The sequence below is a fragment of the Sphingobium sp. TKS genome, assembly GCF_001563265.1.
GTDB lineage: Bacteria > Pseudomonadota > Alphaproteobacteria > Sphingomonadales > Sphingomonadaceae > Sphingobium.
In genome coordinates this window covers 782,274-838,844 of the sequence record NZ_CP005084.1, presented here as the reverse complement: position 1 = coordinate 838,844, position 56,571 = coordinate 782,274, and the positions used below count along the sequence as shown (strand labels likewise).

Here is a 56,571-nt window from a genome sequence, read left to right as displayed (position 1 = left end):
GACGAGGCTCACGGACTCGTCATCAGGGATGATGCGATCCGGATCGTCGCCTTCACCCTCCAGCGAGAGGTCATGCTGCGGATCCCAGTCCGGAACCATCGCCTTGATCTGGGCACCGGTCAGCTTTTTCTTGTCGGTCTCATAGGCCTTGCCGTTGACGAAGAAGGTATAGGTGACCTTGTTGGGCGCCGTGATGAACTTCTCGACGCCGTCTCCAGTGAGATCCGCCTCGGTGCCCGGTTCGATCAGCTTGTCCTTCCCACCGCGGACCTCCAGGAACACGGCTTCGTCGTCACCGATGTCGACGAGCGCACGCAGCACCGCTTCGGGGATCGACGAGCGGCCCCATACGATGCGGGCTTCATTGAGCTTGATGCGGTAGAGGGGGTCGGTGCTGAACGCGATGAAGCGGTAAGCGCCACGGTCACGCAGATCGACGTCCTCGTCCGCCCGGACATCCTCGAAGTCGCCCTCGGGAGTGATGAGGAAGAGGGAATGGCCGTCGATGTCCTTGATGCCAGCCTTCTTAAGAATCTGGCGACCGAGCGGAACGGGATCGTCCAGAATGAGCGAGCTGAAGTCGACGCTGTCGAGGGAGAACGACACACGGTAGCGTCCGGGGCGCAAGGGGCGGTCCTCCTGCACGGCGAGGGCGACATCGTCGATGTCGGGGGTTTCGATAAGGGGCATGTTTTATTGTATTCCTGCGGACCTAGGCATGATTGCGTCGGTCTCACAGGGTCAATCTCGCCAGCAACAGCCGACCGGTAATTTTCGTCAGAGATTTTTTTCCAGGCTGCCGTCAACCACCGGACCGCAGGTGAAGAAGGCAGGGCAGAACGGGCAGGTGCGATCCGACCGATCGGGTGCGAAGCTCCCTTTGCCCATGGCCGTGAAAATCTCGACCAGCTTCTCACCCCTTGTCCCAAGCTGTTTCGGATTGAAGGCGACCGGCGTTGATAACTCGTCATCCCCGAGGTGAATGATCTCGGCACTGCATCCCGGCAGAGAGAAAGATGCTGCGATCTGGAAGGCGGCATCCGCGAGACTCTTCCCGGTCGACGACGAGCTGTGTCCTGTTCTGACCATGCGGACGGCATGTCGTCCGCCAGCCATGGCCACGACATCGTCCGCCTCTGCCGTGATCGTGTTCGTTCCAATAATCGCCTTGAGGCCCACGGCACTCATCCGGGTCGTGCCCGCCCTCATCCTCACGAACCGCTGCAGAAGCGTCGCAGCCACGTCGCGGTGCTTCCGATACTCCTCACCGGCCAGCGGCCCTTCGGACCAGCGCTGCTCCAGTAGCCTCTCCATATCGTCGAGCGAGGTCGAGGAAGGCTGCGTGGAGGCGATCTCCGTCACGACGTCACGCACCAGGTCGTGCATCCTCGTCATGGTAGTGGGTGTACGGCGTCCGCCCACCCCAAGGACATGGGTGTAGAGGAAGCGACGGGGGCAGCGCTCGTAGAGGTTCAGTTGGGCGGTCGTGATCCTGATAGCAGAACCCAGGGTGATCGGCAGCGGCAGATCGTCTGGATCAGGACACTGGTTGGCGTTGTCCTTCGCCTCCCGCATGGCGCTGATGCCCAGCTTGCCGATGAAGGCCGATGGATCACGTCGCGCCTTTGCTGCCGTCTGCCTGGCCGAATAGAGCAGGAGTCGGTCCCGTGCGCGGGAGGTGGCCACATAGAACAAGCATTCCTGCTCGAGAGCATGATCTGCGGCACCTATCTCCATCGTGCCGCCCTTGCCGCCCTCGATCATGCCATCAGGCACCGGGCAGGCAGGCTTTCGCCACGAGTTCGGCATGCCGTTCTTGTTCAGCCCCATCACGTGAACGACGGGAAATTCGAGCCCCTTGCTCCCATGGATGGTCATGAGCCGGACCGCGTCGATGCCCTGTGCCGCCTGCGGCAGCTGGCGAAGGTCCCGCTCATCGGCGAGCTGGATTAGTCGCCTGATACCATCGAGAGTGCGCTGAACAGGCAGCCCCGGTCCTGGGCGCTCAGCCTGCAGAAAGCCCATGAGCTGCCAGATTGCGATGCCCATCGATCGGCTGGCGACATCGTCTGTTGAAGCTAGAGATGCTGCGGCGCGCGTCCGATCCAGAAGGACATGCGCAAGCACAGTCCAGGGCTTTGAGCCACTATCGAAGCCGGCGACCATGGCCCCAGCCTTGTTCACCGCCGCCATATCGGCCGCATCGAGCATCGGGATCGACGGTGAGACACCGGTCCACGTGAGTGGGTCAGCTTCGGCCAGCCGAAGATGGCCAATCATTGCCGCGGCACCCTTCAGGCTGATGCCTGCTGCCAGATCCGGCAGCGAGGGGTTGCGGACGAGGCCCATTGCGCGCCGGTCAACGAGCAGTGACAGGACGGACAGCAGGTCCTTCACCTCGGGCCGCTCGAAGAGGTTTCCTAGATAGAGGACCGGTATACCGCGACGCTCCAGTTCACGTCCCATGCGGTTGAGCCGATCGTTTCCGGAGCAGAGCACGGCCTGATCCCGGAAGGCCACGTTCTGGGAGCAGCGCAGAATTTCGTCGGCGAGCGCCGCGGCCTCGTCGTCATTGTCACCGAAGGTCACATGCTCGGGCGATATTCCGCTGGACGGTCGATGGGCGTCGAGCTTTGCATCGCTGGTGCCGGCCTGCATGGTGGCGCCGAAACGAGAGAAGGCCTCGACGATCTCAGGTGTCGACCGATAGTTGAGGCGGAGACGACCGCCGGTTCCGTCGGGGAAGTCCTCGCTTCTGAAACGCGACATGTTGAACGAGGAGGCGCCACGGAACCGGTAAATGGCCTGCCGTGCATCGCCGACGGCCCAGAGGTTCTGGCCACCATCCGTCAGATGCTGGAGGAGCCGCACGCTGCTGCGGTTCACGTCCTGATACTCGTCGACGAGGATGTGGCTGTAGGTGCCGCGCAGGATGGAAACGACGTCGGGCGCGGTGTCGAGGAGTTTCACGGGCAAGGCCACCAGATCGCCGAAGTCGACCGCGCACTCGCCCCGCTTCAGCTCTTCATATCTCCGGTAAACGAGCGCCACTTCGGCACAACTCTCTGCCGCTTTGCGTGCGGCCGGATCGGTCGCCCTGTCCAGCATATCTTTTGCGAGGGCGGCGTAGCGATCGGCATCGGCCACCTCGTCCTTGGCGCGCGAAATCGCCGTGAACATGTCCTTGAGCGGGCGGTCGGGATTCATGAATTCCCGATGGTGCACGAGATCGAGAGCGAGATATTCTCGCTCCATGATGGTGATCGCCTCGCTGCGATCCATCATCCTGGGTTCCTTGGGGAAATGCAGCCGACTGTGATATCGGCGAACAAGGTCGAGACCGAACGCGTGGAATGTGCCGATCCACATTGCCGGTGCCGCCTCTGAGCGGAGACCGGCAATGCGCTCGGTCAGTTCACCAGCAGCCTTGTTCGAGAATGTCAGGACGAGGATCTTTCGCGGATCAATGCCTTCGTCGACGAGACCGGCCACGCGTCCGACCAGCGTTTGGGTCTTGCCCGTCCCCGGACCGGCTTCCAGAAGATAGGGTATGCCACGGTGGGCCGCAGCCTCGCGCTGCTCGTCGTTGAGGGGCTTGGGCGGCTTGGCCTCACCTTCCTCTGATTCAGGCTCAATCTGCGGGAGGAGCAGGGCGTCGAGAAGCTGAAGTGCCACGACGTCATATGGAGCGCGAATCCTTTCGGCGATCTGCGAAGCCGTCATCCCTTCCAGATGGAGCGACCGCACCCATCCGCGCGGCAATAGGAGTTCGCGACCGAAGAGGTCCATCTGGATCTCACGCCGCTGCCGTCGGCTGTAGTCCACGACGCGATCCTCACCGACCGGAGCCGCCTCAGACGATCGCATCGGATCGACGTCGTGCGCCACGTGCTCGACGCGGTCATCACCAAGCGTGGCGTGGCCGAGTTCGTGGCCCACGAGGAAAGCCTTGTAGAAAGTCGATCCTGCATCCTCGTGCCGGATGGCCCTGTAGATCGGGTCGAATTGCGCCCTGCCACCATCAAGCACGAGGCTACCCTGCTCGACCGCTTCGATGTCGAGTCCTAGATCGGATGCGACGGCTCTGACTATCGCCCCCGGATCCCACGGATCAGAGCCCTTCGAGACTACCTTCTCATGAAGCGCCGCGGCGCGCTGCCGCGCGAGTTCGACAGCATCCATGGGTCAATCCCGAGATGCCAGCAGTCGCTGAAGCTGCTCTTCCGGAACTTTGTTCTGCTTGAGCAGATCCTCGAACGAGATCTTCTCCTGCTCGGCGGTCGGGGCCTTATCGGCCTTGTAGCTAACCCCGAGCGCGAGGCGGGGAGGTCCGGCCATGAAACGACGCAGTTCGTCTGTCGTGGTCCGCAGTCCCTGAGCAAGGGCGTCGATGAACGATGTGGGCACGCTCATGATGTCCACGAGTCTGGAGCTGAAGCCCTTGATGACACCACTGGGCACACCGAGCGACTGGCGTAGAGCCACGAGTTCGGCGGGCTTGGTGTTTGCGAAGGGATCGACGACAGGCTCGGACGCTCGGGCGCTGGAAGCCGCCCGAAAGGCCGCAAGGGAGGTTTCGACCCATGCTTCGTCGGTCGGCGCTGTGATCTCCTCCGTCGCATGCTGAAGTCGCAGGTCGAGAGACAGGTCGATCAGCTGGTCGGCGAGGTACGGATATGCCTTAAGATAGCGCTCCAATGTCGCGCTGTCCCGCTGTGGCTCGACCGCGAACGCGAGGAGGATGTCCTCGGCGGGGTCATTGCTGTCAGTCATTGTCGTCTCCAATCGACAGAGCCTGCCGTAACAATTGGTATGCCTCGTCGCGCCGGTTCCGAACGGTCTTCTCGGATTTGACGCCGATCGTCTTTCGGATTGTCATAACGCTATCGTCGGACGAATCGATTGGCATTTCCATCATGGTCAGCTCGATGACTCTGCGGTGCTTGTCTGGTAGGTTCCTTATCGCTGCAACGAGGCGCGACCGGTAAATTGGATCTTCGGAAAGCAGTTCCTTTTTGAGGTCGAAACTCCCAACGGCGCGTTCGACGGCGAGTGATGGCTCATTCGTTTCATCGTCAGCCTCGATCGGCTCGCTGCGGGCGGACTCTCTCCTAGCCCGGTACATATATGTCGTGCGGAGCCCAGCGATGGCGTCGGCAAACATGACCTCATAATAATCTAGCCAAGATCCGGGGGTGGATCGGTCCTCAACCAACTTAGCGATGAATTTGCCAGCGATGTGATCTCGCGCAGCTGCGGCATGGACGTTCTCCGGCCCATCGGCCCGTTCGCCCGCGACGCGAGGTAAGGCGGCATCGATGCGGCGCATCAGCTCCCTGAAAAGTTCGTCGAAATATCGCTCGTCATTATTCGCACGCGTCTGCCGTATCAGATAGACGATGCATTCCGACTTCAGATAATGCGGTGACGACCTGTCGCGAATCTTGAGGGCGGCAACAATCTCCTCGCGCGGCAACGCGACGAGCCTCTTCAGATCTTCCTCGACGTCAACGCGGCGCTTGTATGGCGCGCCATTGGATCGGCATTTAGTAAGCGGTCTTACGTCTCCAGTCCCCAATCTCACCCCCTGCTCACGCCTGCCATCACCTTGACAGCTGTAGCGCCCTCGAAATCTCGCGTCGATGGAGTGCCCGGTTGTCTTCAGACTTGGTGCCCCCACCATCGCCTTTATATAGGTCGATGATGACAACCATCCAAGCAGGGGATTTCCCGGGAAGGTCCGTGTTGCCGCCGCAATACGCCTTTACAGCTTCTAACCGGGGGTCTCAGGAGTGGCCTTAGCGTCCGCTTTTCCAGTTCCGCTCTCGAGAGCGGACCGAGCGCAAAGTCGATGGGTTTCGGGCGCCGGCAGGCGTACGAAAGCCTGACATGTACGACCCGCGGGGGCTTGGCGACGGTCTATGAGGATTTCGCTTTTCGGACGACTCTGAGGAGCCATTGGTCGGTTATGAAGCCGGCGGTGTTCAATGCAGACGGGCGATATTGCTGCCAGCTTCGATACCTGTTTCGGCGAGATTCACCTGCGAACAGCATCGACAACGGCACGGGATTGGGAAGCGGCACAAGGGCGCCTCTGACCCGGGGCACGGTGCCCACGAGCATTGTTGTTGCCATGCCATGCCGGGTCATGGCGCGACCTCCCGGGTCGGTAGTGCAGGGAACGGCGGCGGCCGGGGCTGTCGCCAGCGCTCGAAGACCTCGATGATGATCATACGCCCACCGCAGCAGGGACAGAGTGGACGCAGATCGATAGGTCTGTCCGGTACGCCCTCGTCGGGTGCCGGCGGGACGACGTCGAGCAGTTCGCGGGCACGCGCGAGACTGGTTTTGCGCGAGGAACTGGCGAGCAGGCCATAGTGGCGAATGCGGTGGAAGCCGCGTGGCAGGACGTGAAGCAGAAAGCGGCGGATAAATTCGTCGGCGCTGATCGTCATGATGCTCTGCCGTTCGTCGCCGGCGCGCCGATAATCCTTATAACGGAACGTGACTTCCTGACGGTCGAACGCGACCAAGCGTCGGTTCGAGATGGCAACCCGATGGGTGTAGCGCGAGAGGTAGGCCAGTACGGCCTCGGGACCGGAGAAGGGCGGCTTGGCATAGACCACCCAGCGCTTCTTTCTGACCGGTGCCAGATGACGCAGGAAGGCTCGCTTATCGGCGAGGCCGGCCATGGATCCGAAGAACGCGAGCTTGCCGGTGCGGTGCAACTGGGTCAGCCGGGTGAGGAAGAGACGGCGGAACAGTGCGCCCAGAACCCGCACCGGCAGGAGAAAGGCGGGGCGCGAGGAGATCCATCGCGTCCCGTCCAGCGCAATACCACCGCCCGGCACGATCATGTGAACATGCGGATGGTGTGTCATGGCCGATCCCCATGTGTGAAGTACAGCCGTGATGCCGATGCGGGCGCCGAGATGCTGCGGATCGGCCGCGATCGTCAGCATCGTCTCCGAGGCCGTGCGGAACAGCAGGTCATAGACGACCGCCTTGTTCTGGAACGCGATATCGGCGATCTCCACCGGCAGCGTGAAGACCACATGGAAGTAGCCGACCGGCAACAGGTCCGCCTTGCGCTCTGCCAGCCAGGTACGCGCGGCGGCGCCCTGGCATTTCGGGCAGTGCCGATTGCCACAGCTATTATAGGCGATCCGCCAGTGCCCACAGTCTTCGCAGGCTTCGACGTGACCGCCCAGGGCAGCGGTGCGACAGTTCTCGATCGCCGTCATGACCTTGAGCTGGATGTAGCTCAGATGCCCGGCATGGGTGTCCCGATAGGCGGGACCAGCAGTGCGGAAGATGTCGGCAACCTCGAGTAACGAGCGCAACGGCTCAGCCGTCGGGCACCGCCTGTTTGGGGCCGCATATGGCCAGTCGATCGAACGGGCTGACGACGGCGCGCGCGGTTCGGGTCGCAACTTTGGTGTAGAAGGCGGTCGTACTCAGGTTCGCGTGGCCCAACAGCGCCTGAATGACGCGGACATCAACCCCTTCTTCCAGCAGATGGGTGGCAAAACAGTGCCGCAACGTGTGCGGCCCGACCCGCTTGCCAATGCCGGCCGCCCGTGCGGCTTCGACGACAACGCGGTGCAGATGCCGGGGACTCATCGGCTTGAGATAATGTTGGCCGGGGAATAGCCAGCCGTCGGCATGCATGACCCCCTGTTGCCGCCCGACCTTCCACCACTCACGCAACAAGGCGAGCAGATCGGCCGGCAAGATCGCGTTGCGATACCGGCCGCCTTTCCCCCGCTCGACCCTGATCAACATGCGCTCACTATCGATGTCGCGGACTTTGAGCATCGTCACCTCAGCGGCACGCAGGCCCGCCCCATAGGCAACTGACATAGCCGCCTGATGCTTGAGGCTCGTTGTTGCTTGGAGCAGCCGGGCGACCTCTTCGGGACTGAGCACGACGGGCAAGGAGCGGGGATGCTTGACCTTGTAAAGCCTGCGGGCAAGGTCGGGCCGGTCGATGGTATGCGTGAAAAAGAAGCGCAGCGCCGCGACGATACTGTTCATCGTGGGCGCGCCGACCCCGATCTCTCGCTGGTCGATCTGGAACTGGCGCAGATCCTCTGCCGTCGCTGTATCGGGAGGACGCCCAAGATAGGCGGCAAACCGCGCGACATCGCGGATATAGTTGCGCTGGGTTTCGCGCGTAAATTCGCGCATGTTCATGTCATCGATCATGCGCTGACGCAGCGAACTGGCGGGCATTTCCAAAACGGGATCAATCATGGTTCGACTCCTTTGCTGAAAGGAGTCGCGATGCTCTGCCCATGCCCGGCAACGCTCAACCGAAGCAAAATCTCAGTTGGTCAGGACGACCTCAATCCAGGCACCCATCCCGCGGCAGCGGGTTCGTACAAGTCCCATGCCCGGCCAGAAAGTGGCCCCGCGGGATTGCAACTTTGCGCAAATACCTATGGGATTCGTGTCTGCATTTCAGCATCTGTTTCTGGTTGAGACTGACCAAAAATGGCGCGACGGAGAATACTGATTTATCGCGTGACATCTCGTCGGCCGTGGCAAACGGGGCTCCGTGCCGGGATGAAACCAAAAAAAGGGGGAGGGGAGTGGCTTGGCGTCAATTTGGATACGATTGTATGTGTTTCGAAGGGGTTGACATGCTATCGTAGCCGCGAAGCGAGGTCCTATGGCAGAGCAAAGCATCCCAGATTCAGACGCGCGAAATTCTGATTCCGTGAGGTTCCCGCCGCGCGCTGGGGATTGGTTGTGGCGCCCTTGGTATGCCAAACTTTGGTGGGGATCAGCGATTATGTTCTGGTCGGTATTTCTGTCGGTGCCGGCTTCCGTATTTCCGACCCACATCATAGTCCCACTCGGTGCCTTGCTTCATCCGTTTGTGATCATACCGGTATTGGGTTTCGGTTTTTTCCGGGCATGGTTCGGCTTTCAATTCAAGGCGGAGAAAGGTGATGGTTTCGCCTGGAGTCGGCATGATGATTCCCATCATCATTTCGCCACTTTTAAGAGAATGGATCCAACGGACCCCGCAAATTCGCGATACTATGGACATCCTGGCAATCCGACCAGTCAAGCGTGGCTGGACAGGCATGTGAGAGGAAAGCATTAATTCTCTTCTGTCGACGGAGAGCCGTCTCCAAGACCTGATGTACGATCGCCGCTAAAGCGACCACTGTCCAAAATTCTGGATTGCTCCATCGAAGTCAGCGGGGCGGTTAAGTCCAGGGTCCCTCGACCGGCGGCGGCGTGATTGAGATAGCGATTGCGGAGTCCATCTGGTCCCAGCAGGCGATGGCTCAGTTCATCCGCAAAGTCTCTTGAGGGGTTGGCCGACCTTGAAGTGGCGCGCTCTGCCGCAGAAATAGCATTGCGAACATCATAATTGACAATATCGATACTCGCCGCAGCGTCGGTAGCGCCCGTTCCAGTATCCGACGTCTCCAGCCCAGCTTGGCCGCTGAAATTCCCGCTTGTGTGGCGGTGGCTGCCGGGCTTTGATCCACTGCTTTCTACAGATCCACCAATAGTAGCCCCGACGGATGAGCGGCTACTGACCTGATGGCTAGCACTTCGAGACAAAGACCGCGTCCACCCGGTCTGCACCATGATCGCCTGGACGTCCCTTTGGAGCGTATCTGCCACCTGCGGTTTGAGGCGCCAGTTTCCCTGCCGGTCCATCTCGAACCCGCCCTTGAGCCAATTGGCCATCATGGCATGACCCTCTGAGCCACCGCCCAGGAAATGCTCGACCGTATCCGGCCCCGCCTGCTTGCCCGCCTCGAACCGCGTGCTGGTGTCAGACCGTGCCGACCGGCTGAACCCGGTGCTGCTCGACACCAGCAGATCATTATGGGCAAAGCTGAACCGCGCCCGCCCGCCATTGGCGATGGCACCCAGCTGGCTTTCATTGATCAGCCCGGATCTCCACATCTGCGCCGCTGCGTCAGGCGTCAAATTGAGGTTGAGATCGCCATTCTGATCCATCGCGATCTGGCGTCTCGAGAGGCCTATGCCATTCTCACGGAGCAAGGCCTGCATGCGTGTCAGGCGCTCATTATCGACGATCCGGGTCAGCCGCTCATTGCGAGACCGATCGGCAACACCCTCAGTACCGCCTTCATTCATATCGACCTGATTGCCCGCCGTGCGGCTCAAGGCCTGGATAAAGCTGTCGAGGCGCGCCGCTTCCCGCACCGTTGCGCCGGCGGCCGCAGCGCCTTCGGCAAATCCGAAATTCTCAGCTTCCCGGCGCTGTTCGCCGATCCTGGCGGCCGATCGCGTCCCATCCAGACCGACCTCGCGCTGCGCGTCGAGCTTGCCCGACCGCTCGGCAAAATCATAGCCGGCGGCGTCCCGAGTGCGGCCATAGACGCTGGTACCCTCCCGCGCCGCTTCGGCCGTCGCACCATCGGCGGTCCCGACCTGTGTCGCAGCATTATAGCTTTCAAGCGCGTGCATGACCTGAGCTTCATTCCGTCCCGTTGCGCGGGAGAGCTGCGTAATGGCCGTGGATCGCGCTTCGCCGGAAAGGGCATTGATGAATCCGATGCGGCGGCCGGTTTCATCAAGCGAAAGACCGAGCATCGAGGAGGCGCTGCGGTGACCGGCATTATTGCCTGTGCGCCAAGCCTGCTCCGTAGCGACATTGCCCCGCTCGGTCGCCGCCACATGGTCGCCCGCATAATCCCGGCGGCCCTCCATGGCGCCGACCTGCACCTGGGCACCGGTGAGATCGTTGCGCAACATCTGCTCCTGATCGAAGGCGTTGGCGGTGATCTTGGCGAAGGTCGGATCGGCCGAAGCCTGTCCAATAAGCGTCGAGGCCTTGAGTGCCGCGTCCCTGGCGTCATAGCCGCTGCGCTCAAAATGCCGCTGCGTACCAGATAGCATCATGTCATAGGCGCGCTGGTCACCGAACGCCTTCCATTGCACCATATTCTGAGCGAATGCCGCAAAAGCCCGCTCGCCCGATTGCCCCTCGCCAAAATAGGTCGTGCCGAGTGCCCGCAACGTATCCTTCTCGGCAAAATTTTGGATGGCGCCCGTCGTCGCATTCGCCCAGACCGCTTGAGCGGTTGCCGGATTGCTGAGATCGCGCCCGGCAAGAGCAGGGGAGATGCCGCCCAGCTCTCGCGCGGCGTCGATGCCACCCAGCGCGAAGGCGCTGCCGCCCGCGAGGCCGCCACCATGCTCGCCCAAGACGGTTCCGGCCGCGCCGAAAGCCCGATTGCTGCTGAACGTCGTGCGCTCCCCAAAATCTCCAAAGTTCGACGCCATGCCTCTGCGCGCCATCGTGCCGGAGGCCGATGCCTGGGCTTCGAGCGCCGAGGCAAACCCTTCCCGCGTCATCAGGGGCGTCGCTGCCGCCGTACCCTGGCCCTGCGCCTGAAGCGCGCCGCCGGTGAAAGACGAGAACACATTGCCGGAGAAGCGGAACACGGTGAACACGAACGCCCCCGCTAGGCCCGCAGCGGCCGTGCGGAACGACCCAAAGATCGCAAGGGCCTTCAGCGCTGCCGACGGCGCCAGCATCCAAGCATTCGTGGCGACATGATTGGATCGCATCTCGGCCAGGACCGCCATCGCCCGGCCCAGGGTCAGCTGATAGATGCCCGCATCGATGACGCCCCAGAGCGCCACGAACACGAACAGGCCGAGCGCGAAGCTCGCGACACGCAGATTGATCGGCGTCAAGATGAACAGCAGCGCGATCGGCATCATGAACAACATGATCCCGAACACGGTGGCGCGGATCGTGGGCATCCACTGATTGGCGACCGACATGGTGGACAGCCCGCTTGACACCACCGCCCGGTTCGCCATCACCCGAGCCGCTGTCGCCGGGCTATCCTCGAACAGCACATCGCCGACGCTGCTGCCCAGCAGCACATCGGAGAAGAAGGCCTGGAGGGTAAGGGGCGTTCCCATCATCCCATCGCCAAGCTGCCCAAGGCGCGTGCGGCACCGCGCCAGCTGGTTGGCATCGGCAACATCATAGCCGCTGCTCTGGCAGACCTGACGGGCATAGTTGTCGAACAGAGTCGGGTCGCCGAGCCGAGACTGGATATGGTCCCAGGCTTCCTGGCAGCTCATGGTCGTGCCGCCCTTGTCGGCCGAGGTGAAGACGGTGCTGAAGGTGGCCGGCCCGGCCATGGCGGCAAAGGAGGCGGGGAGGTCCGTCGTGCCCCGGAAAAGCTGATCGTCGTCCACGCCATAGGCCGGCGAGACGCGAGCGACCGGATAGCATTGCCGGACATAATCCTTGATGGTCGCGTCGAGGAAGGTGTCGGTCATGGGCCCGCGCGGGGAGACGGCGTTCAAAAAGAGGTCGAAGGCATGACCGCCCGCGCCAAACTCCAGCTTCGCATTGGGGTCGGTGGTGTTGTCGTCGATCGTCTCGGCGAGCGCCCGCTCCATGAGGTTGGTGACGCCCGCCACCAGCACGATGAGATTGGGGACATCGCCGACCGGCTGATAGGCATTGCGGACCCGGTCATAGACATGGACGGTGCCGGTGGTCGCGACCAGGCCGACAAACAGCCCGATGCCGATCAGCATCTGGAACCCGAACGCAACCAGCCCCATGCCCTGGCCGCGGAACGAGGCGATCAGGACGCCGAGCGCGATCCCCACGACCGCGCAGATCAGCACCAGCGTTTCGTAGCGTGGATCGCCGAAGATCATCGAGACCAGACGGAACGCATCCACCGTTTCGGCAAAGCCGTCATATGTATGGAAACTGGACTCCAGAGCCAGCGCGGGCGTTGCCGCCAAAGCGAGCGGCAGGGCAAGGGCCGAGCGAAACAGGCGGCGCATGGGCGGTGCCTCCAAAGGGTTCATCGATTGTTGTTCGAAGCGGTGCCGGCGGTGTCGCGCGCATCGCGGTCGCGTGTGCGCAGCAGCCCGGCATAATTGGCCGAGAGGTTCGCCTGATTGAGCGCGGCCATGTAGCTTTGCCGCATCTGCGCGCGCTGGCGCAGCACCTCCTCGCGCAAATCCCTCAGCTGCTCGATGCCCTTGGATAGGATGCGGGTCTGGCAGATATTGGCGTTGCCGGCATCGGCCGCGCCGGCGGCGCTCGCGCCCCGTTCGGCATTGGAAACGGCAAAGTCGATCGACCGGGTGAGATCATTGAGCATCTGATAGGCAAGCGTGAGTGCCACCAGTTCATCGGTGTCGGCGATCACGGAATCGGGCACGCCCTCACGCACCCCCCATTCCAGCATGCGATAGACCGGCAGCGTGCGGACATTGGCGACAAATTGGCGCTCTTCGGCCGTCAACGCGGCGCGCGTGCGGATCTTGGTGGCGATCGACTGCATCCGTGTCCGGGCAAGTTCCAGTGCCCCTTTGCCGCCGTCCGGGGCGCAGTCCGCGGCAGACGGCGGTATGTTGAGCGAACGGCTCTGGACCTTGCCGGCGAGAAAATCCTGCGGGCTGTCGCTGTCCTGATGCGGGCAGGCTGGAATGGCGGAAAAGATTGGCACCTTGTCGGTCGCGTCCCAGCGCATATAGACGTCGCCCACGCGCGCCCGCATCACCGAGGCCCAGTCGCCGGCGCCGACGCGCGTCGCGGCATGGGAGAGAAGGGAGCCGGTGCGGAAGATGTCGGTCACCTCTGCCGGGCAGTTGGCGAGCGCGTCCTTCAGATCCTCGGTCGGATTATTCTGGTTCGCCTGTATCTTCTCGCGGCTCTGCTGGTAGCTTTTCGCGAAACCTTCCTTCACTGACTTGTAGCCGGTCATCTCCTCGATGATGCCCGACATATTGTCGTCGCCCTTGGCGATCTGTACCATGCGATTGGAAAGACGGCAGTCATTGACCTGGATGGAGTTCAGGTAATTGGTCGCTGCCTCCATCTTCGAGATGATATTCCCCATTTTCTCGTCGAGGGTTTCGAGCAGATATTGGAACGCGACCGCCGGCGCGGCCTGGAGAATGCTTTCCAGCTTCTGGACCAGATAGTCCGGATCGAGGAACGACATGCCCCCCAGAAACATGTCGATGCCGCCACAGCCGGCCTTCACCTTGGGGAGGGTGAGCGACATCAGATAATCGTCATGGACGTCGACGCGCCCGGACATGCCGCCTGCGGTCACATAGCCGCGCGTCTGGTCCTCGAAGGAGCCGGGCGAGGTATAGGTCACATTGTCGAACCAGCTTTCCGCCCAGCCTTGGGCGTATGCAGGCGCGGTCGTGCCGCAGGTGGCGAGCAGGCCGAGCGCGATCAGCGCACAGCGAGGACGGAGCGAAGGCATGGCGGGCTTCCTCTTGGAATGAGAAGGCGAAGATGCCGGCCCGCCATGCGCGGCATTTTCAAGGATGGTCGGATGTGGGAAATAACCTCGCAAATTTGGATCAATGATCCGAAATTGCGAGGTTGATGGACAGGCGGTCGGGTTGCTTCCGCCTGGGAATGTCTGGAGTTTGATGCGTGCGTGCTGCCGATCATCTGGAAGGCCTCACTGTCGCGCCAACGCGATCAACTGCTCCAACGATGCCGGTGAACTTGGCCATCGCGCGAAGCCCGACCGCCGGACGCACGCCCGTTAGCATCTTGGCCGCGAGATAGGCATTGCGCGCCAGGTTGACGCCGTGGTCGGTGCCGATCGCGATCGGGATGATGCGATCAGCATCGGCGACGGGACGGATCCATGCTACCGGATGCCCGACCCAGGGGAGGCCGAGCCTGCCGGAACGTAGCAAGGCCTCGTCGCCGCCGATGGTGCGGACCTGCCAATGATAATGCCGGGAATATTGCGCCAACTTTGCCCAGAGGTCCGCGCAGGGCAGACATTCGGGCGCCGTCGTCATCTCGATGATGAAGAGCGAGGCCTCACCTCCCAATGTCGCGGCGAAATCTGGCGGAAAGTCCTTGGTTACGGGCACGCGGGACAACCATTTTTGCATGTCCGTGTTCGTCGCGACGGGATGGATCGCGGCGCGCATGGCGTCGGCGCGCGTGATCGGCCGGGCCACTGCACTCGACATGGCAAGCGAAGGCGCCAGGAATGGAAGGATCATCCAGAATCTCATGGGTTGGCATCCTGAGGCCCGTCCGCCGATGGATCGGCTGCGGCAACAGGACCATTGGCGAGCGCATCAAAGAAGCCGTCTTCCTCACCCGCCCCGGTCAGGAACTGCTCGGGCCGGATGTCGCCGGACAGCAGGCGGACGGCCTGGTAGGCGGTCTGGGTGAGGTTGGGATAGGCCTCAACCCCGGTCGCGATCACCATGCGTTGCGGACTGTTCCGCCGGATCACCATCGTCGTCGGCGTCACATCGACACCAAAGCGCTGCGCAACCTCGGGCCGGCGTTCGAGATCGATTTGGGACACCTGCCAGCCCATCTCGTCCTGGAAGCGCTGAACGATCGGCCACTGCACGCGGCAATAGCCGCAACTCGTCCGCGAGAACATGACGAGCGCGAATTCGCCGGCATGGGCGCGCAGATAGGCGCGGCGCACAGCATCCTTTTGGCCCAGCAGCTGGTCGCGTGCGTCGCCCACCATCGGATTGGCCGACCTGGAATTCAGTTCGGGATGCTGGAGCATCGCCAGCTGCGTCACGCCGGCAAAGGCCCGCGCCTTGCGCCGCGCAAAATCCTGCAACCGCCAGAAATCGGCGACCGCATCGACCGTCAACACGGTGGCGGCATAATCGCGCTGTTGCTCGATCAGCTTGCGGATCTTGGGCGGCGTCCATGCCGCAAGCTCGGTCATGGGCGGGATCACCGGCTTCACCAGCCTGTCCGGATCAACGGCTTCGTCTCGGGGTTTCGGTTTTGGCGCTATGTACCACCAATAGCCTTGCTTTGGCTCCGATGTCGGCGAACCCGTCTGCGCAGCAGTCGGCGACGAGATCAGCAAAATTGCCCCAAGGGCGGCAGGGAGGCGCCAGGTCATAGCAGCTTCTCCATCCGCGTGAGGCGATGCAGGGGCACGGGACCAAAATAGCGGCTGTCAAATCCACCCACATAAGATGAGCCGACATAGACCATGCCAGCAGGGATATGCGGCTCGGTGGGCCGCCAATGCAGGAGGCGCTGCCCCTTCCGCCCGACGGGCTTGCTGATCCCGATGAGCTTACCATTGCACCGATACCAGCCATCCCTCGCGCCCGGCGTCATCGAGGGTTTCTCAATCATCTCGATCCTGTCTCCCGGCATGCAGAGCACATATTTGGTGACATCGACCGGGGCAGGGCCGGCAAGGGGATGCCGCAGCTTGAACGACACAAGGTCACCGCGCCGGATGGTGCCCGGCGCCTTGTGGACCAACCAGGCGTCGATCGAGGGCGACATGACCAAGGTGAACTGCGGCAAGGTCCAACAGGCGGCGGCGCTGATGGGCAGGATGATCGCGCAGGCGTACCAGAAACGGCGCGGTTGTGGCGCCGTGTCGGGACCGCCCGCTCCCAATGCCATGGCTGCTTTGCGCGGGGTGGCCCTGATTTCGGGCCATGCCGCCCTAGCGGCGGTCCAGGCGAGCCTGAGCATCGGCCACCTCCTTCGTGCCGCCGAGACGGGCATATTCTTCGAGCAGACCGGACAGGGCAGCGTCGCCATAGACGATGTGGCGGCTTGCCGGGCTATCATCGTCCCGCTCACAATAGGGCTGGGTCGAATCGCCCGGTACCAGGCCAAGCGCCGGTACACGCGCGACCCCGTGCTGGCGGAAGATCAGCGGATCAACGATCAGCTGGACATTGCGCATCGCGCAGCCTGGGCCGTCGCAGCCCGGATCGATCCGCAGCACTTGCGCTGAAAGCCTGGCCATCGGACCGATCTTCGTCATCCCGCCCGGCACGCCGCGAAAGGCCATGACGCCGCCGGCTTTCTCCAACTGCGCCGCATAGGTCCGCAAAACCGGGATGGGCATGGAGGATGAGGCAAAGAGCAGCGGCACCCAGCCATGAGGCGCCGAGGGCGGCGGGACGCCCGCCAGGCCCGTGATGTCCGGCGCGTCCAGCCCCAGGGCCTGGCCGAGGCGCTTCGCCATGGCCTCCTGCTGGGCTGCGAGGCTGTCCTGCCCCGAGGTCAGCGCCGATCGCGCGCGGGCATCCATGCCGGGGTCCGGCTTGCGGTTGCGCAGGCCCTCGAACGCGCGGCGCCGTGTCGCCTCTGGAAGATCGGGAAGCCGATCCGGCCCGCCCGCATCAGCGCGATCCTTCTGGTCCGCAACCGCACCCTTGAGGCGCTGCAAGGCGTTGTCGCCCTGCGTCTGCGCGCGTTGCCGGGCATTGCCCGCGTCCCCCTCACTCTGCGCCTGGCAGGGTGAGGCGACCAGTATCGCCGCTGCAAGAAGCGCGCGGCTAGGGATTGACCGTCTCCATATAGGCATCGATCCTGTCCTTCATATCGATTTGGATGTCCGACTGGACCCGCGCCTCGATGTCGGAATAATATTCGGAGAGATCCATTTTGCTGAAATCCAGCGCCTGGAACTCTTCAGCGGTGAACCCGCGGCAATAGGGCTTCTTCGCCGTGCCCCACCCCACGGCGTTGAAGCTGGCAAGCTGGGGTCGGCCCTGTTCCTGGATGATCCGGCCGAGTTTGGTGTTGAAGCAGCAATGGCCCTTGGCCTTCTGCACGCAGACACCAAGAATAGTCGACGCGCAGTAGGTGCCGACCTCATGGCACATGCCCGAACCACGGAGCATGCCCACTTCCATGTCCTGTTGGTCACAGCCCGAAAGGAGAAAATCCATCATGAAGTTGATGGCGAGGCTGATCGCGATCGACGTCGGATCGATGCCGACGATGATCGCATTGGCACCGGCGCTCGCCGCTTGGGAGGCAGTCGCCCCCGCCTTGAACGCGGTGTAGGCGGCTTTCATGCCGGTCCAGACGCCCTTGGCGATGGCGATCTTGGTGCCGATCGAGGAAATGGATGAGCCCATCCCGTCCTTCACGATCTCGCCGCGATCCTTGCAGCAGTTGGAGAATGTGGTCTTGAGGCCCGCCGGACGGCAACGAACAGCGCGCCCGGCAAAGATCTCGATCGCCCCGAGGCAGTTGCCATCGGCATCGACGGGACCGTCATTGGGGGCGCCGGGATCGTCGACGACCGGATCGTCCTCCTCGATGCCGCCGCCGATCACCGATGTGCAGGCATGGGGCGAGCAACTGGGCGTTCCTCCGCCAATGGGTGTTGCGCACGGATATTGGCTGCCCAGCGGACAGCTATAGGCGCCGACCGCATCGGCGACACAGGCGGCCTGCTGGATCGGACAGAGATAGCTGCCGTCGGTCATCTCGGAACATTGGGCGGTTTCCCCTAGGGTCTCGGCATCGCCGCTGCCATCGAGGTCGGCGGCGCAGAGTGGCTGCGCCTGGGCCGGCGTCATCGTGAGCGCAAGGCTGGACGCCAGCAGCAAGGTGGCCAACAAGGAAAGGCGCCACCGCATCAGCGTGTCTCCGCCGTGCAGGCGAGGTCAGCGCCGGCCAGGCGCACGGTCTGCATCATGACGACGGCTTCGGGAAAATCGTCGAGACAGCCGCAGGCCGAAACCAGCTCTTCCCCCTGCCCAAGTGGGCAGACATTGTCCGCTGAGCAGCTGTGGTAAAATATGTCCCAGCCGGCCGGGTCATTTTGCCAGACGCCGACGACACCGTCTATCGCCACATCGCTATTGGCCTTGGGCGCTCGGGTCTTGCAGATGGGCTCGCAGGCGGTAACGGAACCCCGTTCGGGCATGGAGAAGGGACGGGTTGAGGTCGAAACGTTGCCGCTGGCATCGGTGGTCCGGTCGGCCAGCAGCGTCTCGGTCGAGTGGTCGATGATATAGGCGCCGCGGCCGAGGTCTGGTGTACTGGCGCCCGCCTCGTCGATGACGCATTCATATTGGCGTGCGCGTTCGAAGAAGTCGCGCGTATATTGCAGATTGCACGCCCCCGTGCCGAACAGCCGGGTCGATGGTAGAGGCTTGATGCCAGTGTTGACGCCGTTCCTGAAGGTCGCGACACCATCGACCGTCTCACTCACAAGATGGCAGGCGGGATCGGCCGCATAGCCTGAACAGAGATCGACCAGCCGCTCGCTGACCTCACAACCGGTGTCGACCTGCACCTCGACGGTCACATAACCCCAGTTTCCACCGCCGCCGCCCCGCACCCGCGCGCCGACCACCGTCGCGCCGCTGCGCAGCTCAGAGGTGATGTCGATGGCGGACCTGTTGTACCAGGGATCGTCGCTGATGCGGCAATCGCCCGAGGGCAAGGCCTCGCCCAGCCAGGGCCGTTTCCCCGCATAGCCGACAATCTGGCCGTTGACCCGTGCCTGCACCCAATCGTCCGCACCCATTTCGACGATGCGCGCAGATGTTATCCGCGCCGGAGCCAGGGGATCGAAGGTCGCGCTGTAGATCGGGGGCACGCTGCCACATGTGCCGGGGCCGCGAATCTCATAGCGACGGCAGCCGGTTCCGCAGCTGGTGACCGCGGCGATCGAACCACGCACCGCGAGGATATCGTCGAAGCCCCATGCCTTGACCGTGATGTCGCGCTCGATCGAGCAGCCGCGGGTCTGCTGCGCTTTACCATTGCCGGCCGCGGAACCGGCCAGGGTCTGGAAGATGCTGCTTGCCTGCGAGACGGAATAGGCGTCGCCCTGGATCGCGGTGGGGTTGCTCCGATAGCTGGTCGCCGACACCTGGGGCTGAGCCGTGCAGGCCGTGGTCTGCGCTCCAGTATAGCGGATCAGTGGACCATCGATGGAAGCCTGGGCCACGCCGATACGGGGATCGGCGGTGGTGAGCGCCCCGACAACGCCGCCGCCCAAATCCTTGAGGATCGAGGCCATATTGCCCCAAGCGAGATTGGTGCCGCAGCTGTTGTTGACGCAATAGCAGCCGGCAAGGGCCGTGAGATCGACCTCGCCAAGCTTGAGATTGCCGCTGCTGCCGACCTCCCACTGGAACCGGCGGCACTGGTTCCAGCTGCCCGGCGCACAGGAGATGATGCCATTGGCGCAGATGCCCGATATCGGCACGGGCACATTTAGCGTCTCGTCGAAGGACCCGTCCAAATCCTTGTCGCGCGAGATGCGGAGCGTGCCGATATCCCCGGTCGAGGCGGGCTGGGCGAGCAGTTCCAGCAGCGTCGCGGTCTTCTGGCAGGCAATATTGGGTGTGAAGCTCTTGCTGTTGTCGATGGTGCTGACCGGCTGGCCGGCAAGACCGGGCGTGAGATAATTGCTTTGCAGGGCATCGCTGTCGCCGCTTTTCGTTCGCGCCGCTGCGGCGGCGCTGCGTGCGCGCTCTTCCATCGTCTGCGCTTGGGTGAGAACAGGCAGGCAGATGGCGATGCCGGCTGAGAGGATGAGTGCGCCACGTTTCATGACGCGGCTTCCGGGGCGGCGCGCGACATGCGGCGTAGTCGGAAACAGCGCAGTACGCCCGGCGCCCCGACATCACCCAGTACGCGAAAGGCGGCCTGGCCTCCTATGGTGGTCAGCACGGCCACCACGACGGCGGGCCGGAGAGGGGTTTTGCCTACCGCCGACAGGGGTTCGGCGGCCGTGCTGACCATAGGTGGAGCGATGCCGCAGGGGGACCGCGGCATCGCTCCGTCCTCGCCCCGCGCGGGGCAGCCACCATGGCTGTGGCGGGCAGAGCAGGCAAAAGCCCGCGTCGGTGCGAGGGAGAGGGGAAGGGACCGGCTCATGGGGTCGACACCCCCGCGCAGCAGATCACCTTTTCAAAAGCCATGAACTGGGCGTTGTCCTTGCCGGGCGCGTGTTTGCCCGAGGACCAGAGCGCGCCGGGGCGACCGATATTGACGCATTTGCCGCCCTTGACCGGTTCCATGATCTGGAGCTTGTAGCGGCTCTTGGTCCAGATCGGCTGGGGCTTGAACGAGCAGCCATCGGCGGAAGAAATGGTCAGCGCGCCAAGCCGCCCCATCATGAAGGTCCCGCGTGCCGCGATCCCTGCCCAGGCCTCGACCGAGTCATCGAAATGGATGTCGCCCGCGATCGGATAGGTCGCGCCCCAGCTGCCCATGCACCAGAAGAGCGGATCGATGACCTTGCCGGCGGCGGCCGCCGCGCTATCGGCCATGCAGGCAAGCCCGGCGGCCGGATTGCCGAACAATATGCCTTCGGGCTGGATGATCGCGCCCAAAGTTCCCGACTGCCAGGTCGGCAGCACCTCGGTGATCATGGCGACGTCGAAGCCGTCATCCTCGATGCAGGGAAGGTCCGTGAACATGTCCAGCATCTTCCAGACCGGGGAAATATAATAGTGCATCTGCGCGAACATCTTGCGCGTGTTGGTGCCGTCGGCGATGCTGCTCTGGCTCCCCTGGAGCTTGCCGCCGGTCGGCATGAGGTCGGCGCCCAGCGCCATCATGCAGCCGGGTTCGGTCACGACGTCGATCATGCGGTTGGGCGACCAGAAGCTCACCTTGACCCCGAACCAGAAGGTGACGCCCTTGCGGCAGGCGCATAGCGGCTTGGAGGCGGACTGGGCGTCCAGTTCCTTGGACAGGCTGTCGAAGCTGCCGACCCGGACGCCGCCGATGGTGATGGGGAAGATGCAGGTCCAGCGCACCTTGGTGACGGGATTGAAGATCGTTCCCGCCTCGCATTTGGAGGCATGGGCCGGCGTCGATACCAGCATTGCCAGACCCCCCATGCCAAGGCACAGCATCAGCTTCATCGGACGAGGCGATATGAAATCGATCGATCTTGAAATGTGCGCCCCCAAGGCGTACATGATATACGGAACAGTGATGATGAGGCTTTGGCGATGCAAGCGTTTGATGACGCAGCGGGTGCAATCAACGAGCGGAGCACGGTGCGTATGAATTTTCGCACCAAGCCGCATATCAAGCAGGCGATTCAGCAGGCTGCGGCGTGGTGTGGTGTCGATGATTCCGTATTCGTTATGAACGCCGCGTATAAGGCGGCACTGGAAACGATCCAGACGCACGAACGTACGATTTTGAGCCGGAAGGATTATGAATCGATTCTCAATGCCTTCGAGAATCCGGGTCCGCCCTCGGATGCTCTGCGCGAAGCCTTCGCCCGGCATGACCAGATGATCGAAAGCCGATAAGAGCGAGGTTTCGTGACTAATATGGGGATGGTCATCGAGCCGCTTGATCCGGCGCGGCACGACCGGGCGGCTTTTTCGTCCGGGATTGATCAAGTCGACAATTATTTTCGCAAGACGGCAAGCAAGCTGGCCCGAGCGGACAATGTGCGGGCGTTTGTCCTTCTGTCTCCCGAAGGGGAGCTTTTGGGCTTTTACACGTTGAACGCACACAGCGTCGATTATTCCCACCTGCCCGCTTCTTTCACGCGCAACCGGCCGGGGCATGGTCAGATACCCGCTGCGTTCATATCGATGATCGGGGTCGATGCCCGTTTCCAGGGCAAAGGCCTTGGAGGTCTCTTGCTTGCCGATGCTCTCAAGAGGATCGGCCGCGCCGCGATGGATGTCGGAATCGCCCTTGTGCTCCTCGACATTCTCGACTGTGGCGATCCGGCGAAGGTTGAGAAGCGCAAGCAGCTCTATATCCGTTATGGTTTCCAGCCCTTGCCCGACGTGCCTCTGCGCCTTCACCTTCCTGTCGCAAAGATCCACGCATTGCTGAACATCCCATAGGTTGCGGCGGGTGAGACGCGCTTTGAGCCGTTCGCTACACTGCATGCAGACTGGACGGCATTCGGCCAATTCTTCGGTGGGCATGTTGGAACGAATCATTGCCGCTCCCCTTTTCGCTGGTCGACGGCCTCAAATTCGTGGAGTTCGAGCTTCTTGCCGACCTGGGAGACGATGACGGGCGCTACGGTCAGGCCCAGACGCTCCTTCACGCGCTCCTCAAGAATGAACAGCGCCCGCCCGGTTCGCTCGGAAAGTTCGAGCGCGTCGCCCGCCGTCAGCAGGATGAAATCGGTGAGCCGGGCATGATCGAGTGCCCAGCCAAGGTTTCGCGGATGGACGATGACGAGACGCTGGGGCAGCGAGACATAGTCGAGTGGATTGAAGGTGAAGCCCTTGGGATAAAGCAGCTTGCCACCAGGCAGGCGGATTTCGTCGGACAGGGTATAGAAGGGCACGACGAAACGGGTTCGGTCCTGTCGGGCGTTCCCGAGCGACGCAGCACGTAGTGCCGACCAGTTCGCGCGTGGACCAAATTGAGCCGCCATATTGGCGGGTTGTCGCGCGGCTCGCGCTTCGATCTCTGCCAGCGCGTCCGGCTCGGATATCGGCCAGGTTCGGCCGATCGTCGCGGTGCTGGCGATGGCCGCAGGGACAGCCAGCACACAACAGCCTATCGCCATGCCTGCAAGGAGGATGCGTTGGATCATGACCGCCCGCCTCCACGCCACGCATGATTGCGCAGCCGATAGGGCCGCCACACCCGGCCTTCCTCCTCCTCTCCTCCGCGGATCGCTGTGATGATGGCGGCGAGCCCCAGCAGGCCGGCAGCGCAGACAATGCAGCGCAGGCCCATGTCCAATTCCGTAGCCGACCACAGCACCAGCCCCGCCTGGATCGTTAGCAGCAGATGGGTGCCGACAATCATGCGAATGGCGGGCTGTCCGGGCCGGGATGAAAAGATGCCGCTCATGGCCGCTTCCAGCCAGCGAGAAGATTGGAACGCCGGGCTTTCCAGCTGCGCAACGCTGAGAGGCATTTCCCCGTCAAGCCGGTGAGCAGGATGAGCAGCAGGCCTGTGCTGAGGCAGGTGACGCCGATCAGCACCGCGCCGCGCGCGATCAGCATGGGCGGCTGATGCAGCATCAGGCCGGTCACGATCACCAGGCTGGTCAGCAATATGGTTTCGATCACCATCAGCCGAAAGCGCCATCGGATGGCCTCAGCCTCCGCGCGGATCGCGACCCGAGCCTCGATGATCCGCTCGATCTCGGCATCCTTGCCGAACCCCAGGGGCAGCTGATCGGGATGGGTGGAAGGCTTGCGCATCATGCTGCCCCTCCATCTTGGATTGCAGGCAGGATTTCGGCGGGATCGACCCCGGCCAGCTCGCACACGGCTTCGAGTGGACTGCGCCCAGCGCGGATCAGCGCTTCAAAGGCCGCGACCTCCTGCGGCGCGCTGGTGTTGATCCAGTAGGAAAAGGGGTCCACCACCAGCCGGGCCACGCCCAGCCCCAGGGGAGAGTCGATAAAGATCTCGCTATAATGGGGCTTGGCGTTACGGACGGATTTGAGCAGATCGAGGACAAATCCCGAATAGTCGAGGATCTTGTTCTCGACCGCCTGGGCATAGGTAGACCCCTGAAGCAGGAAGCGTGTCGCCGCGTTTTCGAGGATCACCTGTCCGGTGCCGCCGAAGAGCAGCAGGTCGTTCATGCTCTGGAGGACGACACCGAAACTGCCCTGATATTTGCGCGCGCGGCGATAGCCCTGGCCGAAAGCCTCGGCGAGGCGCGACAAGTCCTGCCCTTCGCTTCGGGTCATGAACTGGGCGGCTTCATCGCACAGGACAAAGCGCGGCCGGTCGCGCGCGGACAGATAGAGTTCCTGGGTGACCGCGTTCACCACGACCATGACGATGACGTTGAACAGGTCCGGCATGGCTTTGAGCCGCTCAAGCTCCAGAACCACAAATTCATCGTTGCTGATGTCGAAGGTCGAGGGACCGTTGAAGAAATGGCCATAGGCGCCGTCACTGCCAAAATCGCGCAGGTTGAAGGCGAGTTCCCGCGCGGCCGGAACCAGATGATCGACCCGGTCGAGATCGGACGCTGCAAATTGTGGATAGGCGCCAAGCCATGCCCGGACGCTATCTATCCCTTCCTCGGCATGACCTTCGTCGATCGTCCACTGCACGGCGGACTTGAGCAGATTCCATTCCGACGTCGAGACGCCCTTGCGCGTTGCGGCATTGGCCATTTCCGCTACGATCGCGACCGCCATGGAGATCGCGGATTGGCGATCGTCGCCATCGAGCGCGAAGCCCATGTCGAACGGATTGAGGATAAGCTTCTCTTCGCCAATGTCGATATAGCGGCCCGAACAGAGGGTACAGAGTTTGCGATAGCTCCCGCCAATATCGATGATGCGGATGAGCGCGCCTTGCGCATAATATTGCTGGCAGAGATTGTTGAGTAGAAAGCTTTTGCCCGCGCCGCTCTCGGCCGAAACGATGAAATTATAATTGTTGATGCGCGGATCGAAAAGATCGAGCGTGATGAGCTGGCCCTTGCGGCCGGTATAAAGAAGGGCCGGGCGACCGCCGCCGCGAAAGTCGGTCTGCACCGGCGCCAGCAGCACGGCGGCTTTGACCGGCATGCGGAAATCGCGTTCCAGCATCCGCATCGTGCGTTTTTCGGGATAGAGCCCGAAGGGGAGGCTCATCGGCAACAGGACCGGATTGAGATAGCTCTCCTCCTGCATCATCCAGGGGAGCGGCTCGCTCTCCCACAGGCGCTTGGCGCGCGCCGCCATTTCCCGCGCGTCGGCGCTGGTGCGGCCGAAGACCCAGACCATCGGGATCACCGAAAGGAAGCGGCTGTTGCCCGCCTCATCGAGCACCCAGCCGATTTCCTCGATCTGCTTGCCGACCTCGACCGCGAAGCTGCCCGCCGCCTTCTGCGCGGAGAGGATCTGGGCGCGCTTGTGAATCTCGAACTGGCTGTGATCGAACAGGATGTTGAGCGTGAAGAGAAAAGGGCCGCCAATCTGGTCGCTGTCCTCGGCCGCCCCGCGCATCCCGCCCAGCAGGCGATTGGCGCGCTCGGCGGTGATGCGCCGTGCCGGCGCCCTTGGCGTCAGGCAGCGCGCCACCTGATTGCCCAGATGCACTTCCGGGCCGTCGAACAGCAGGTCGGGGCCTGCATCGATGATCTGCTTGCGAACAGGCGGGGCGGGCTGGCCGTCACTGCCATCGGCGAACACGCCTGGCGCGGCATCGAAGAGACCGTTGAAGATCCGGCGATAGAAGCTGACCAGTTCCTCGGGCGGCAGACGGCGGATACCAAGCTTGGCGAGCTGTTCCTCGATCTGGCGGCGCAGGTCATGGCCAAGTTCCACCCGCGTCTTGATCGAGAGGAACAGCCGAAAATTGCGCACCGGGATGCCATGAAGCGCGTCGAGCCCCTCGGTTCCGGCGCGCAGATAATCGGCGGTGCGCCGCGCCGATGCCTGGATCAGAGGATCGGGCCGGGTCTTCATATCCAGGAAGGCATCGAGCGCATGGTCGATCAGCGGATCGGCAAAACCGTGGAGCTGCAACACCGTCCCATCGGGAAAATGGATGTTGAGGAGGCCCAGCAAGGCCTGATGGACATGAGCGAACATATAGGCCGACGGGATCAGCTCCCAGGCATGGCCCCAGCCATCGTCGATGCAGAGAAAGGCTTCCTCCTCTTCGTTCCAGGCGACGAGCGGCAGAAAATCGGAATAGGCGTCGCGCGCGACGGCGCGATGCAGGTCCGACCGGGTGAGGCCGCCGCCATGGCGGGTACCGAGCGCGATCATGGCCGTGCCTCCTCAGGCGTAGCGGGGATATCGGCGGGCTCGCCCTCGACGGCGCGGTCGGACGCGCCCTTGTCCCTCACCTGTTCCAGCACCGGCACGCCCGTCGCGGACTGGACCGGGCTCACCAGATAATCGCCCACCACCCATTGGGGCCTCTCGAGGATCGAATAGACATAGCGCGGCATGTAGAGCCGGTCGGGCCGCTCGCGGTCGGCATAGGGCAGGATCAGCGTGCGCACCGTGCGGCCGGGGCGCAGCATCGGCGTGACCGGCGCATCGACCAGGCCCTGCAACTCCCGATAGACGCTGTCGCGATAGCCAAGATAGGGGGATGGGCCTGTCTTGCCCCGCTTGGTGGCACTGCTTGTCCCGGTACCGTCTCCCTGGCTGAGAAGAGCCTTGTCATGGGTGACCGCGGGATCGGAGCGGGATGGCACGCCAGCCACCGCATCGGCATAGGCCTTGTCGGGATGGATGCACTGCCCATGGTCGCTATTCTTGCAGCTGAACTTCTCGCTGTAGGGCGACATGACCGAGCCAATGGTGGAACAGCCCGCGAGCAGCAGAGCCATGCCGAGCAGCGCTGGCGATCCAGCCCGGCGCGCAGCACCAACGGGCGTGTCAGGCATGGGGCGAATGCCCCTCAAAAGACGATATGCCATCAGAATTTGCTCCCTGCGCTGGGTTTGATGTCGAGGGTCACGCCCTCCTGGATGACCACCACCACCTCCTTGGCGGCGCCGACCTCGACGATGGGGCCAGCCTGGCGCGCAAGGTCGAGATAGAAATCGGTGAGCTTGTCGGAGGATTTGGAAAGGCCGCCGGCAATGCCGCTCTTTGCGGCATCGGTCGCATCGAGCGTGCGGACCGAACCCAGGGCGGAGGTGGAGAGGTCCCCGAAGCTGTTTTCGACTGAACTGGTAAAGCCGCTCACGGTCCCGGCGATGAAGGATCGGGCCAGCGCCGCGCCGGCGCGGGTCACGACCTTGCCCGAAAGCCCCTTCTTTCCATCGGTGTCGACGAAGAAGCCCTTGATGGGCTGATCGACGACGGACCGCTCGTCGAAATCGACGCAGGAGAGCGACACCAGCTGGACCTCGACCCGTTCCTTGGCGAGGCTGCCGGTGGCATTGCCGATGACAAAGCAGCCGGCAAGATTGGCTTTCACATCATTGGGCAGCACGGCGGGGGCCTGCACGCGGGCGATCAGCGGTTCCGGGTTCGAGGTCGCGTCCCGGCTGGCCAGTGCGTCGATCCCGGTCAGGAGCCGTGCCTTCATGAAACCAGGCGGTAAATAGATGGTCCGCGACTTTTTTCCGTTGCCGGACCCGGCGCCCTCCTTGTTTGCGGCGGGGATGATGGCGCTGGTGGCAGCGCCAATCGAACCGACGGTCTTCTCGACTGGGGGCGCGGGCGGCGCGGCCGGAGCGACCGGCGGTACAGGCGGCGGGATCGACCCCATCGCGCTGTCCAGCTCCGCGTCGCTGGGTGGCGGCGGGAAGGCCGGCAATGTGCCCGTCATGGCCGACGGCAGATCGCCACCATCGGTCGACGTGCCGCCGACCTTGCTGCCGGGCATGACCTTGCCCTCCTCGATCGCGGTGATGCGATCGCCCAGCAGGGATTGGCCGTCGAGCACCTTTTGCAGGTCACCGCGCAGCTTGGTTTCCAGACTATCACCGCGCAGGCCCGCGCCCATGTCCAGCTTCGAGGCTGCGGGCAGATCGGGCTTGTCGTCGGAGGAACCGCTGGACGCTGTGTAGAGACCATAGCCCAGGATCGCGACCGCTGCTCCCACGCCCACCTGCTTGGCGCGCAGTTTCTGTCTTGCCGACATGGCGCGCCAGTGGGTTTTCAGGTCGAGCAGGGTCGGGCCGCGAACGGCGCCCTGATCCTTTGCTTGCCCTTGCTTTCCGTCCCTGGCCTCATTTTGATCTTTCGGGGGGCGAGAAAAGCCTTTGATCGGGGCGCCAAGATCCTGCGGGGTTTCTTTCCCGCCTTGCTTCTTCTCGTTCATTGGTTTGCTCCCCGCCGTACGATGATGAGGCGGGCGGTCTCTCCGGCTTTGAGCGAAAGACGATCGGCGCTGACCGCAAAGACGCGGGCACCAAAGGCGCGGTCGAGGAACAGCCGCTCATCAAGGCCGAGGTCCGCGTCCGCTTCGACCCGATATTCCGATGCCGAAAGACCGGAACCCTCTATCTCGACCCGTCGGCGTTCGATGATTCGCGCGGCGGGAAGGGAGGGCAGCACGACCCGCTCGGCCTTGGGCGCGACGGCGGTGAAGCTCGCCGGGATACGGTCCTGGAGCATAGCGAGCGTGATCGAGACGGCGCGCTCCTCCTCGACCAGCGGCCCCAGCAATTCGTCATTGGCCTTGGCGCGCTGCGCGCTGCCCGGCACCAGGGTGACGGTCTGGGCGGGAATGTCCGAGGGCTCGGTATAGAGCGGATAGATGGCGCCATTGCAGGAAATGAAGAATTCGGACGGCGCGGTCACATAGCTGCGCGTGACGGCACCGGCGTCATCGACTTCCTTCACCAAGAATTTGATCCAGGCGTCCGCGCCGCCCTTCTCGACCGCGATCGCCTTTTCCGCCGAGAATTTGACGTCCTCGATCTCGCCGCCTGTACAGATCACATGATTGACGTCGCGGTTCGACAGCCGGATCGTGCTGGTCTGATCGGGCAGCGCGACGATGGACTGGGCGAAGACCGGCGCCGACGCGATCATGGCCAGCAGGGCGGCGGACGCGCGCAGGGGTTTACCGAAGCTCGGCATCGAATTTTTCCTCCGAAAGGCGGGTGATCCAGAAGCGGCCGTTCTCGACGCCGTAGCCGATGCGCAGCGTGCCCCGGAATTTGCGGATCACGCCGCCGATGATGCGGACCTTCTCGACCGGAACGATGATGTCCCTGTCGGTCCAGCTGACCGGCTGGTCGGGACGGATATAGGTGGCGATCGACAGGGTCGGGTTTTTGGAAAGCTCGTCCAGCACTGCGTTGAGGCTGTCGCGCATACTGTTATAGGCGTTCGGATGGACGATCGAGAGCAGCTCCTGGAACTGCGGATCTGCCGAATAGGCGGAATAGGTGCCCGAGAGCGCGACGATGTTGCGCGTCATGGTGCGCAGATAGTCCGTCGAGGGTTTCGAGCCCGTCACATAGAGATCGCCGCCCGTGCCAAAGGGCACGACCACGGTGCGCCGGTTCTGGTCGGTCGAATAGACCACCGCGCCCAGCACCGCCGTGATGCCGAACAGGCCCACAATCGCGAATTTGAGCAGGCGGTTCTCCTCGAAGAGATTGGAGGAGCCCTGGAGATAGCGGTGAATGCCGAAGCTTGGCGGTTTGCCAAGGAGTGGATCGACCTCGCGGCCAGTTCGGTTTGGGAAGAGCGACATGGCTTTAAGCCTCACTCATAAAAGCGGGTCTGGGTCGGACCCGGATAATGGCGAAAGCCAAGCAGGCCCCAGCGCCAGGCGAGATGCGGCAGAAAGCCGCGGGGTTTGCTGCGCTTCCAGGGGATGAAAAGGAGAAGGGCAAGGATGAGCGCCCATCCGATCAGCCCGCCGACGATGACGGCGACGAAGATGGTCGAGACCACCAGGATGAACTCGTCCGATCCGAACCATAGGATCTGGACCGGCCGATGCAGATACTGGGGCAGGCGTTCGTCCATTGTCCCTTCTCCTCCTGCTTCATCTCCCCGGCATGAGCTCGGGGTTTCCCGGGAGCCATCATTGGCTTCCAGGCTCGGGGGCGTGGGTTGCGTGAGAGTGTGGCGACCCGCGCCGATCAGTTCAGATGGTCATGCCGAAGGTCTGGAGGATCGAATCCGCCTTGATGAGGCAGACCGCCGCCACGATCGTCGGGATGCCGATCATGATGTTGGAAAAGAGGCGCGAGACGCCGAACAGGAAGGCCGCGACGCCGCCGACAAAGCCCAGCGGTCCCTTGACGCCCTGGTTCACGACGATGTCGTAAATGTCGTAGCCAAGGTCGCCGGCGGCGGGCGCCGTGAAAGCATGGGCGATCCCCGTGGCCGCAAATATGGCCAGGAGAGCGGCGATCGAATAGTCGGCAGCGGAAAGGCTGCGTCGTCCAAGGGCTTTGATCATGTCATACTCCATGTGCAAGAAGGAGCCGTCCGCTTGGGATATGTGCCGGCGAGGGACCTCGTAGGCTGCCGATGATCGTGTCGGACGGCTCCTGAGGGCCGCGATCGCCGGCATTCCGTTCCGCATGGTCCACGCGGGACGCCGCGCGGTCCAGGCAGCCGCCAGATAAGGGGAAGGGTTAGCGCTGCGCATGGGTGGACGCCTTCGCCGCATAGGCTTGTCCGAGAAACGCCTCGATCTCCGCCTGGTCGAAACCCGAGATGATCTTGCCGCCCACGATGAGGGTCGGCGTACCGCTGACGCCCACCTTTTTCACCAGTGCCGCGTCGGCTTCCACCTTGGCGCGACCTTCCGGGCATGTCAGCAGGGCAGGGGGCTTCGCGCCGGCATAGAGGGCCTTGAAGCTGGCCTCCCTGTCGGGCGCGCAGAGGATATGTTCCGCCTTGGTCGCGGCCTCGGGGTGGATGCCTGAGACGAAATAGACAAGGCGCCGCACGGGCTTTCCTTCCGCTGCCTTGGCCGTCCAGAAGCGATCGAGCGCGCGGCAATAGGGACAATCGGGATCGGTGAATTCGATCACCGAAGGCGCGTCCTTTGGGCCAATCTCCAGCGCCTGTTTGGGATCGATCGCGGCAAGCTGCCGCTGCGCTCGCGCATCCTGGGCCAGCGCCGTCACATTGACGCCGTTGCGGTCATAGACCGTCGCGAAAAGGATATGCTCGCTCTCCGGAGCATAATAGAGCATGCGGCTGCCCGCGCTTGCCTGGTAGATCGGCCCCTTGACCGGCGCTGGCTCGAACCCCTCGAACTGAAGGTTGGTGAAGCTCTGGCGGAGCTTCTGCTCGGCGTCCTGCGCCGCTTTTTGCAGCAGCTGCACATCGTCGGGCTTTGCCTGGGCTTGGGCGCCGCCGATGCTGACGCCTAGGAGCAGGGCCGCGCCGGCCGCCTGTGAGAAACTCATCCGGCGGCTCATTGCGTGCCTCCGCTGTTCTGCGTGATCGCGCGAGCAATATCGGCATCGATGCGGATGCTGCTGCCGACGGCCATTGCGCTGCCGGGCGGCGTGAATGCCGGTTCGGCAGCTGGGAGGGCAACGATCTGGAATGCGTCGCTCGCCTGAATGATGCGCAGTCGGTCGGGCAGATCCGTCGAAGCCAAGCGGAGTGGTTTTGCGCTCGCCGGGTTTGCGGCGAGCGCCAGGCTCAGGCAGGCGCCAAGGACAGGCGGAGATTGGACCATGACGGTACTCCAGGCAAGCGGCAAATCCTCTCGGACGCCTTTTTTTGAGGGCGGGATCGGTGGGCGGAAGCTCTGTACAAATTGCCGGAACATGCTTCCCAGTCATCGACCGTGAGACGAGTTGTTCACAGCTTGAAAAGGCGCGCAAGGGGCAGGGCACTGTTGTGCCGATTGCGGCATTCATCTTCCGGAAGCGGCATATAAATGCCGCTTTCCTTGTCAAAAATCGGCTTTATTCTCCGTTCGGGTCGTCATCATCATGAGTACCAACCTCGAATCGGATGAGGGAGACATCATGACAGAACGCCAATCGAGAACGTACAAACTATGCCTTTCGCCTGAGGGCACCGATCTCTTCCTGGTTTGCCATGCACGTCTGGCAAAACTCGCGAACAGCCTGATTTCCTATGGCTCGACACTGTATGTAGCCATATTGATCGCGGAAGCGTCGGATGCATCGGAGATTGCTGCCGAACTCGAACTCCCCCATTTGCGACGGCTGATCGGGAAAAGGGAGCATTTTGTCGGGGCGTCCGATCGATTGCAGCGAATCGCGGGCAAGATCAGCGATCGCCTGGAAAGATCGGATCATCTTGGCGATCGGCCAACAAAGAACGCCCTTTATGCAGCCTGTATCGCGCTCATGGCCGCCAGCGAGGACAAGACCCTGCGAGCGGCGTATAGCCGAATGAGCGATCTTCTGGCAGATAAGTGAGCAGGATCAGGCTTTGGTCATCGAAGAGCCTGACGGTAATTGCTCCCAAAATGAGAACGATAATATTTGACGCACCGAGGGTTTCACACAACAAGTTGAAACAGTCGGAATGTGCATGGAAGCTTTGAGGAACATTCAGGGAGAACCTGATGATGTCGACTCAGAGCAGGCGGCCGGGTAGCCGCGCCGCTATTCTAGCCGAGGTCAAACAGATCTCGGGCCGCCGCATCGAGGAAAGGCGGCGGGACAAGCGCATGACGCAGAAGCAGCTGGCAGCCCAGGTTGGGATGGGTGAACGCTGGCTCCGGGAAGTCGAATCGGGAAGTCCCAAGTCCCGGCTCGACGACCATTTGCGGTGCGCGCACGGTCTTGGATTGTCGGCATCGCATCTCCTCTTGCCAATGTTGTTTCTGGAGCATCAGATGCACTTTCCACGACAGATTTTCGATGAGGACATGCATGAACTGGAGGCTGGATGCATCGAGTTTATTGCGAGCTATCGTCTGAAACCATTCCTCCGTTCAATCCCGATTCCACTTACGGATGAGGGCATCGACAGGGAGGCCTGAGCGCCATGTCGCCCGATGCTGTTACGGCCGATCGCGTCTATCGCGAATTGAAGCGGCAAATCATGGTAGGAGAATTGCGCCCAGGAGCAGTTCTTATACTGAGCCAGATTGCTGATAGCGCTGGAACCAGTGTCTCTCCGGTACGCGACGCAATATTGCGCATGGTCGGCGAACGTCTTCTCGAGATGCAAGGCGGAGGGGGATTTGCCGTTCCTCCTCTCACGCATGACCGCATAAGCTGTTTTTATGCCTGGCACGGCGATCTTCTTCGTATCATTGTTCGCGCTATCAATGACCCCATCGAGATCGGCGAGTTTCCGGTCTATGATCAAGGTAAGACAAGCGATGAACATCATCATCTGGCGAACCTGGCTGATGAGCTCTTCGCGTCATTGGCGGCATGTTCGCATAATCCGGAACATCTCCACGCTGTCCTTGCCCTGGAAGCGCGGCTGCACTTGATTCGGATCCATGAAAATGTGCTGCCGCGGTGTCTTTCCGAGTTGGAATCCCTATGGAATCTCGTGCGTTCGAGGAACAAACATTCCATCAGAACGGCCCTTTGGCATTATCATCGCCGACGTTTGTTGAACGTAGAGACGATTTTTTCGGCCATGATGAAGAATGGATTCATAGAATGAGAACGGAAATCCGTATCATTCAGCTATTATCGTGGCGAGAATCACAATCACTCTGCAATGTCCAGCATATATGTTGTCAAATTGGGAACGTATATGGTCGGCCGTTTCTTCATCCTGCCCTAAAATCATCAGGCCGCAATCAAGCGGTATCTGAAGGAAGCAATCATGGAACGTGACTTCGAACGGAATGAAGCGCTGATCGACCTCGGATCGGCTGTCGAGCAGACCAAGGGGATCGAGGGCAAGGCGCGCGATGTGGACCAGTCGCCCCTGACCGGCATGGGTATATTGGACGAGTGATCCGACCCGGGAGGGCACACATAGGCTATGCGTGCCCTCCCATCACGATCCGAGGTGGCGATGACTTACGCTTTGCGAGAGAATTTGCATTTTTCTGATCTTGGTCAGCATATCATCTTTCTGGATGTGTCGTCTGGCCGGTATTTCACGATTCCTTCGACCTGGAATCGGGCATTTCGTACTATCGTTCGGGGAGAGAACGGCTCCATCAACCTGCGCGAGGTGCAGCGGCTGCGAGATGCCCGGCTAATCGAGCCATCGGAGAAAGCCGCGGAGGAATCCCTTCGCGCAGTACCCATAATGCCGATCAGATCCCTTCTCGACGAGCGACCCCAACGAGCAAGCAGCTATTTGACCGCGCGCGTGGCCTGGTCGCAGTGGCAGGCTTGCCGGGACTTGCGGCATCATGGCATGCATTGCCTCGCAAAGGAGGTCGCCGCATCGCCGGTGAAGGCCTGTGAACCTCTGAGGGCTGGTGAAATCGCGAACCGCCTGGGATGGGCTTTCGCGCAATCGGCTTTTATCATGACCGGGGCGGACCAATGCCTCGTTCGGTCTCTTGCCCTTGCAAGACTGCTGCGCCGTCGCAATATTGCTGCCTCGCTCGTGCTTGGCGTTACGGCCAGCCCATTTTCCGCTCATGCCTGGGTCCAGCGAGGGGATCTCCTTCTGAACGATCGGGTTGAGCGGATTCGGACGTTCAGTCCGATAGTGAGCCTGTGATGGCGGCGCGCTATCTCATCGCCAGCATCGATTGTTCGGACCGGCGGCGTACCATTGCCGCGTCTGTCGGTCGCCGGGGACTGAAGCTTGCCTGGCAATCCGACCAACTCATGCTCTTCCTGTCGAACGACACGCCTGTGCAGATTGTCGAAGGGGTGAACCTCATCGGCATCGGGCGCATTTTTTCGCAAACTGACTTCCGGCCGATGGACCTCGCGAAATGGACCGATGGCAATGAGCGAACGGCCCCTCTGTCCGATCTGCTCGAGCAGGGATGGGGGCAATATGTCGCGGTGAAGCATGGAAACGAAGGCGCACAGATCCTGCGCGATCCTTCAGGCGGCTTGCCCTGCTACCATGTGAGCCGGGACGGCTGCCACGCGGCGGCATCGGATGTCGGATTGCTCGTTGCCGCAGGCTTGTTGCGCGCCGCGGTCAATTATGACTATATTCTCCATCAGTTCCGATATCCCAATCAGCGATCCCCCTCGACGGCATTGGTCGGTGCAAGGGAATTGCTGCCGGGATTCGTGCTGGATTGGCAGGGAGCGATGGCGACGGAAACATCGCTATGGTCACCATGGAAGCATGCCGCCCGCAGATTTGAAGGGGGCCTGGATCAGGCGGCGCTTCGCTTGCGGGACATCACCGAAAAATGCATCAAAGCTTTGGGCCGATCCACGGCAAGCCCTATCTTGATCGGTGTCTCTGGGGGACTCGATTCATCGATCATCGCCGCGGCACTGCGCGAGGTCGAATTTGGCGCCCATGGTATCAGCATTGCGACCAGTCACCCCGATGGCGATGAACGTAGCTATGCGCGCGGGGTATGCCTGAGGCTTGGCTTGCCCTTCGACAGCGCACTCTATGCTGCCCGGCATGTCGATCCGGCGCGTCCCAGCGCCGCGCATCAGGCGCGGCCCACGGGCGAACCCTTTCTCCAGAGCTATGACCATATCCTCCTTGAGCTTGCGCGCGCTGTGGGAAGCAAGACCCTGTTTCGTGGGAATGGCGGTGATGCGGTATTCTGCTTCATGCAGAATGTGACGCCAATTCTGGACCGTTGGGAAACGCGGGGCGCTCGCGGCGGCCTGCTACAAACCCTCGCCGATGTTTGCCGCATGACCGACAGCAGCATTCCGCAGGTGCTGTCCGCCCTCCGCCGCAAGAGGGGTAGTTCGCCGGCGGCCATCGCCATGAAGATAGAAGACCGATTCCTGGTCGCGCGCGATGCGAGCCGGGAAATGTTCGACGCGCATCCCTGGTTTGATGCGCCGGCGGGTCTTGCTCGTGGCCGCATCATCCATGGTATATGGGCGACGCGGGTGCAGCGGTTCACCGAGGGCTATGCGCGGGACGATGAACTGGAACTGGTCTGTCCGCTATTGTCTCAGCCCATTGTCGAATTCTGCCTTTCCATTCCCAGCTGGCTCTGGATTTCGGGCGGGATCAACCGAGCGGTTGCCCGCCAGGCCTATCGCCAGATTCTTGGCGATGATAATATGCGCCGGGTCCGGAAGGGCGGTCCGTCCGCTTTTTGTATTGAACTGCTCGATACCTACCGAAGCCAATATCGGGACATGCTGCTGGATGGTCTGCTGGCGGAGCATCATGTGATCGATCGCGAAGCGGTGTCGGCCTATCTGGCCTATGAGGGGCCGCAGCGCGATGATGACTATCTGCGCCTGCTGGCGCTCGCGGATGCGGAGGCCTGGGCCCGGCATTGGACCGGTGCGGCGACGTCTCCCCTCGCGCGAGAAAGCACAGTCGATGGCGCGATGTCGGCTGGTAGCCATTTGGCGGCAAGCGAAGAGGGATGATCCGGCATCAACCAATGTTCGAACCAGGCGATATTCCTGTAATAGACGGCGAGACGATGGCGCGGTTGCCATTTGACATGATGCTCGCCAGGAAAGACGTAGAGCGCGCTGGGAATGCCCTTGTCTTGCAAGGCGGCGAGAGGTTCCAGTGCCCCCAGATATTCATCATCGGAAAGCTGCATGAGGACCGGCGTGCGAAGACGCGCGGCATTCCTTACCAGCGAATAGCAATTCCAGAAATCCGGTGCCATCTCCTCCATCCGGGGATAGCCGGACGCGACATAGCTGTTCGCACCGGCCGGGCCGGCGAGAGGCAGGAAGGTGCCCGGCTCCTCGAAGGAACTGCTGACGGAAGCTGCCGCGAACCTGTCGCTGTTGACCAACGCATATTGGATGTTCCTTGTGCCGTCGCTGAGGCCAGCAATGCCCACTCTCGCGGGATCGGCAATCCCTTGCGTGACAAGCTGATCGGTGATGGTTTCGAGCGATGAGAGGACACTGCGCAAATCCGACCATCCCTCCAGATTATGCCGGAACAATTCATCACCATCCTTCGCGGGGCGAGCGAACCCGGTGAAGCGCGGTCGTTCGAAACTCAATACCGCAAAACCGCGCGCTGCGAGCGGCTGGATCGGATATTCGTCGCCCGTGCCGCCGCGCAGGAATCCGCGACTGTCATATTGGACGATGATGAGGGGGAGCCGTCGCTTCCCGTCATAGTCGGGCGGCAAGACGAGATCGCCGAAGGTTTGGACGCCAAAGGCATTGCGCCATTTCAGGCGGCGGGTGGGTCCGAACGTCAACGCCCTGAACTCCGGATTGAGGTCGACCACCGGCTCCAGATGCCCGTCAAGACCGGCGAACACAAGCCGGCTCGGCTGGTTGGAGGCTTCATGAAGGCATAGCAGCTGCTCACCCACCAGTTCGCAGCTTGCCAACATATCGTCTGTCACGAACAGCCTAACCGGTCTCCTGGCAGGGCCTGGTTTCCATCGGTACAGACCGAGCTGGCTGTTACCCCAGCCTTCCCGGCGCAGGAAAAGGAGGCTCGAGCCGCCCACTGGCCACCATAGGCCTACGATGCCCTCGCAAGTGTCAAAGCGGCAATTGAACTGCTCTCCCGATGCAAGCACGACATGGAGATCAAATTGGGGCATGTAGCCGCTCGATGGCCGAATGGCGGTCCAGGCGCGTGCGCCGCCTGGGCCGTGCGCGAAGAGATTGGCGCCGACCGGTTTTGCTCTGTCGTTCTGCAGTTGCAGCAGATTGATTTCCTCGTGCGTGGCGGGACGGGCCGCCCTGGATACGACATCGATTGCAAGATAGGCGCGATCGATGGGGGCATAAGGAAAGGGCCGGGGGCTTGCCTTGGGAACGAACCGGGCATCATAATGAAAGCCGGCCTCGCCCTCTTCGTCGATCTGCTGCTGGATCTTGCGATAATCCGGCCGGCTCGCGAAAATGATCGTCGTTCCATCGGGCGACCACCCCAGATCCTCTATGTCGTCCAGCGAAGAGGAAAGCTGCTCGGCGCCTTGGCCGTCTGCCCGGGCGCGCCATATCTGTGTCACGCCATTGATGCGTTTGAGATAGGCAATCCAGCGACTATCGGGCGACCAATGTGGCGTGATGAGCTGGGGTACCCCAGTGGGGAAACGGGTAATGCCGGTCCGCTCGATCGTCATCCGGATGAGTTCGCCGCCTCTGTCCATCGCGATCAGTCTATGCGCGCCGTTGAGGGCTGTGACGAACATGCCGAGGCAATAGGCACTCGCCGTCCGATCGACGCGACGGATTTGAAAGGCGACCAATTTCCCGTTTGGCGAAACGGTTATCGCCCCGTGCCTGGAGACGGCCGCGGCGGCGGGCAGTCCTACATCCCGCAGTCGAAGCAGCTTCTCTGGCGTGATCGCCTGCTGGGTGTCTGTTTCGTGGGAGACGGCATCCGGTTTCAGATCGCTGCAATCCGCCGGCACGTCGGCAAGGGCGGGCGTGCCGGCGGCAAAGGCCAGCGCTGCTGTCGAAAGCGTCAGACCCTTGATCGCGCGGATCATTGAAACCTCTTCGTCACCGTTAGGCTGATGAAGCGCCCCATTGCGGAATAGTTGGTGGAGTCGAAGGTCGGATAGTAGCGAGCTGTCGTCTGGATCCGATCCGGCTTGTCGTTGAAGATATTGAGTGCTGCAGCGCTGATTTCGATTCCGTTGAGGATACCGCTGTCATCGGAGGTGCGGTATCGCGCGGACATGTCGACGGTGGTCATGCCGTCGATCGATGAGGCGGCCATCAGCCGTTGATCCTTGATTCCGCCGATATAATTGCCGAATATCCCCAGGCTGAAACCGCCATGAGACCAGTCCGCGCCCCCTCGCGCGCGCCAATGCGGCGGGAAAAACAAGGTGCCGGCCGTATCGACCGCGGCGGATACGGGAGTGACTTTCCGGCGGCTCTCGAGATAGGTCAGATTTCCCGTCAGATGGATCATATCCCCAGCGGCCAATCTGACAGAATAGCTTATGTCGAGATCGATCCCTTTCGCTGTCTGCTGGGCGATATTGACGTATCGGCTGTCGACGATAGCCGCCACATTGTCGATATTGAAAGGCGCGTCGGTGAGGTTCGTAAGACCTGTGGGAGATCCCGATATGAAAGCTTCGATGAGTGCCTCGGTGGGACTAAGGTTGACCAGGGACTGATAGGCGGGGTTGGACAATAGACCGGTCGTCGAGGCGATCGGCGTGGCGATCCTGTTCTTGTAACGGATGTGGAAGAGGCTTGTGCTCATCTTAAGCCCAGGCAGCGCGGCCGGATGTATCTCAAACGTCGCGGCCATTGTGGTGGCCCGCTCGGGCCTGAGATCAGCATTGCCACCAGAGATGTAGAGCGCCGTAGCTGAAGCGGGGTAGGCACTGCCGCCAAAATCACTGATCGGCACCAACTGCGCCGTATAATCGAGAAACTGTTGGTAGAGCGTCGGTGTCTTGAACGAGCGGCCCCATGAAAATTTGAGATTGATATCTTTCGACGGGGCGTAGACGAGTCCCAATTTGGGCGTCGTGACATGCCCCATTCCGCCCGAATAGCTTTCATAGCGCGCTGCGGCGCTGAGAGACAGCGCATGAATGAAATCAATGTCCTGCTCTGGCGCCACGATCGGAATGGCGGCTTCGCCAAAGAGGTAATAGCTGCTGCGATTTTTTGAAAATTGTACCGTAGGCGTTGTCCCGGTCGCTCTTTCCGTCTGGAGATCGGCGATCAGCCTGTTCGATCGGTAGCCGCCACCGAGGGCGAGTCGCAAGTCGCCAGCCGGCAGATCGACGAGTGCGCCCTCCAGGTTCATCTCCAATATGCGGGACTTGTTGGTATAGCTGCCGACCGAGGCGAAATTCAGCAGACCTGCTGTGTAGAGGCGCGAGTTGATTTCAAGCTTGTCCTGTGCTGCGGTACCCATGAATGTGGCGAGCCAGTCGGCGGGCAGCTTCCATTCTATTTTTGGGGATATTGACCAGGATTGGTTCCGCGGTGTCCGGCGATATCCTCGATCCCGATAATCGTTGCTGATAAGCGGCTGAATGGTGATGGAATGACGATTGCTGAAAAGCGCGTCGGTGCTGATGGTGAGGTGGTCGGTGGGTTCCCAATATCCGGTCGCCACTATGCTATGCTGTCTCATGGCCGGGAGAATGGTCGTGTTGGGAAAGGCGTTGTTGGTGAATGAACGGTCGCCGGCCTTTATGGCCGTGCTGCGGTCATAGCTATAGGTGAACATGAAGCCGAGATTGCGTCCGGTCTTTCCCGCCACCACGCTATATTGCTGCTGCTCGTCGCCGCCATCGGTTGCCGCGCCCAATCGGGCGGATGCCTCCATTCCATCATAGCTGCGCTTGAGGATGATATTGGCGACGCCAGCGACCGCGTCCGAACCGTAAACGGCAGAAGCACCATCGGTGATGATTTCCACGCGATCGACCGCGCCCAGGGGAATGGAGGAAATATCGATGGCCTGCGCCACGCCATTATAGGCGATGCGTCGGCCATTCAGTAGTGTCAGCGTGGCATCGGGACCAAGTCCGCGAAGATTGAGGCTGGAAGCGGAGCTTACATTCTCGTTACTGATACCTCCCACGCCGACCGTGACCCCGGGATTTTGCCCGCCGGCAAAGCTTTGAGGCAGGCTGCGGGCGAAATCGCCGAGATTGGAAAGTCCGGCTGTGCGAATATCATCCTGTGTCCTGGTCATCACGGGCGACGCGCTTGCGCCACCGCGAATGCGCGACCCGGTGACGATGATATTATTTTCCGCCGTGCCGTTTATCGCCTCCCGCGATGGTTCGCCTCGCCCCCGAACGAAGATCGAACCGTTGCGGACTTCCGCTATGAGGTCGCTGCCCTCGACAAGGAGGCTGACAGCCTCGCTGACTGTATAGGCGCCCTTGAGGGCTTTTGCCTGCTTGCCCCGAAGTGCTCTTGAATCCGCTATCAGTTGATAGCCGTCCTTGCGGGCAACGGCACGAAGCGCATATTTCAGATCCTGCGCCGGAAGATCATAGGATCGCTTTTCGCTGTCCTGAGCCAGGACATGCGGACTTATCGCGACCAGGGCGGTCGCTGCGCCAATCAGAAATCCCGTCTTGCCGAAACCCATGATGCTTCCCCCATCATTTTCGCTGCGCCCTTCTTGGACAGGGCAAACGGGAAAAGACGGGGGAAGGAAAAGTTGAAGCTGGCTTGGCTAAAATTTATTTGGTGATGATCAATTTTCCTGGATGGGAACGATCGATCCTCGCCTCCAGGAATGCGGCAATTGCCTCCGCCACGGCGTCAATGTCGCGGATGTGAACCGAGCCGAATATCTCCCGGCTGCCAAGCCCTGGATCAGCGAGCACGATCTGCGTCGTGCTGTAACTGTTGGCTTCGGCGATTACCTCGCTGATCGGAACATCATCTAGATCTTTCACGCCGCTGACCCATTGCTCGTCGGTAGGTTTTGCGGACATGACAGAAGGCGACATGGCTTGTCCATCAAGGAAGGCTAATTGCTCCCCGGGATGGAGACGAAAGAGTCGCTCGGAGCGAGCACTGGAACGCCATCCATGCACCTTCACGTCGGCGCTTCCTTCAAGGAGATGAATGGCGATACGATGGCCATAGGTCACATCGAATATCGTGCCGGGGGACAGGATTTCATTCTGGCCGAAGCGCACGATGAACGGTCGCGCGGCATCATGCGCGATCCTGAACCTTGCCCGCCCGCGTTCCAGGCTTACAACACGTTGCTCCGCCGAGAGATCGACATTGATGCTCGTTCCGGTGTCGAGGATGAGCGTCGATCCATCCTCCAGCCGGACTTCGCGTACTTCGCCGATCCTCGTTGCGAGCTTGCCGCCGCCCAGAGCATCCGTGCGCGCGAATGGGGCGTAGAAGAACATCATGACCAGGGCGGCGGTGATCAGGGTCATGACGGTTGCCGCGGCAAGCGCAGGCCGCCATCCTGGCATTTGCGCGACGCCCTTCTCGACATGCATGGGCGCAACGGCCGCGGCGCCGGCTGCGACGCCGACGCTGGCCGACAATTTTTCATAGAAATGTTGACGGCCATCCTTGGCTGCCATCCACCGGCGGAGACCCGCGCGATGCCTGTCAGGGTCGCATTGCATTTTCATAAGCCATCGCGAAGCGGCACGGCGATCCCACCATGAGAGTTTATTCATGATCGCCTCCCATATTGGCGGCGATATGCCGGATGGCCTTCAACATATGCTTTTGCACCCTCCACAAGGGGAGCCTCAGATCAGTCGCTATCTCCCGATAGCTATAGCCTTCGACACGATTGAGAAGGAAAATTTCCAGGGTGCGCGGCGGCAGTTGCCGCAAGATCGCTCGCCAGCGCTGGATCTCCTGCCGCGCCTCGACTTCACGATGCGGGTCGATGTCGTTGGATTTGTGCAATCCTTCGTCGAGGGATACCGACAGCTGCGACAGGCGCGTCGATCCCCGTTCGGCGCGATCCCGCAGCATGTTCGTGGCGATGCGGGTGATATAGGCCCGCGGGGTTACCACCGCGACCGGAGGCGTGGCGCCCAGGAACCTAGTCATTACTTCCTGCGCCATATCGTCAGCATCCGAGCGATTTCCCAGCTTTTGCAGGAAATAGCGAAGGAGACGGGGCTTTTCCCGCCGGTACACGTCTGCAAAATCATGGGTGGGAGGGGCTGCGCTATTTGCGTCGTCATCGTCGAGGGACGCGCGTCGTTGGGGAGAGACGCTCATGACGGCATTCTCATCATATGCGCACCGCATCGCAGGAATGGCTTCCCGCAGCGGTCGTCGTGAAAGGGAAATATTCCCGGATTAGACCGGTCCCGCGCCGGTCGTGATTGGCCCTGGCTCATTCGTCGCACCTATGTCCACTCGGGGCGACGGCCTAAGCCGGATGTTGGAAACCTGTCTGGAACAGGCGCATGCGCCTTTACCGTTGCCGGTTGGACATGCGCGCATGCCACCCGGCCCCAGAAATCTGTGACCGAGCAATCCAGAAGGGTTTCCACGCCCCACTTCCGTTCTTTTCCCGGAAGCGGGCCTAGTTTGCGCGATTAACGCCTTGAAGCAAGCTCGAATTTGTCGGGTGGTGTATAATACACCATTTCTGCTCACGGTGGCTAGCGCAGCGCCGCTAAGCCTGTTTTTCGCCAGTACCGTGAGTATGAGTGATGTCATTCCAAACGGGATCAGTCCGGCCGCTCGGCAACGCGCCGTTCATCGCCGTTAAATGCCGAAATTTACCATTCCCGATCCGGAAATTCGTCTGCGATCCCGCATTCCAAAATAATAGATACACACCGTGTATCTTTCATGGTAGGGAGAGGTTTAAAGGATCAAGGGCATGCCACGTACCACCGCCTCCTCGGAAACGCCACTTCAGGCCGTCAATCTGCGTGTTCGAAAGGACACGCAGTCCCTGATCGATCGGGCGGCAAACATGCTTGGCCGCACGCGCTCCGACTTCATGATTGCTGCGTCCAGGAAGGCTGCCGAGGATGCCATCCTCGACCAACGTGTCATTTCTGTATCGTCCGAAGCCTATGGCGAGTTTTTGGCCATGCTCGACCGCCCCGCGCAAGCGAATGAGCAGCTTCGCAAAACCATGCAGACGCCCGCGCCCTGGGAGTCCCAGTGACGCTCATCGCTCCGGTGCCGCTCGATGACGGTCATCTGCTTGACGAATTCACCTCCGGCACGGCTTCGCTTGACGATTGGCTAAGGCGCCGCGCGCGTGCCAATCATGAAAGCGGAGCCAGCAGAACTTTCGTCCTGTGCGATGACGCGCGCGTCATCGCCTATTATTCGCTGGCCTCCAGTTCGATCGCCTGTGCGGAGGCCGTAGGCCGCTTCCGCCGAAATATGCCAGATCCCATTCCGGTTATAACTCTGGCTCGTTTGGCGATCGACCAGTCCATACACGGCAAAGGTTTTGGAAGGGCTCTCATCCGCGACGCCGGCCGCCGGGTGATTGCCGCCGCTGACCTTGTCGGCGTCCGTGGCATGATCGTCCATGCAATCAGTGATGACGCGAAGCAATTTTACTTGGCGTGCGGTTTCCTGCAATCACCCACCAACGAGATGACGCTCATGATCCCGCTTTCCGATTTGAAAGCGGCTGCCTGATCGTTCCCAACCATGCACGATATTTGCGGTTCATGGAATTGGATCATTGAAGACCGATACTCTCAGACTTCCTCGCTGGGGTCCTGGATTTCGAGATGGATTCGCCATCCCTCAAAGGTCATGAGCATGCGACCAAATTGCTCCCAACTCACCTCCCGCCCATCGATGATCAGCACCGGCATATAATCGGCGGATTCTGGGTCGCAAGTGAGTTGGCCTCGGACGGTCGTTCCCGAAATGGACAAACCCAGATCGCCTTCGACCAGGTAGGTCGTGGCAAGATCATGCCGCATCCGTTCGAGCAGGCGCGTCATGAGATCAAGCGGATCGGCGTCTGCGGCGCCATGCACCTGGAATTCGTAGCCTTCCCGTCTTCCGCCTTTGACTTCGACAGCCTCAAGCGACAGCATCATGCCAAGGAGCCGCAGCACAAAATGGAACCGATGCCCGGCCCCGTTCGCATCGAGCAATTCCATTGGCAGGAAGGCGATATGGGTGAAGGTCAGCCCGTTCCGGCGGGCGACCTCCTCGTGCAGCGGCTGCAAAGATCCCGGTAACCGGCCTCGAGGCTCCCGAAATGCGTTATTTCGAAGTCTGGAACGCCGCTATGGCATTCGTCGCATGATATGCGCGGCATCATTCTCCGCTCAACTCCTGCCTGTCTCATCTGGATGGGTATCGCGGGTCCAGGTCAAGCCAACATCGTCGCACCATCGGCACATGGCCGCTTCGACCGCGCGTTCTTCATAGGCATACCATCTTTCAAGCACGGCCTTCGCCTCGAGCAGATTTTTGAAACGCCTGTAGGCGCCTTTCCGGCTGAAAATGTCCCGTACGTCCATCTGTGCTTCTGGCAGTTCCTCGGCGGCGAATGCGAGCGCCAGCTTTTTCCCAAGGTCGAGGTCGCGTCGATGGGGCACCAGGATATAGCCTGCGGCCTCCGGATCGTCAGGCAACTCCGCCGCATCGTCCATGTCGACGCTGTCGGCCAGAAAAAGGATGCGGCCCGATTGCCTGCAAATATAGGCGTGATGTTCGTCATATTGGGAAGTGCTGACAAATTCGAGCGCGTCGATGAGATCGCTCAGCAGAATAGGCACTGTCTGACGATTTTCCGGTGTCATGTGCACGACTCGCCAATCAAAGACCGAGAACATTTTATCTTCGGGAAATGTTGGCACATCGTGGCGAACGAAACGAGCTCAAACAAGATTGAAGGGCGCGCTGTATGGAACTGCGTCCGGCGCCAATTCCTCCGTTCTTCGACATGCCGTGGACGGCATTCACTCGGGAAACAGCACGCTTCGTAGCCTCTCTACGAGGGCGTGGCGCCGTTCGGGGGAGAGTTTGCCGAGATTGTGCATTTTCCACTTCACTGCGGGCAGAGTCGATGCGTTGGGCACGTCCAGTAACGACCAATCCGGTTCCCCCTGTTTGAAGCCGATCAGGAAATGCCGGTGCGCATCTGGCATGGCCGCGATCATCGTGCCGATCATCGCCTCGCGCGCCTCGATGAGGGCGTCGAGGGCTATCGGTTCGCGCGTCATACCATCGAAGCCGCGCGCGAATTCCTCTTCGAGCGGTTTCCGTGTAGGGGCGAGGATCTCCGACAGGGGGCGATCATGGCTGATGGTGTAGACGATGAATGCGCGGCGTAGCGCATCGTCGACGCCGCTGCCCGCGAGTAGTTCGCGGACATCGAACAGGTCGCGGGGGTGTTGGCGGTCCAGCGCCGCGACGAGTTTTCCTGCATAGAGATCGGCGAGGGAGACGACTTGCATGCGCGCAAAGCCGAAGGCATCCTCGACGGGAGAGGTGACGGAGGTTTCGGTGGGGTCATAGACCGTACCGCGCAGGACGGGTGTCACCTCGATCTTGATCTGTGCGTTGTCCAGCCGGACGACCAGTTTGGTGATCACATTTTCTGCGCGCAGTCGGCTCGGTGTCACGTGAGCGCCCCGGATGCCCTTTTCGATGCGATCGGCGATACGTGCCATGGCCGTGTCGATCTCCGCGAGCGACGTGGCCCGGTCGGCTATCGGCAGATATGCAAGGTCGATATCCACTGAGAGGCGAGGCAAGTCTTTTACGAACAGGTTGATCGCCGTGCCGCCCTTGAGCGCAAAATCATTTTCAGTCGCAACGAACGGGATCGCGCGCACGAGCAGGGCGACCTGATCGCGATATTGGTCAAGATAGGCCATCAAGGTCTCCCGGAACGGTGATGAGATAGGTCGGATCAAGCTTGCCGCCCTTGACCAGCAAGCGTTTGCCGGAACCCAAATCGACGGCCTTCTTGTCGAGGCCATCCAGCCATGCATGGCGGTGACGGTCGGCAAAGAAAAAGAACAGGCGCTTTACCTTGACGCTCCGGCAGCTTTCGAGAAGCGGCTGCAGGTGGCGAGGGCTAAGGTTGGTGAGCCCCTCCATCAGCATATCGACCTGATGGAAGCTTTCGTGGGTGGGTAACTCGTCGAGCAATTCGAGTATGGCGCGCTCCCGCGAGGACAGGCGCAGCGGCCATTGCATTGTGCCAGCGGTTGCCATGAAGCCGCCGGGCAGCAGCGAATCCGTGTTTTCAGGGGGCGCCGAAGCCGGCGCCAGTTCGGGACTATCCGGGAAAAGGCGGCGGCTGTTATGCCAGCGAAACAGGATGTCGAGCGGCAGTGCCTCAAGCCAGCCCGGAGCCTTTCGCGGACCATAGAGATGCACTTCGCGCCGTTCACCCAGATAGTGGGCATAGCCCTGCTCCTCGAGCGCGGTGCGGCCGCCCACAGTCAGAGGGTAATCCATGAACGATTGGAGGGATGTGACGACCTGTTGCCAGGTGGGCTGGCCGGAAGCTCGGCGATAAACGCGCGGCGCGGGTTGATGCAGCCAGCCCCGTTTGACGTATTGGCTACGCAGCGATGACGAATAGCCATGGCGTTCAAGCCACGCGGCATCAACCAGCACGCTTTCGGGAAGCTGCTGTAGACGGTTTAGCTTTCTTTCGGAAGAATAAGCCATACTTGGTATTTTGGAATATTTTTAAACCGAAGTCTAGTTTGAAAATCATTCATTTTAGAAAGTTTAACTTAGCAAAATATGGATATATCAAACTGCGATTACACACCCGCTCCCATGTGCCTGTCATCCCGGGGCGGCCGCAACGAGCGTCGATGATACCCGACCATGTGAAGCGGTTGGAGAATTGCTACTCCATGGTGAGCAACTCGGTGGATTACGAGGCTAAGTCGTGCTCCCGGACCGCGGCTTCCACCATCGCTGCCAAAACCTCTTCGGCTCGCGCGCGCAGGCTGTTGTCCTTTGCGCCAAGATCGTGCCGAATCCATTCGGGCGCCCGCTGCAGCACTGTCAGCACAATTTTTGCCAGCTCTTCGTTCATCGCCACCGCTATGCTTCGGGAAACCGGGAGGGGCAAGAGCCGATCCTGATGTAATCCCGAGTTGACTGTCTCTGGCCGTTCGTTGAATTCGTCCCCTTTCCATGCAATATCATCTCCATTAAACGAGGTGATCCTATGGTATGGCCGACAACCGGCAATTCTATCGACCTGAATGAAGCGCTTCGCGCGCGCATCATGGCGAGCGCCGAACGTTTGCTGAAGGTTATGCCGGTCGCCGCCAAGAAGATCGCCATCGAAAGCGTCGATCTGCCCGAATTCATCCTCAACCTGGCGCGAGGCATTCCCGCCACCCAGGTCGATAACCCGGACATTGTCGAGGAACTCGGCCGGACAATCACTTTCAAGCGGCAGATGATGGAGGCGGCTGGACAGGCCCTCAGCGCGGAGTCGGTCCGCAAGCTGCTCGGCCACAAGACCGTCCAGGCGGTTTACAAGGCTGCGCGCGAGCGCCGCCTGCTCATGCTGGACGACGGGGGTGTGAAGCTGTTCTCGAGCTTTCAATTCGACGGCAACAGCGTTCGGCCCGCCATCCCACAGCTTCTTGCTGCAGCGCCCCGATCAAGTGGATGGGCGATCCTCCAGTTTCTGGTTGGGGGAGAACCGGCATTCGACGGCAGGCGCCGGATCGACCTGATCAGAGGCAAGCCCGAGGAAATCGACCGCGTGGTTCGTTTCGCCCGCACGCTCGACGACTGAGCCATGGCGAAAACGTGCATGCCGCAACTCACTATTGCGGCCAACAAAAATCCTTCACCGCGTTCATGGCGCTTTTGGTCGGACGGGCTGACCGGACCGGGCCGCTCCGCCATGTCATAAGGGCGAGGTGTGACAGATGCCGATCAGCCGGTCGAGCAGGCTGTTCATCTTATCAACGCCACCTTCCGTCATCTCGACGCCGATGCAGCGGCGATCGCGGTCGGACAACTCCCGCATGAGCAGGCCCTGCCGCTCCATTTCCACAACCCTGCGCTGCGCCGTCGACGGCGAAACATGCGCGACCATATACAGGGACCAAAGATAGACGCCTCGATTTTCGTGCCGCGCGAGATACAGATCGAGGAGCATGTCCCAGATCGGGCTGGGACAAAATTCATAGCCGAGCGCGTCGCCAACGGCATTCCGCATATCGATAAGCCTGCGGCACATCGCCGTTCTGCGGTTTATTGGCATCATCTGCGTCATTTGCGCACTCCCTTCCCGTGGAAGCTGAATTCCCATTTCATGACGAATTGTTGGTGCGTGCTGATGGTGCCGCGTGGGGCTGGGGCGATACCCAGCCAGGGCGCCGGAACCTACATCAGACCAGCTTTACGAAAGCTCACATATCCATCTCGGCAGATCACCAGATGGTCATGAACCGTGACGGCGAGCGGTTGCGCCGCGGCCATCATCTGTTGCGTTAAATTCCGGTCGGCCCGTGACGGCTCAGCGGTTCCGGCTGGGTGATTGTGCACCAGGATGATGGCCGTGGCGCCAATTTCGAGGCAGCGCTTCATCACCTCTCGCGGATAGAGATGGACTCGGGACACGGTTCCAATTCCCAGTATCTCATCCGCCAGCAACTCATTGGCTGCGTTCAGAAATATGACCCGAAACTGTTCGATCGGTTCGAACGCCATGGCCATGCGGAGATAATCGAGCAGCGCCCTCTCATTCGACATGACGCGCCTTTGTTGGATTCGACCGTGCAGGATTTGGTTCATGGCCTTTCGCAGGCATTGAATGGTCCGTTCCACCTCGGGCACGCCATCCAGGATTGCGGTTCTGTCTGCCGTGCGCGCTGCTACTGCGTCGCCCAGCGAACCGAAGCGATCCACCAGCCGATTGGACAGTTCATTCGCGCGACCCGGGCAGGTAAGCCTGATCAGCTCTTCCAGGGTTTGTCGACATTCCGCTGTCTCATGCGTTTTCCGTGCCGCCATGTCCCCACCACCAAAAATAATTGCGCGAACCAGCTCCAGAAGCCGACCGCATCGATATAGGCCTTGGGAACGATGTTCGGCATCGCTCCCCGCACGGCATGAACAATCACTTCCGCCAGCAGCAATCCCGCGATTCCGAGCGGCCAGAATCTCGTGCTTCGGACTGAAAGCCATAGAAAAATGCCCAGCATTGCAAAGTCCGTCAAAAGCAGACCCGGCTCAATGTGACGAAACCGCCCGCCAAACGGATCAACGACGATCACGGATAGGCAGGCGCCGCCGAAGAGGGTGGCCGCCCCGATCCTTTCGGGTCGGCCGCCCCTTATCATTGCATAGAGGCAGCTCAGGATCAGCAGCAGTAGAAATCCAGATTGTCGTGTCATAACAGTATGAAAAGCACATAACTGCTTCCACCCGTCAACCGCTGCCGCCCGCTGGGATCATGCCGCCCGCAGATGGCGACCCTCTGGGGGCTGCTGCTTGTGCTCGGCCTTGAACAGGTCGCCATAGCCCACCTCTGCTAGCCCGACATCGTCGTTGGTCTGTTTGAGATTGGCGTGGGTCGTGATGATCTCCTGCCGCGTCTGGGCGATCAGCATGACAGCCGATGCCGAACTGACGAGCGCATTCTGGCCGATGGCTGCTGCAAAGCGGGCATCCAGCCTGGCAATCGGCAGGGCGGCGTTGAGCTCTGCAATCCTGGCTGCCGCGATGTCGATGGCCTCTTCGGCGGCAAAGAGTTTTCCGGCCACGGATTTGGCGATGGTTTGACGTTGTGAGCGCATGATTTCTCCTTCCCGCGTCCGGACGGAGCGGGTCGTTGCATTTGACGATGTGGAAAAGGCTGCCTTAAGTATATGCGCTATTGAGCGCTGTAAGCAGCGAAGCGGCCGACCCTGCCATGACAAGAGCGAGGACGGCAACGGCCGCAATGACGGCCAGGGTCAATAATAGCTTCAGGTCATTATCTTGCCTCCCGCTTGTGCGGAGCATCAAAATGTTCCGACGGGCCAGACGGCGGAGGAAGCTGGACAAAGCATCCTGTTCCAACGCCGGTGGCTCTGCATGTGGAATCTGTGCATCCGCTTGGACATCAGCGGGTTCATCTGGTCCGAAATCATCGCGCTGCGGAAGGTATAATTTTTGGGGGTATAAAGAATGTACCCCTTCTTCGGCCGCTTTCTTGGCCGCCTCCATGGCAGCTTCCCAGGCAATCACAATGCGTCCCGCTTCAGCTTTTGAATATTGGCCGCCCAGGCGCGTGCGTCCTGTGAAGATCGCCTTGGTGACCATGTTTTGGCTAGTGCCGACCTGCTTGGCGATTTGCTTCGCGCTAAATCCATGCCCGGACCTTTTAAGCACTTCGCGCTCAAGGTTGTTAAAGCGTTCGAGTTGCTCTCGATGAGGCTCCCAGTCGATCGCGTCAGGGTCGAGCGGCATGTTCGTCACTACCTCCACATCCTGACCGTCTCGAATTCGCCCCGGACATCCATGCGCGGTCGGTGTCGCATGGCTGCAGTGTCATGAAACTGAAACACAAAAGCAACGGAGAATGGGCGCAGAACGGGCCTGCCAAATTCTTCCGCCATGGTGTGGGATACGCGAGGCCGATGGCCGACATGATCTAGGAATCTGGATACCGCCCAGCCATGGGAAGGAAAGGGGGAGGGGGAGTGATGCGGCCATTGGGTTGCACTCGTTCCTTCAACTCGGAGATTCCCATGAGATGGTGGCTGGGTTTTCAGGCATTGCGTGGTCTGATGTCGGTCCGTCCCTGGCGTCGCGGCTCTGGTAGCGACGCTGCGGTAGCGCGGGCGATCAGGGTCTATCTTGCAACCGCCGCAAGTCACAATCGGCATGATCAAAATGGGCCGCGATCGGTGCTGACGGATCCCTGTGACCGAGTCTGCGCCCACGATCCCGAAGACCTTCCATTCGTTAGGAGCGACCCAATGTGTCGGAGGGTGAAGGAAGAAACCGGATTAGAACGGCCTTTGGACCCAGTGCTGAAGTCGGCGGTTGATGCCATGCCTCCGCTGACTGCGGCGATACTCGCTCTTCGGGTGCATCATGGCATGGGAGTCGATGCAATCACCGAGCGATTTGCGATCCCTCGCTGGAAAATACGCATGCACCTGCGGCGTGCGATCCGCACCGTTGCGCAGTCGTCTGCGCATGAGGGCATGGATTTTCCCGGCTGACCTGTGATGGTTTCGCTGCTGGACGCGCAAGGGCGCAGGATCGTCGAGAAGCTGGGTGGAATATGGACACCACAAGGTGGAATGTGCCGCTGCCCCGCACATGATGACCATACGCCCAGCCTATCCGTGCGGGTCGGCGAGAGAGCGCTTCTGTTCAAATGTTTCGCTGGCTGCGACACGAGAGACGTGCTGCGGATCGTCCGGGCTATTGATCGCGGCACCCTACAATCGATAGCCATCCCTTCGCCGACCCGGTCGCGGCCCTCATCCTGGAATCTGCAGCGCGCGCATGATCTCTGGCAGTCCAGCATGCCCCTCGCTGGAACGATCGGGGAAAATTATCTCCGCAGCCGCGCAATCCAGGCGGCTCCCTGCTCCCTGCGGTTCCATCCCCGAACACCCCTCGGCAGGGAACAATCATGCACATTCAGGCCGGCTATCATCACAGCCCTGCACGACCGCAGCCGCTTCGTTGCCGTCCACCGGACTTTCCTCGACCCGCATTCTGGCTGTCTCGCACCTGATCTGATCAATCCGCGGCAGATGCTAGGAGGACCGCGACAGGGGGCGGTCATGTTGGCTCCAGCGACGGATACGCTCGGCTTGGCAGAGGGCATCGAGACTGCAATCTCGGCCATGGCCCTGCTCGACATCCCCGTCTGGGCAACGCTGGGCAGCGAACGTCTCCATAATATCGCGCTGCCCTCTCGGGTGACGCGCCTCATCCTGCTTCCCGACAATGATCGGGCCGGGCAATTGAGCGCGGCCAAAGCCCTTATCGCCTATCAAGACCCTGGCCGAATGGTACAGACGATCTGGCCGCCCATGGGCATGAACGACTGGAACGATGTCCACAAGATGGAAGGGAAGTGGGGGAGGTACTGGTGGCGAGAGGGGGCCTGATGGTCAGGTTCCCTCGCCAGGAGAACTATTCCATGAACCAGCTTCCTATACTCGTTCCCGCAGCGAACCTTACCAAATCGCCGTCTAACGTCCGCAAGGCCAGCGACCCCGTCGCCGATGCTCAGCTCGAAGCCAATATCGCTGCCAAGGGCATAAGGCAGAATCTCATCGGCCTGCCCGTCTCCCGCAAGAAGGGCCATTACCGCATCGCTGCGGGCGGCCGACGCCTCGACGCAGTCCATCGCCTGATCGAAAAGGGCATCTTCGCGGCGGATTATCAGGTTCCCGTCCTCGTCCTTCGCGAAGCCAAGGATGCGATCGCGACCAGCCTTGAAGAGAATTTCTTCAAGTTAAGCATGTCGCCTGCGGACACCTGCCAGGCCTTTCAGGATATCGTCCAGACCGAGGGCAAGACGCCGGCCGAGATCGCCAAACGGTTCGGGTTGACCGAGCGTTTCGTGCTTGGCCGGCTTCGCCTCGCTGATCTGGCGCCCTGCGTGTTTGACGCACTGCGCGATGGTGAAATCAGCATCGAGGTGGCCATGGCTTATGGCAGTAGCCCCGATCCCGCGCGCCAAGCGAACGTCTTCGAAGAGCTGGGCCAGGGCTATTACCGCGCCAATGTGAGCGAGATTCGGCGTCAGCTGGCACAGGGCAGCTATCGGGGCAGCGATCCCAAAGCCCTACTCGTCGGACGCGAGGCCTATCTCGCCGCTGGTGGCCGGATCGACAGCGATCTCTTCACCGACAACGCCACCGAGATGTGGATCGATGGCGATCTGCTCAGCCAAATTGCGAGTGACAAGTTGGCGCAGGCCGCCGAGGCGATCCAGGAACGGGAAGGCTTTGGAGAAATCCGCGTCGTGCCGACCACCCATATCGCTTATAGCGCCACCTGGGGTCTGAAGCCTGTCGATGGTGAGCAACCGCCGCTGACGCAGGAGCAGGAACAGCGTCTGGCCGACATCGAAACGGAACTTGAAGGCTTCGAAAATCCCGCCGACACCGACGAAAGCGAGGAAGAGGCCGAGGCACGTTATGATCGGCTGAATGCGGAATATGAGGCGATCCAGCAACGCGCGCCGATTCTGACCGAAGAACAGAAGGCCTCCGCTCTGGCCTATGTTGTGATCGGGCAGGACGGGCAGCCGCGCATCCATGAGCAGCTCTACATCGCCCCGTCGGCCGAGCCTGTCGATGAGGAGGAAGAGCCATCCGGCGAGGATGCGGAGGAAGAGGCCGCATCGGATGAAGAGGTTTCGGCCAAGCCTCGCATCAGCCAGCGTCTGGCCGAGGAACTGGCTGAGATGAAGGCCGAGCTGCTCCGTATCCATGTCGCCAGCGATCCCCGCTTCGCGCTCGATCTCGCCACCTTCTATATGGCTGACGCTGCGACCCGGAAATATCGGACCAGTGATCTTGCCACCGAGTTGCGTGCCAATGCGCCTTTTTCCCGGCTCACCGACTATAAGAGTGGGACATCGGCAGCCGAGGAGTGGATGAAGTGCGACGCCAGCCTTGATCGCAGCTGGACCGAACCTACCGATGAGCGGGAACGCTATGACGCCTTTTGCGCGCTTGCTGAGGAAGCCCGAGCCGCCTGGTTCGGCTGGTTGATTGCCCGTACGATGCAGGCCGTTCCTGCTGGTCAATCCGGGAGTCACTTTATCGATCACCTGGGTCAGAAACTGGAAATCGACGTCGCTTCATGGTGGCGGCCCACCGCGAACAACTATTTCGACCGGATCAGCAAGGCGTCGATCCTGTCGGAGTTCGAGGGGATTGGCGGGATTGAACTCAGCAGCCGTTACAGCGCCTCGAAAAAGCATGATCTCGCCTTGTCGGCCGAAAAGCTTTTCTCCGGCGCGCTGATCATCGAGGCTGACCTCAAGGAAAAGGCGTTGGCCTGGCTGCCCGACGCAATGCGCTTCAGCCCGCCGGTTGAGCCGGATGAAGACGACATCGAACCGGGCGCAAGCGGTGAAGATATTGCCGCGGATGCGCAAGTGCTGCCCCCGGCTGAGAACGACGACATCGCCCAGGCAGCCTGACAGCCTGCATTGATCATCCTTGGGGCTGTCGCCTTGCGCTGCGGCCCCTTTTTGCATCCGCCCTGTCCGGTCGCATGTCCGGCGCAGGTGGATGCCGACCGACCGAACCGGTCCCCAGCCAGGAAAATTTCATGACCCTTCCACTCTTCGCGCCCGTCGAGGCGCCCGATGCAGATGTGCCTCAAAAGGTCCGGCAGCTATTCGACGTTGCCCAAGCCGTGTCCGCATTGCTGGCGGCCTCCCGGCCGCCCAGCCGTCAGACGCTCAAGCGGCTGATGACGCAAAGCTTTGGAACCAGCGATGCATGGGGCGACTGGTCGATGCGTGACGCCTATGACGCACTCGAAGCCGCTCAGGTCCTTTTCCTTCGCGAGAGCGGGGCCAGCGAAGCGGAAAGCCGGACGGCTGAAGCGCGATTTGACGATCTGCTGTTCCTCCAGGACCGGCTTCCGACCCACAGCTATCGGTCCGAACATCAGGTGGCGATGCAGCAGTTCAGCACGCCGCTTGCCCTCTCCTGGCTCGTCAACCAGGCGGCCCGGATCGGCACCGATGATCGCCTCCTGGAGCCTTCGGCCGGCACAGGCATGCTGCTGGCCCATTGCGGGGCGGCACCAGCGCAAATCACGCTCAACGAACGCGATCCGGCCCGCGCCGCGCTGCTCGCGCTTGTCATGGGGCAGGCAGTCACCACCCATGACGCTGAATTCATCCATGACCATTTGCCGGTGGACATCAGTCCCTCCGTCATCCTCATCAATCCGCCTTTCAGCCGCAGCGAGGGCAGGGGCCGGGACCGACATGGCGGCGCCCGCCATCTGCGTTCGGCACTATTGCGCCTGGCGCCAGGTGGACGCTGCGTTGCGATCATGCCTTCAACCTTTGCCGCCGATGGCAGCGGCGCGGCGGCTTATGCTTCGGTGGCAGAGGTAGTGCCGCCCCGCGCCGAGATCACGATATTGGGATCGCCCTATGCCAAACACGGGACGAGCATCGCCGTCCGCCTGCTCCTGTTCGACAAGGGTTGGACGGGGTCTGCAACCTGTCATTGCGCGCCCGATATCCGCGCGGCGCTGGCCCCTGTCCTGGCACTGCCGCCAAGGCTGGACGGCTCTTCACTACCTGAACCATCCGCGCCCGTGGCAAGATTCCGGACTCGGCCGCCACGCGGCGCTGCCCCGTCGCCGCTTTTCAGTGCGCTTGCATCGCCGCGCCTTGCTCCACCGGCGCGATGGCCTGACGAGAAGGATGATCCGGAACCCTTAGATTATCAGATCCTGGACGAGCCCGTGCCGCCCGGTGAGCCGGTTGGGCTCTATACGCCCTGGCGGCTTGCCCGGATGACAATTGAGGGGGCAACGCGGCATCCCGACCAGCTTGTCGAATCCATGGCCATGGCGTCGGTCCTGCCGCCCGCGCCGAACTGGCGGCCGATGCTTCAGCGCAGCGCCCGGACGCAGCTGTCCGAGGCGCAGCTCGAAACAATCATCCACGCCGGTGAAGCTTTTGCGAGGGACCTGCCTGGCACATTCACCCCAAATAGCGCCGGCGACCAGCTTCATGAGGATGCGCAGGGGCGGTTCTACCGCTCCGGCTATTTCATCGGCGACGGTACGGGCGTCGGCAAGGGCCGGGAGGGTGCCGGCTGCATCCTCGACCAGTGGAACAGGGGCAATCGCCGCGCCATCTGGATATCGCGGAGCGCAGCCCTGCTCGAGGATGCGCGCCGGGACTGGAGCGCCCTTGGCGGCCTTCCCATCGATATCCAGCCCCTGGACGCTTTCCCCATCGGGCAGCCGATCAGCATGGCTTCGGGCATTCTCTTCCTCAC

The 56,571-nt window shown here is 61.4% G+C and carries 57 protein-coding genes and 2 pseudogenes (2 of these 59 running past the window's edge); 16 read left to right on the top strand and 43 right to left on the bottom strand.

All coding sequences use genetic code 11. The features are described from left to right. From K426_RS24630 to K426_RS24550, 16 genes are all read right to left on the bottom strand, one after another. Window positions 1-690, bottom strand: partial view of a multiubiquitin domain-containing protein gene (locus K426_RS24630; protein ID WP_066563357.1) — the 5' portion only. 54 nt of this gene lie to the left of the window's left edge; 690 of the gene's 744 nt are visible here — the first part of the coding sequence; it begins with the start codon at window positions 688-690; the stop codon falls past the left edge of the window. Between the two features lie 87 nt (window positions 691-777). Beyond that, window positions 778-4,182 carry an ATP-dependent helicase gene (locus K426_RS24625; protein ID WP_066563354.1) on the bottom strand — a complete coding sequence of 1,135 codons (3,405 nt, stop codon included), beginning with the start codon at window positions 4,180-4,182 and terminating at the stop codon, window positions 778-780. Between the two features lie 3 nt (window positions 4,183-4,185). Then, window positions 4,186-4,773 (bottom strand): hypothetical protein, encoded by a 588-nt coding sequence (locus tag K426_RS24620; protein WP_066563351.1) that lies wholly within the window; start codon window positions 4,771-4,773, stop codon window positions 4,186-4,188. Then, on the bottom strand, window positions 4,766-5,476 hold the full coding sequence (locus K426_RS24615) for a DNA-binding response regulator (protein ID WP_145907689.1): 711 nt from the start codon (window positions 5,474-5,476) through the stop codon (window positions 4,766-4,768). The genes K426_RS24620 and K426_RS24615 overlap by 8 nt, the downstream gene beginning before the upstream one ends. Before the next feature lie 670 nt (window positions 5,477-6,146). After that, a complete protein-coding gene (locus K426_RS24610; protein WP_066563346.1) occupies window positions 6,147-7,343 on the bottom strand; it encodes an IS91 family transposase in 1,197 nt (398 codons plus the stop codon). Window positions 7,344-7,347: 4 nt separating this feature from the next. Further along, window positions 7,348-8,256: a tyrosine-type recombinase/integrase gene (locus tag K426_RS24605; RefSeq protein WP_066563343.1), complete on the bottom strand. Its 909-nt coding sequence runs from the start codon at window positions 8,254-8,256 to the stop codon at window positions 7,348-7,350. 855 nt (window positions 8,257-9,111) lie between these two features. After that, window positions 9,112-12,822, bottom strand: a complete 3,711-nt coding sequence (locus K426_RS24595; protein WP_066563339.1) for a conjugal transfer protein TraG N-terminal domain-containing protein — start codon at window positions 12,820-12,822, stop codon at window positions 9,112-9,114. Window positions 12,823-12,842: 20 nt separating this feature from the next. Then, window positions 12,843-14,264 (bottom strand): conjugal transfer protein TraH, encoded by a 1,422-nt coding sequence (locus K426_RS24590; protein ID WP_066563338.1) that lies wholly within the window; start codon window positions 14,262-14,264, stop codon window positions 12,843-12,845. A gap of 190 nt (window positions 14,265-14,454) precedes the next feature. Beyond that, window positions 14,455-15,030: a hypothetical protein gene (locus tag K426_RS24585; protein WP_145907686.1), complete on the bottom strand. Its 576-nt coding sequence runs from the start codon at window positions 15,028-15,030 to the stop codon at window positions 14,455-14,457. A gap of 8 nt (window positions 15,031-15,038) precedes the next feature. Continuing rightward, the gene (locus K426_RS24580) at window positions 15,039-15,911 is read right to left on the bottom strand and encodes a conjugal transfer protein TraF (protein ID WP_066563333.1); all 873 of its coding nucleotides are present in this window, start codon (window positions 15,909-15,911) and stop codon (window positions 15,039-15,041) included. Further along, window positions 15,908-16,504, bottom strand: a complete 597-nt coding sequence (locus tag K426_RS24575; protein ID WP_066563331.1) for a S26 family signal peptidase — start codon at window positions 16,502-16,504, stop codon at window positions 15,908-15,910. The genes K426_RS24580 and K426_RS24575 overlap by 4 nt, the downstream gene beginning before the upstream one ends. Continuing rightward, on the bottom strand, window positions 16,476-17,348 hold the full coding sequence (locus tag K426_RS24570) for a type-F conjugative transfer system pilin assembly protein TrbC (protein WP_082749161.1): 873 nt from the start codon (window positions 17,346-17,348) through the stop codon (window positions 16,476-16,478). The genes K426_RS24575 and K426_RS24570 overlap by 29 nt, the downstream gene beginning before the upstream one ends. Next, the gene (gene traN, locus K426_RS24565) at window positions 17,320-18,414 is read right to left on the bottom strand and encodes a conjugal transfer protein TraN (protein WP_066563319.1); all 1,095 of its coding nucleotides are present in this window, start codon (window positions 18,412-18,414) and stop codon (window positions 17,320-17,322) included. The genes K426_RS24570 and traN overlap by 29 nt, the downstream gene beginning before the upstream one ends. Further along, window positions 18,414-20,345: a hypothetical protein gene (locus tag K426_RS24560; RefSeq protein ID WP_066563316.1), complete on the bottom strand. Its 1,932-nt coding sequence runs from the start codon at window positions 20,343-20,345 to the stop codon at window positions 18,414-18,416. The genes traN and K426_RS24560 overlap by 1 nt, the downstream gene beginning before the upstream one ends. Beyond that, window positions 20,342-20,569: a hypothetical protein gene (locus K426_RS24555; RefSeq protein ID WP_145907683.1), complete on the bottom strand. Its 228-nt coding sequence runs from the start codon at window positions 20,567-20,569 to the stop codon at window positions 20,342-20,344. Before K426_RS24555 ends, K426_RS24560 begins: the two co-directional genes overlap by 4 nt. Window positions 20,570-20,667: 98 nt before the next feature. Then, window positions 20,668-21,666 carry a TraU family protein gene (locus tag K426_RS24550; RefSeq protein ID WP_066563311.1) on the bottom strand — a complete coding sequence of 333 codons (999 nt, stop codon included), beginning with the start codon at window positions 21,664-21,666 and terminating at the stop codon, window positions 20,668-20,670. 90 nt (window positions 21,667-21,756) lie between these two features. Between K426_RS24550 and K426_RS24545 the strand changes: the two genes are divergently transcribed. Both K426_RS24545 and K426_RS24540 read left to right on the top strand, forming a co-directional pair. Then, window positions 21,757-22,065: a type II toxin-antitoxin system TacA family antitoxin gene (locus tag K426_RS24545; protein ID WP_066563305.1), complete on the top strand. Its 309-nt coding sequence runs from the start codon at window positions 21,757-21,759 to the stop codon at window positions 22,063-22,065. Window positions 22,066-22,086: 21 nt separating this feature from the next. Then, the gene (locus K426_RS24540) at window positions 22,087-22,617 is read left to right on the top strand and encodes a GNAT family N-acetyltransferase (RefSeq protein WP_066563303.1); all 531 of its coding nucleotides are present in this window, start codon (window positions 22,087-22,089) and stop codon (window positions 22,615-22,617) included. Window positions 22,618-22,712: 95 nt separating this feature from the next. On the opposite strand, the gene K426_RS24535 is transcribed toward K426_RS24540, so the two are convergent. From K426_RS24535 to K426_RS24480, 12 genes are all read right to left on the bottom strand, one after another. Beyond that, window positions 22,713-23,324: a conjugal transfer protein TraW gene (locus K426_RS24535; protein ID WP_066563299.1), complete on the bottom strand. Its 612-nt coding sequence runs from the start codon at window positions 23,322-23,324 to the stop codon at window positions 22,713-22,715. Further along, window positions 23,321-23,587 carry a hypothetical protein gene (locus tag K426_RS24530; protein ID WP_066563298.1) on the bottom strand — a complete coding sequence of 89 codons (267 nt, stop codon included), beginning with the start codon at window positions 23,585-23,587 and terminating at the stop codon, window positions 23,321-23,323. Before K426_RS24530 ends, K426_RS24535 begins: the two co-directional genes overlap by 4 nt. Next, a complete protein-coding gene (locus K426_RS24525) occupies window positions 23,584-23,946 on the bottom strand; it encodes a hypothetical protein (RefSeq protein WP_237230112.1) in 363 nt (120 codons plus the stop codon). The genes K426_RS24530 and K426_RS24525 overlap by 4 nt, the downstream gene beginning before the upstream one ends. After that, window positions 23,943-26,462, bottom strand: coding sequence for a TraC family protein (locus K426_RS24520; protein WP_066563289.1), 2,520 nt, complete (start codon window positions 26,460-26,462; stop codon window positions 23,943-23,945). The genes K426_RS24525 and K426_RS24520 overlap by 4 nt, the downstream gene beginning before the upstream one ends. After that, window positions 26,459-27,091, bottom strand: coding sequence for a TraV family lipoprotein (locus K426_RS24515; protein ID WP_066563280.1), 633 nt, complete (start codon window positions 27,089-27,091; stop codon window positions 26,459-26,461). The genes K426_RS24520 and K426_RS24515 overlap by 4 nt, the downstream gene beginning before the upstream one ends. Before the next feature lie 32 nt (window positions 27,092-27,123). After that, complete coding sequence (locus K426_RS24510) at window positions 27,124-28,479, bottom strand: TraB/VirB10 family protein (protein WP_082749160.1); 1,356 nt, start codon at window positions 28,477-28,479, stop codon at window positions 27,124-27,126. Beyond that, a complete protein-coding gene (locus K426_RS24505; RefSeq protein ID WP_066563279.1) occupies window positions 28,476-29,243 on the bottom strand; it encodes a type-F conjugative transfer system secretin TraK in 768 nt (255 codons plus the stop codon). The genes K426_RS24510 and K426_RS24505 overlap by 4 nt, the downstream gene beginning before the upstream one ends. Next, window positions 29,227-29,865, bottom strand: coding sequence for a TraE/TraK family type IV conjugative transfer system protein (locus K426_RS24500; RefSeq protein WP_066563273.1), 639 nt, complete (start codon window positions 29,863-29,865; stop codon window positions 29,227-29,229). The genes K426_RS24505 and K426_RS24500 overlap by 17 nt, the downstream gene beginning before the upstream one ends. An 11-nt stretch (window positions 29,866-29,876) precedes the next feature. Further along, window positions 29,877-30,143 (bottom strand): type IV conjugative transfer system protein TraL, encoded by a 267-nt coding sequence (locus K426_RS24495; protein ID WP_066563270.1) that lies wholly within the window; start codon window positions 30,141-30,143, stop codon window positions 29,877-29,879. A 121-nt stretch (window positions 30,144-30,264) separates the two neighbouring features. Then, on the bottom strand, window positions 30,265-30,582 hold the full coding sequence (locus K426_RS24490) for a hypothetical protein (protein WP_066563974.1): 318 nt from the start codon (window positions 30,580-30,582) through the stop codon (window positions 30,265-30,267). A 178-nt stretch (window positions 30,583-30,760) separates the two neighbouring features. After that, window positions 30,761-31,543: a DsbC family protein gene (locus K426_RS24485; RefSeq protein ID WP_082749197.1), complete on the bottom strand. Its 783-nt coding sequence runs from the start codon at window positions 31,541-31,543 to the stop codon at window positions 30,761-30,763. 8 nt (window positions 31,544-31,551) lie between these two features. Then, window positions 31,552-31,821: a hypothetical protein gene (locus tag K426_RS24480; protein ID WP_066563266.1), complete on the bottom strand. Its 270-nt coding sequence runs from the start codon at window positions 31,819-31,821 to the stop codon at window positions 31,552-31,554. Between the two features lie 259 nt (window positions 31,822-32,080). On the opposite strand from K426_RS24480, the gene K426_RS24475 reads away from it, so the two are divergent. From K426_RS24475 to K426_RS32675, 6 genes and pseudogenes are all read left to right on the top strand, one after another. Then, window positions 32,081-32,536, top strand: coding sequence for a hypothetical protein (locus tag K426_RS24475; RefSeq protein ID WP_082749159.1), 456 nt, complete (start codon window positions 32,081-32,083; stop codon window positions 32,534-32,536). A 149-nt stretch (window positions 32,537-32,685) separates the two neighbouring features. Further along, window positions 32,686-33,105, top strand: coding sequence for a helix-turn-helix domain-containing protein (locus K426_RS24470; protein WP_066563261.1), 420 nt, complete (start codon window positions 32,686-32,688; stop codon window positions 33,103-33,105). Between the two features lie 5 nt (window positions 33,106-33,110). Beyond that, entirely contained in the window at window positions 33,111-33,746 is a 636-nt protein-coding gene (locus K426_RS24465) for a GntR family transcriptional regulator (RefSeq protein WP_082749158.1), read from the top strand. A gap of 165 nt (window positions 33,747-33,911) precedes the next feature. Next, window positions 33,912-34,046 carry a benenodin family lasso peptide gene (locus tag K426_RS31535; RefSeq protein ID WP_140404536.1) on the top strand — a complete coding sequence of 45 codons (135 nt, stop codon included), beginning with the start codon at window positions 33,912-33,914 and terminating at the stop codon, window positions 34,044-34,046. A 60-nt stretch (window positions 34,047-34,106) separates the two neighbouring features. Then, a complete protein-coding gene (locus K426_RS24460; RefSeq protein WP_066563250.1) occupies window positions 34,107-34,769 on the top strand; it encodes a lasso peptide biosynthesis B2 protein in 663 nt (220 codons plus the stop codon). Then, window positions 34,769-36,430: pseudogene (locus tag K426_RS32675) on the top strand (asparagine synthase-related protein); the annotation flags it as partial. The gene K426_RS24460 and the pseudogene K426_RS32675, both read left to right, overlap by 1 nt. A 14-nt stretch (window positions 36,431-36,444) precedes the next feature. Here the strand turns inward: K426_RS32675 and K426_RS24455 are convergent. The 4 genes from K426_RS24455 to K426_RS24440 form a co-directional block, all read right to left on the bottom strand. Beyond that, window positions 36,445-38,643 (bottom strand): Atxe2 family lasso peptide isopeptidase, encoded by a 2,199-nt coding sequence (locus K426_RS24455; protein ID WP_066563248.1) that lies wholly within the window; start codon window positions 38,641-38,643, stop codon window positions 36,445-36,447. Then, the gene (locus K426_RS24450; RefSeq protein ID WP_066563246.1) at window positions 38,640-41,234 is read right to left on the bottom strand and encodes a TonB-dependent receptor; all 2,595 of its coding nucleotides are present in this window, start codon (window positions 41,232-41,234) and stop codon (window positions 38,640-38,642) included. The genes K426_RS24455 and K426_RS24450 overlap by 4 nt, the downstream gene beginning before the upstream one ends. Window positions 41,235-41,328: 94 nt before the next feature. Continuing rightward, complete coding sequence (locus tag K426_RS24445) at window positions 41,329-42,048, bottom strand: FecR family protein (RefSeq protein ID WP_158511780.1); 720 nt, start codon at window positions 42,046-42,048, stop codon at window positions 41,329-41,331. Between the two features lie 244 nt (window positions 42,049-42,292). Further along, complete coding sequence (locus K426_RS24440; RefSeq protein ID WP_082749196.1) at window positions 42,293-42,859, bottom strand: RNA polymerase sigma factor; 567 nt, start codon at window positions 42,857-42,859, stop codon at window positions 42,293-42,295. A gap of 613 nt (window positions 42,860-43,472) precedes the next feature. Between K426_RS24440 and K426_RS24435 the strand changes: the two genes are divergently transcribed. Together K426_RS24435 and K426_RS24430 are read left to right on the top strand one after the other, a co-directional pair. Next, on the top strand, window positions 43,473-43,766 hold the full coding sequence (locus K426_RS24435) for a type II toxin-antitoxin system TacA family antitoxin (protein WP_066563239.1): 294 nt from the start codon (window positions 43,473-43,475) through the stop codon (window positions 43,764-43,766). Next, window positions 43,763-44,254: a GNAT family N-acetyltransferase gene (locus tag K426_RS24430; protein ID WP_066563237.1), complete on the top strand. Its 492-nt coding sequence runs from the start codon at window positions 43,763-43,765 to the stop codon at window positions 44,252-44,254. Before K426_RS24435 ends, K426_RS24430 begins: the two co-directional genes overlap by 4 nt. A 62-nt stretch (window positions 44,255-44,316) precedes the next feature. Here the strand turns inward: K426_RS24430 and K426_RS24425 are convergent, their stop codons facing one another. The 6 genes from K426_RS24425 to K426_RS32235 form a co-directional block, all read right to left on the bottom strand. Next, the gene (locus tag K426_RS24425) at window positions 44,317-44,799 is read right to left on the bottom strand and encodes a DUF7713 domain-containing protein (RefSeq protein WP_066563235.1); all 483 of its coding nucleotides are present in this window, start codon (window positions 44,797-44,799) and stop codon (window positions 44,317-44,319) included. Beyond that, window positions 44,757-44,891 carry a DUF7685 domain-containing protein gene (locus K426_RS33165; protein ID WP_443018231.1) on the bottom strand — a complete coding sequence of 45 codons (135 nt, stop codon included), beginning with the start codon at window positions 44,889-44,891 and terminating at the stop codon, window positions 44,757-44,759. The genes K426_RS24425 and K426_RS33165 overlap by 43 nt, the downstream gene beginning before the upstream one ends. A 10-nt stretch (window positions 44,892-44,901) precedes the next feature. Next, complete coding sequence (locus K426_RS24420) at window positions 44,902-45,435, bottom strand: UPF0158 family protein (protein ID WP_140404537.1); 534 nt, start codon at window positions 45,433-45,435, stop codon at window positions 44,902-44,904. Between the two features lie 102 nt (window positions 45,436-45,537). Beyond that, a complete protein-coding gene (locus tag K426_RS24415) occupies window positions 45,538-46,458 on the bottom strand; it encodes a nucleotidyl transferase AbiEii/AbiGii toxin family protein (RefSeq protein WP_066563225.1) in 921 nt (306 codons plus the stop codon). After that, window positions 46,445-47,263, bottom strand: coding sequence for a type IV toxin-antitoxin system AbiEi family antitoxin (locus tag K426_RS24410; protein ID WP_082749152.1), 819 nt, complete (start codon window positions 47,261-47,263; stop codon window positions 46,445-46,447). Before K426_RS24410 ends, K426_RS24415 begins: the two co-directional genes overlap by 14 nt. A gap of 214 nt (window positions 47,264-47,477) precedes the next feature. After that, entirely contained in the window at window positions 47,478-47,642 is a 165-nt protein-coding gene (locus tag K426_RS32235) for a DUF6771 family protein (RefSeq protein WP_169575789.1), read from the bottom strand. A 135-nt stretch (window positions 47,643-47,777) separates the two neighbouring features. Here K426_RS32235 and K426_RS24405 point away from each other — a divergent pair, with 135 nt between their 5' ends. Next, complete coding sequence (locus tag K426_RS24405; protein ID WP_066563223.1) at window positions 47,778-48,359, top strand: hypothetical protein; 582 nt, start codon at window positions 47,778-47,780, stop codon at window positions 48,357-48,359. 114 nt (window positions 48,360-48,473) lie between these two features. Here the strand turns inward: K426_RS24405 and K426_RS24400 are convergent, their stop codons facing one another. The 5 genes from K426_RS24400 to K426_RS24380 all read right to left on the bottom strand — a co-directional run bounded on the left by K426_RS24400 (window position 48,474) and on the right by K426_RS24380 (window position 51,034). Then, window positions 48,474-48,845: a MarR family transcriptional regulator gene (locus K426_RS24400; protein WP_145907680.1), complete on the bottom strand. Its 372-nt coding sequence runs from the start codon at window positions 48,843-48,845 to the stop codon at window positions 48,474-48,476. A 110-nt stretch (window positions 48,846-48,955) separates the two neighbouring features. Further along, window positions 48,956-49,585 (bottom strand): JAB domain-containing protein, encoded by a 630-nt coding sequence (locus tag K426_RS24395; protein ID WP_082749149.1) that lies wholly within the window; start codon window positions 49,583-49,585, stop codon window positions 48,956-48,958. Continuing rightward, window positions 49,528-49,848 (bottom strand): hypothetical protein, encoded by a 321-nt coding sequence (locus tag K426_RS24390; protein WP_237230110.1) that lies wholly within the window; start codon window positions 49,846-49,848, stop codon window positions 49,528-49,530. Before K426_RS24390 ends, K426_RS24395 begins: the two co-directional genes overlap by 58 nt. A 177-nt stretch (window positions 49,849-50,025) precedes the next feature. Beyond that, window positions 50,026-50,370: a hypothetical protein gene (locus K426_RS24385; RefSeq protein WP_066563214.1), complete on the bottom strand. Its 345-nt coding sequence runs from the start codon at window positions 50,368-50,370 to the stop codon at window positions 50,026-50,028. 64 nt (window positions 50,371-50,434) lie between these two features. After that, window positions 50,435-51,034: a sigma-70 family RNA polymerase sigma factor gene (locus K426_RS24380; RefSeq protein WP_145907677.1), complete on the bottom strand. Its 600-nt coding sequence runs from the start codon at window positions 51,032-51,034 to the stop codon at window positions 50,435-50,437. A 515-nt stretch (window positions 51,035-51,549) separates the two neighbouring features. On the opposite strand from K426_RS24380, the gene K426_RS24375 reads away from it, so the two are divergent. The 5 genes and pseudogenes from K426_RS24375 to K426_RS24360 form a co-directional block, all read left to right on the top strand. Next, window positions 51,550-51,786 (top strand): sigma-70 family RNA polymerase sigma factor, encoded by a 237-nt coding sequence (locus K426_RS24375; RefSeq protein ID WP_145907674.1) that lies wholly within the window; start codon window positions 51,550-51,552, stop codon window positions 51,784-51,786. Between the two features lie 6 nt (window positions 51,787-51,792). Continuing rightward, window positions 51,793-52,302: pseudogene (locus K426_RS33160) on the top strand (DUF7146 domain-containing protein); the annotation flags it as partial. A gap of 57 nt (window positions 52,303-52,359) precedes the next feature. Next, window positions 52,360-52,689 carry a toprim domain-containing protein gene (locus tag K426_RS32670; protein ID WP_237230108.1) on the top strand — a complete coding sequence of 110 codons (330 nt, stop codon included), beginning with the start codon at window positions 52,360-52,362 and terminating at the stop codon, window positions 52,687-52,689. A gap of 32 nt (window positions 52,690-52,721) precedes the next feature. Continuing rightward, window positions 52,722-54,740, top strand: coding sequence for a ParB/RepB/Spo0J family partition protein (locus K426_RS24365; RefSeq protein WP_066563202.1), 2,019 nt, complete (start codon window positions 52,722-52,724; stop codon window positions 54,738-54,740). 131 nt (window positions 54,741-54,871) lie between these two features. After that, window positions 54,872-56,571, top strand: the start of a protein-coding gene (locus tag K426_RS24360) for a strawberry notch-like NTP hydrolase domain-containing protein (protein WP_082749194.1). The gene runs 2,596 nt beyond the window's last position; 1,700 of the gene's 4,296 nt are visible here — the first part of the coding sequence; it begins with the start codon at window positions 54,872-54,874; its stop codon lies beyond the right edge, outside the window.

Coding starts and splice junctions, on each gene's coding strand:
- K426_RS24500 (WP_066563273.1), bottom strand. CDS start 29,865: ATGTCGCTCTTCCCAAACCGAACTGGCCGCGAGGTCGATCCACTCCTT.
- K426_RS24595 (WP_066563339.1), bottom strand. CDS start 12,822: ATGCGCCGCCTGTTTCGCTCGGCCCTTGCCCTGCCGCTCGCTTTGGCG.
- K426_RS24445 (WP_158511780.1), bottom strand. CDS start 42,048: ATGACCCTGATCACCGCCGCCCTGGTCATGATGTTCTTCTACGCCCCA.
- K426_RS24605 (WP_066563343.1), bottom strand. CDS start 8,256: ATGATTGATCCCGTTTTGGAAATGCCCGCCAGTTCGCTGCGTCAGCGC.
- K426_RS24520 (WP_066563289.1), bottom strand. CDS start 26,462: ATGATCGCGCTCGGTACCCGCCATGGCGGCGGCCTCACCCGGTCGGAC.
- K426_RS24510 (WP_082749160.1), bottom strand. CDS start 28,479: ATGAACGAGAAGAAGCAAGGCGGGAAAGAAACCCCGCAGGATCTTGGC.
- K426_RS24545 (WP_066563305.1), top strand. CDS start 21,757: ATGCAAGCGTTTGATGACGCAGCGGGTGCAATCAACGAGCGGAGCACG.
- K426_RS24475 (WP_082749159.1), top strand. CDS start 32,081: ATGAGTACCAACCTCGAATCGGATGAGGGAGACATCATGACAGAACGC.
- K426_RS24460 (WP_066563250.1), top strand. CDS start 34,107: ATGACTTACGCTTTGCGAGAGAATTTGCATTTTTCTGATCTTGGTCAG.
- K426_RS24450 (WP_066563246.1), bottom strand. CDS start 41,234: ATGGGTTTCGGCAAGACGGGATTTCTGATTGGCGCAGCGACCGCCCTG.
- K426_RS24560 (WP_066563316.1), bottom strand. CDS start 20,345: ATGAAACGTGGCGCACTCATCCTCTCAGCCGGCATCGCCATCTGCCTG.
- K426_RS31535 (WP_140404536.1), top strand. CDS start 33,912: ATGGAACGTGACTTCGAACGGAATGAAGCGCTGATCGACCTCGGATCG.
- K426_RS24365 (WP_066563202.1), top strand. CDS start 52,722: ATGAACCAGCTTCCTATACTCGTTCCCGCAGCGAACCTTACCAAATCG.
- K426_RS32670 (WP_237230108.1), top strand. CDS start 52,360: ATGTTGGCTCCAGCGACGGATACGCTCGGCTTGGCAGAGGGCATCGAG.
- K426_RS24540 (WP_066563303.1), top strand. CDS start 22,087: ATGGGGATGGTCATCGAGCCGCTTGATCCGGCGCGGCACGACCGGGCG.
- K426_RS24440 (WP_082749196.1), bottom strand. CDS start 42,859: ATGAGCGTCTCTCCCCAACGACGCGCGTCCCTCGACGATGACGACGCA.
- K426_RS24535 (WP_066563299.1), bottom strand. CDS start 23,324: ATGATCCAACGCATCCTCCTTGCAGGCATGGCGATAGGCTGTTGTGTG.
- K426_RS24580 (WP_066563333.1), bottom strand. CDS start 15,911: ATGACCTGGCGCCTCCCTGCCGCCCTTGGGGCAATTTTGCTGATCTCG.
- K426_RS24410 (WP_082749152.1), bottom strand. CDS start 47,263: ATGGCTTATTCTTCCGAAAGAAAGCTAAACCGTCTACAGCAGCTTCCC.
- K426_RS24575 (WP_066563331.1), bottom strand. CDS start 16,504: ATGCTCAGGCTCGCCTGGACCGCCGCTAGGGCGGCATGGCCCGAAATC.
- K426_RS24625 (WP_066563354.1), bottom strand. CDS start 4,182: ATGGATGCTGTCGAACTCGCGCGGCAGCGCGCCGCGGCGCTTCATGAG.
- K426_RS24505 (WP_066563279.1), bottom strand. CDS start 29,243: ATGCCGAGCTTCGGTAAACCCCTGCGCGCGTCCGCCGCCCTGCTGGCC.
- K426_RS24405 (WP_066563223.1), top strand. CDS start 47,778: ATGGTATGGCCGACAACCGGCAATTCTATCGACCTGAATGAAGCGCTT.
- K426_RS32235 (WP_169575789.1), bottom strand. CDS start 47,642: ATGAACGAAGAGCTGGCAAAAATTGTGCTGACAGTGCTGCAGCGGGCG.
- K426_RS24515 (WP_066563280.1), bottom strand. CDS start 27,091: ATGCCTGACACGCCCGTTGGTGCTGCGCGCCGGGCTGGATCGCCAGCG.
- K426_RS24455 (WP_066563248.1), bottom strand. CDS start 38,643: ATGATCCGCGCGATCAAGGGTCTGACGCTTTCGACAGCAGCGCTGGCC.
- K426_RS24470 (WP_066563261.1), top strand. CDS start 32,686: ATGATGTCGACTCAGAGCAGGCGGCCGGGTAGCCGCGCCGCTATTCTA.
- K426_RS24585 (WP_145907686.1), bottom strand. CDS start 15,030: ATGATCCTTCCATTCCTGGCGCCTTCGCTTGCCATGTCGAGTGCAGTG.
- K426_RS24590 (WP_066563338.1), bottom strand. CDS start 14,264: ATGCCTTCGCTCCGTCCTCGCTGTGCGCTGATCGCGCTCGGCCTGCTC.
- K426_RS24490 (WP_066563974.1), bottom strand. CDS start 30,582: ATGATCAAAGCCCTTGGACGACGCAGCCTTTCCGCTGCCGACTATTCG.
- K426_RS24530 (WP_066563298.1), bottom strand. CDS start 23,587: ATGAGCGGCATCTTTTCATCCCGGCCCGGACAGCCCGCCATTCGCATG.
- K426_RS24395 (WP_082749149.1), bottom strand. CDS start 49,585: ATGGCGGCACGGAAAACGCATGAGACAGCGGAATGTCGACAAACCCTG.
- K426_RS24465 (WP_082749158.1), top strand. CDS start 33,111: ATGTCGCCCGATGCTGTTACGGCCGATCGCGTCTATCGCGAATTGAAG.
- K426_RS24485 (WP_082749197.1), bottom strand. CDS start 31,543: ATGAGTTTCTCACAGGCGGCCGGCGCGGCCCTGCTCCTAGGCGTCAGC.
- K426_RS24495 (WP_066563270.1), bottom strand. CDS start 30,143: ATGGACGAACGCCTGCCCCAGTATCTGCATCGGCCGGTCCAGATCCTA.
- K426_RS24480 (WP_066563266.1), bottom strand. CDS start 31,821: ATGGTCCAATCTCCGCCTGTCCTTGGCGCCTGCCTGAGCCTGGCGCTC.
- K426_RS24525 (WP_237230112.1), bottom strand. CDS start 23,946: ATGATGCGCAAGCCTTCCACCCATCCCGATCAGCTGCCCCTGGGGTTC.
- K426_RS24415 (WP_066563225.1), bottom strand. CDS start 46,458: ATGGCCTATCTTGACCAATATCGCGATCAGGTCGCCCTGCTCGTGCGC.
- K426_RS24555 (WP_145907683.1), bottom strand. CDS start 20,569: ATGCCGCGGTCCCCCTGCGGCATCGCTCCACCTATGGTCAGCACGGCC.
- K426_RS24400 (WP_145907680.1), bottom strand. CDS start 48,845: ATGACGCAGATGATGCCAATAAACCGCAGAACGGCGATGTGCCGCAGG.
- K426_RS24620 (WP_066563351.1), bottom strand. CDS start 4,773: ATGACTGACAGCAATGACCCCGCCGAGGACATCCTCCTCGCGTTCGCG.
- K426_RS24550 (WP_066563311.1), bottom strand. CDS start 21,666: ATGAAGCTGATGCTGTGCCTTGGCATGGGGGGTCTGGCAATGCTGGTA.
- K426_RS33165 (WP_443018231.1), bottom strand. CDS start 44,891: ATGCCGCGCATATCATGCGACGAATGCCATAGCGGCGTTCCAGACTTC.
- traN (WP_066563319.1), bottom strand. CDS start 18,414: ATGCGGTGGCGCCTTTCCTTGTTGGCCACCTTGCTGCTGGCGTCCAGC.
- K426_RS24570 (WP_082749161.1), bottom strand. CDS start 17,348: ATGCCTATATGGAGACGGTCAATCCCTAGCCGCGCGCTTCTTGCAGCG.
- K426_RS24385 (WP_066563214.1), bottom strand. CDS start 50,370: ATGCGCTCACAACGTCAAACCATCGCCAAATCCGTGGCCGGAAAACTC.
- K426_RS24435 (WP_066563239.1), top strand. CDS start 43,473: ATGCCACGTACCACCGCCTCCTCGGAAACGCCACTTCAGGCCGTCAAT.